The following is a 57,023-nucleotide window of genomic DNA, read 5'->3' as shown; positions in this document are numbered from 1 at the left end:
GATGATCAGCTCGCGCTGGCCACGGCCGATCGGGATCATCGAGTCGACCGACTTGTAGCCGGTCTGCACCGGCTGGTCGACCGACTTGCGCCAGATCACGCCCGGCGCAACACGCTCCACCGGAGCGGTCAGGTCGGTGCCCAGCGGGCCCTTGCCGTCGATCGGCTCGCCCAGCGCGTTCACGACGCGGCCCAGCAGTTCCGGACCGACCGGCACTTCCAGGATGCGGCCGGTGGTCTTGGCGACGTCGCCTTCGCGCAGGTGCTCGTAGTCACCCAGCACCACGGCGCCGACCGAGTCGCGCTCCAGGTTCAGGGCCAGTGCGAAGGTGTTGTTCGGCAGTTCGATCATTTCGCCCTGCATCACGTCGGCCAGACCGAAGATGCGCACGATGCCGTCGGACACGCTGGTCACGGTGCCTTCGTTGCGCGATTCCGCGGCCAGCTTGACCTTCTCGATGCGGTTCTTGATCAGTTCGCTGATTTCGGAGGGGTTGAGCGTGGTTGCCATCGTCAAGTCCTAGTGCCGGCAGCGGGGCCGGACGTTAAATGAATTCAGTTAGCGAGCGCGGTCTGCAGACGGGCCAGCTTGCCCTTCAGCGAACCATCGATGACCACGTCGCCGGCGTCGATCACGGCGCCGCCGATCAGCGAGGCATCGACCGCGGTGGTCACGTCGACCTCGCGGTTGAAGCGCTTGCGCAGCGCGACCTTGATCGCGTCCAGCTCACCGGCCGACAGTTCGGCGGCCGAGGTGACGGTGGCCTTGACCACGTGCTCGGCTTCGGCGCGCAGGGCGTCGAACATGCCGGAAATCTCCGGCAGCAGCGGCAGACGATGCGATTCGGCCAGGATGGCCAGGAAGCGCGAGTAGGTCTCGCCGTGGGACACCGGCGCCAGCAGGGCGACGGCGTCGTCACGACCCAGCTCCGGGTTGGCGAGCAGGGCCGCCACGCGCGGGTCGGCGGCGACGTGGGCGGAGAACGCCAGGGCGTCCGACCACGGCGCGAACGCGCCTTCGTCGCGCGCGGTCGCGAACGCGGCGCGGGCGTACGGGCGGGCAAGCGTGAGGGCCTGGCTCATCCTTAGATCTCCGAGGCCAGCTCGTCGAGCAGCGCCTTGTGGGCGTTGGCGTCGATTTCGCGCTTGAGCAGCTTTTCGGCACCGGTCACGGCCAGCGCGGACACCTGCTTGCGCAGATCTTCACGGGCACGGTTGGCGGCGGCGTCGATTTCAGCCTGGGCCAGTTCCTTCTGACGGGTGGCTTCGGTGATCGCTTCGTTACGGGCAGCATCAACGATCTGGTTGGCACGCGCGTGGGCCTGATCGATGATCTCGTTGGCCTTGGTGCGTGCTTCCTTCAGCGCTTCGTTGACCTTCTCCTGCGCCTGGGCCAGATCTTTCTGGCTGCGGTCGGCAGCAGCGAGGCCTTCAGCAATCTTCTGCTGGCGCTCTTCGATCGCGTTCATCAGCGGCGGCCAGATCTTGGTCGCGATGATCCAGATCAGACCAGCGAAGGCCAGCGCCTGCGCAAGAAGGGTGAAATTGATATTCATGGTTAGCTCGATCGCTGGTTTCGGGGTGGACGCGCCGCCGTAGCGGCACATCCGGCCTTCATCCGAAACCGGGTGCATCAGCACCCGGTCGTCTCAAACCGCTGTATCAGCCGGCCAGAGCCTTGGTGACGGCGCCAGCGAAGGCAGCCGACAGCGGGTTGGCGAAGGCCAGCAGCAGGCCAACGGCGACCGAGATGATGAACGCGGCGTCGATCAGGCCGGCGGTGATGAACATGCGGACCTGCAGGACCGGGATCAGTTCCGGCTGGCGGGCGGCCGACTCCAGGAACTTACCAGCCATGATGGCCAGACCCAGACCGGCGCCCAGCGCGGCCAGGCCGATCATGATGCCGACGGCAAGGGCGGTGGAGCTCTGAATCTGCGCGAAGTTGGTCAGGACGGCGAAGTACATGGTTATCTCCAGGAACTTAAGTTGCTAAGGGTGATGAAACGGATGAAGGTTGAAACGCGTTGAAGCTTGAAACTCAGTGAGCGTCTTCCGACAGGCTCAGGTACACGATCGACAGCATCATGAAGATGAAGGCCTGCAGCGGGATCACCAGCAGGTGGAACAGCATCCAGCCGAGGCCGAACACACCACCGGCAATGGCACCGAAGAAACCGGCACCACCCAGCACCCAGATCAGCAGGAACACGATTTCGCCGCCGAACATGTTGCCGAACAGTCGCATCGCCAGCGAGATCGGCTTGCTCAGCCACTCGACGATGTTGAGGATCAGGTTGAACGGCATCATCCACTTGCCGAACGGGGCCGTCAGGAATTCCTTGATGAAGCCGCCCAGGCCCTTGGACTTGAGCGCGAAGAACAGCATCAGGAAGAACACGCTGATGGCCATGCCCAGGGTGGCATTGACGTCAGCGGTCGGCACCGGCTTCCAGTAGTGCACGCCCGCCCATTCCAGCGGCTTGGCGATGAAATCGGCCGGGATCATCTTCAGCAGATTCATCAGCAGAATCCAGAAGAAGATGGTGATGGCGATCGGCGTGACCAGCTTGCTCTTGCCGTGGTAGGTGTCCTTGGCCTGGCGGTCGACGAACTCCAGGCAGATTTCAACGAAGGCCTGCCACTTGCCCGGCACGCCGGCGGTGGCCTTGCGGGTGCCCAGCCAGAACGCGACAACGATCACCAGGCCCATCAGGACCGCGGTGAGGAAGGTATCGACGTGGATATGCCAGAACATACCCTCACCCTTGCCGACCGGCGCGGTCAGGTTGTGCAGGTGATGCTGGATGTAGCTGGTAGGGGTTAGAGCCTCGCCCGCCATGTGTCCGGAACCTTCAGTTAATTGAATTCTGTCAACGCCTGGCCATCGCCAGGACCTGGAACATCAAGCCGACGGCGATACCGGCCAACAGCGCCAATGCAGGCAGCTTGAAGACCAGGAACCCCGCCAGCAGGACGCCGAAAACCACGACCCACTTGGCCACGATCGCAATGATCAGGCGAGCCATCGCCGATCCTGCGGCCAGTGCCCCACCGCCCAGTGCCATCCGTGCCGCCACCCAGCCACCGGCCGAAATGGCCACACCGGACGCCAGCGCGCCGAGGGCGTATTTCGGACCTACCAGCAGGAAGGCCAGGGCCAGGACAGCCACTGCGGCCAGCGGGTAGACCGCGGCGCGCAGCATCAGTCGCCGACCCGCATCAACGGAGTTCAGCACAGGACGTCCCGCGTGGTTGCAAGTGGAGGGCTGAGGCGGCTACAGCAGGGGGGCCTCATCGAGCCGCCAAATTATAGCAATGGGACAATTTGCGAGACAACCGCTCCCTGTTCATCCCTGGAAGCCGCAAGTTGCGGTAACGGTTACATTTTTGCGTGCCACCAGGGGGACAATGACGTCCGCACCATGTTGCGACGCACTATTGAACTTTGGTCGCAGGCTGCGGAACTTTCGTCAGACATGCCGGTCCGATCATTCGACCTGCCTGCAGCATCCTCGTCGGCTCCGCCCCGCAGGTCCCACGATGGCCCCGAAGCCCGGCTCCGGGGCCATCTTTTTGCATCGTCGCGACAGCACTGAACCGTACACATGCCATGGACCATACGTTCACGCATGGTGGACGGGCCTGTCCGGCAGAGTGGCCTTCATTCTGATGAACCACTGCAAGGACTCTTCGATGCGCCCCGTACCCACCCTGCTCGCCCTCTCCCTGCTCGCTGCCGGCGCCTCGTTCGCCAATGCGGCCCACGCCGCCGAAGGCGATGACCGCTTTGCCATCCGTCTGGGTGCGATGAACATCGATTCGGACAACACCCTCCGCGGCAGCACCACCGTGGCCGGCCAGGACATCTCCCTGAACCAGGACTTCAAGCTGGGTGGCAAGGAATGGGAGCCGCGCATCGACGGCATGTTCCGCATCAGCAACCGTCAGCGCCTCCTGTTCAACTACTTCAAGTACGACAAGGACCGCCGCGAGACCCTCGACCAGGGCATTTCCTTCGGCGGTGAGAACGTGCCGGCCGGCAGCTTCGTGAAGGGTGAGCTGAAGTACCAGGTGGCCAGCCTGGTCTATGACTACTCGGTGGTTGATACCGACACCTTCGACCTCGGCCTGCAGATCGGTGGCGAGTACGCCAAGGTCAGCACCAAGGGCTACGCCGACCTGGGCACGGTGTACGAAGGCCAGTTCCTCGACGAGAAGGCCGATGGCGTGGCACCTGTGGTGGGCGCCCGCATGACCTTCACTCCGTCCGAGCGCTGGATGATCACGCTGCAGGGCCAGTACCTCAACACGCGCTGGGGCAGCTTCGATGACTACAAGGGCGACCTGAGCCGCGCCAATGCCATCGTCGATTACCGCTTCACCAAGAACTTCGGCGTGTTCGCCGGCTATGACTGGTTCAAGCTGGACGTGGACAAGAAGGGCAGCGACGGTACTGTCGGCCTGAAGCAGGAATTCAAGGGCCCGGTGGCCGGTATCAGCTTCGTGTTCTGATCCCCCGCCCCTTCCACGGCACCCTCTCTCCTGGCGCGGCCTCCGGAACATCGGGGCCGCGTTTTTTGTGGCATCGTCGAGCAGAGAAGCAGGTTGGTCGAGCGCGGGGGGAGAGGAGCTTGCGTGCGAATGTCCCCCGGCGCCGGCCTACGGCCGACGCCTCCTCCTTTACTTCGCACACAAGCCCCTCTCCCCCCGCGTGTCAGGAATCCGGGCGGCTTTGGCACTGGCTCTGACTATCCGCAAGCCGAGCCACTGCGCGGGTGGCGGGCATTTCGACAAAGTAAAGGAGGAGGCGACCGCCGCAGGCGGGCGACGGGGGACATTTGTCGAAATGCCTGCCACCCGCGCAGTGGCCCGGACCCTCGCGATGACAACAGCCGAAGACATTCCTGCAGCCAACAAAAAACCCCGGCAGAAACCGGGGCTTTTCGTTCGGAACGGCGCGGGCGCCTTACTTCTTCTTCGGCATGTACAGATCGGTGATCGTGCCGTCGTAGATTTCCGAGGCCATCGCCACCGACTCGCTCAGCGTCGGATGGGCATGGATGGTGTGGCCGATGTCTTCGGCTTCCGCACCCATCTCGATCGCCAGGCCGATCTCGGCCAGCAGGTCACCGGCGTGCACGCCGACGATCGCACCGCCGATGATGCGGTGGGTTTCTTCGTCGAAGATCAGCTTGGTGAAGCCCTCGGTGCGGCCGATGCCGATCGCGCGGCCACTGGCGGCCCACGGGAACTTGGCCACGCCGACCTTCAGGCCCTTGGCCTTGGCTTCGGTCTCGGTCACGCCAACCCAGGCGATTTCCGGGTTGGTATAGGCCACCGACGGAATCACGCGGGCCACCCATTCCTTCTTGTGCCCAGCAGCCACTTCGGCGGCCAGCTTGCCCTCATGCGTGGCCTTGTGGGCCAGCATCGGGTTGCCGACGATGTCGCCGATGGCAAAGATGTGCGGCACGTTGGTGCGCATCTGGCGGTCAACCGGGATGAAGCCACGGTCGGTCACCTGCACGCCGGCCTTCTCGGCATCGATCTTCCTGCCGTTCGGCGAGCGGCCCACGGCCACCAGCACGCGGTCGAAGGTGCCCTGCGCCAGCGCAGGCGCCTGGCCTTCCTCGGCGGCTTCGAAGGTGACGGTGATGCCCTTGGCATCGGCGGTGACACCCGAGGCCTTGGTCTTCAGGTGCACTTCGATGCCCTGCTTCTTCAGGCGGTCGGCCAGCGGCTTGACCAGGTCCTTGTCGGCGCCCGGCATCAGCTGGTCCATGAACTCGACCACGGTGACCTTGCTGCCCAGCGCGCTGTACACGGTGGCCATTTCCAGGCCGATGATGCCGCCGCCGACGACCAGCAGCGAGCCCGGCACTTCGGCCAGCTCCAGCGCGTCGGTGGAATCCATCACGCGCTTGTCGTCCCACGGGAAGTTCGGCAGCTTCACCGCCTGCGAACCGGCGGCGATGATGCACTTCTGGAAGCGCAGCAGCTGGGTGCTGCCGTCAGCAGCGGTGATTTCCAGCTCGTTGGCCGAGATGAACTTGCCGACGCCCTGCACGTTGCGGACCTTGCGCTGCTTGGCCATGCCGGCCAGGCCCTTGGTCAGCTGGTTGACGACCTTTTCCTTGTACTGGCGCAGCTTGTCCAGGGTGATGGTCGGCTTGCCGAACTCGACGCCAAAATCACCCGCGTGGGCCACTTCGTCGATGACCGCTGCGGCGTGCAGCAGCGCCTTGGACGGAATGCAGCCCACATTGAGGCAGACGCCGCCGAGGCTGGCGTAGCGTTCGACCAGCACCGTATCCAGACCGACGTCGGCAGCGCGGAAGGCGGCGGTGTAGCCGCCCGGGCCCGAGCCCAGCACGACCATCTCGCATTCGATGTCGGCCGGCTTGCCGCTGGACAGCGCCGGCTTCGGCGCAGCCGGTTCGGCCGGGGCGCGGTGCGACGGGGTCACCGGCGGCTTGCTGGCCGGAGCGGCTGCAGCCGGAGCCGGCGCAGCGGCCTTGGCCGGGGCTTCGGCGGCGCCTTCAGCGTCCAGCACCACGACCACGGCGCCTTCGGACAGGGTGTCGCCCAGCTTGACCTTGATCTCCTTGACCACGCCGGCAGCCGAGGACGGCACTTCCAGGGTGGCCTTGTCCGATTCCAGGGTCACCAGACCCTGGTCCTTCTTCACCGTGTCGCCGACGGCGACCAACACTTCGATCACCGGCACATCGCTGTAATCGCCGATGTCGGGAACCTTGACTTCAATCGTGGCCATGGTGGGTTTTCCTCATGCCCGCCCGGCATGGCCGGTGGGCTGTCACTGCATCTGTTCACGCGGCCGCGCCAGGGGCTGCGGCCGCACGGTGGGGGCGAAGCGGGTGCCTTACAGCAGCACGCGGCGCATGTCGGCCAGTACCTGGGACAGGTACGTGGTGAAGCGTGCGGCCAGGGCGCCGTCGATGACGCGGTGGTCGTAGCTCAGCGACAGCGGCAGCATCAGCTTCGGTGCGAATTCCTTGCCGTTCCAGACCGGCTGGATGGACGACTTGGAGACACCGAGGATGGCCACTTCCGGTGCATTGACGATCGGAGTGAACGCGGTGCCGCCGATGCCGCCCAACGAGCTGATCGAGAAGCAGCCGCCGCTCATGTCGGCCGGGCCGAGCTTGCCGTCGCGTGCCTTCTTGGCCAGTTCGCCGGTTTCCTGCGCGATCTGCACCACGCCCTTCTTGTCCACGTCGCGGATCACCGGCACGACCAGGCCGTTCGGAGTGTCGGCGGCGAAGCCGATGTGGAAGTACTTCTTCAGGGTCAGGTTTTCGCCGCTGGCATCGAGCGAGGCGTTGAATTCCGGGAACTTCTTCAGCGCTGCGGCGCTGGCCTTGATCAGGAAGGCGAGCATGGTCAGCTTGATGCCGGCCTTCTCGTTCTCCTTGTTCAGCGCCACGCGCAGGCTTTCCAGGTCGGTGATGTCGGCCTGCTCGAACTGGGTGACGTGCGGGATCATCGCCCAGTTGCGGGCCAGGTTCGCACCGGAGATCTTCTTGATGCGCGACAGCGGCTGCACTTCGGTCTCGCCGAACTTGCTGAAGTCGACCTTCGGCCACGGCAGCAGGTTCAGGCCACCGCCGGCAGCGACAGCAGCACCGCCGGCAGCCGGCACGCCACCACTGAGCGCGGCCTTGACGAACTTCTGCACGTCACCCTTGGTGATGCGGCCACCCTTCTCGGTGCCGTTGATCTGCAGCAGGTCCACGCCCAGTTCGCGGGCGAACACACGCACCGCCGGGGTGGCATACGGCACCTTGGCGGGCAGCACGCCATCGGCGTTGAACTGCACCGGCGGGCTGGACGGGGTACCGGCCGAGGCGATCTCGCGGGCCGCCAGCTTGTCCGGCTGCACCGGCACAGCGACCGGCTCGACCTTGGTGGCGGTCTCGGCGGCAGCCGGAGCGGCCGCAGCGGCCGCCTTGGTCGGCGCCGGCGCGGCAGCGCCCTCGGCTTCGATGATGGCGACCACATTGCCCTGCGACAGAGTGTCGCCGACCTTGACCTTGATCTCCTTGACCACGCCGGCCACTGACGACGGCACTTCCATGGTGGCCTTGTCGCTTTCCAGCGTGACCAGGCCCTGGTCCTTCTTGACCGTGTCGCCGACGGCGACCAGCACTTCGATGACCGGAATGCCGGCGTAGTCGCCGATATCCGGCACCAGCGCTTCAACCGCACCACCGCTGGCAGCCGGGGCGGCCGGCGCAGCTGCGGCCGGGGCCGGTGCGCTCTGGGTGGCGGCAGCCGGGGCAGCGGCCTTGGCCGGTGCCGGCGCGGCAGCCGTCGGCTTGGCGGCTTCGGCATCGCCTGCGGCCACTTCGATCAGGGCCACGACCTTGCCTTCGGACAAGCTGTCGCCGACCTTGACCTTCAGTTCCTTGACCACGCCAGCCACCGAGGACGGCACTTCCATGGTCGCCTTGTCGCTTTCCAGCGTCACCAGGCCCTGGTCCTTCTTGACCGTGTCGCCGACGGCGACAAGCACCTCGATTACCGGGATATCGCTGTAGTCACCGATATCGGGGACAAGTGCTTCCTTGATTTCGGCCATGGGGATAACTCCGGCAATCTGGTGTAGGGAAACGTCTATTGTGCGGCCAGCGGGGTCCAGCGCCAACCGTTACAGGTGTTTTCAGTACGCACGCAGCCGGGACAGGCTGTTGCCCATGGGTCGCGGCCGCGACCAGTCGGTAGCGTATTGTCCGGACGATGTCCGCTTCATGTCGCCCGCGCGTCGGCCACCGGCTGCCAGGCCTGCCGCAGGCGCGGCAACGACCACGCCGCATTGGCAGGGCTGGTCGACGGCAATGCGACCAGCTTCGGCGGGCTTTCCAGCCGTGGCAGCACCCAGCGCTGGAATGCCTGCAGCGAGGCACCACCATTGCAGCCGATCAGCTTCAGCTCAGGCAGCGTGGCGATCAGTTCCGGCAGCGCATTGGCCACTTCCGTGCCACGCACGATGTCGGCATCCAGGCTGCCGCGCCGCTCGCAGCGGCCGATCACATCCCACAGGCCGATGCCCGCGGCGTTCAACGCCTGCAGCCGTTGCACATAGGGCAGAGCCGCGTCGAAACCGCAGATATCGGCCATCAGCGGCCAGAAGCGGTTGCGCGGATGCGCGTAGTAACGCTGCTCCTGGAGGGATGCCACGCCTGGCATCGAACCCAGCAGCAGCACCCTGCAATCCACGTTCACCTGCGCTTGCAGGCCGACGCACAGCGTTGCCGCGCTCACATCTTCTCCAACTGAATGAATGCCACTGACGACCAGAAACCCCATGGATACAGGCTTTTCGCGCTGATCGCTGAACAAGGAAAACTATTTTTTAACGCGCGTCGGATTCGATTCATGTTGAGGCGACTACGGTGTGCTCGCCCCGCAACCGGGGGCCCAAAACAAGAAACATTAGGAGATACCCCCATGCGCTCCATCCGTATCCTGAGTCTCGCCCTGCTGACCTCCGCCGCCTTCGCGCCGGCTGCTTTCGCCCAGGACAGCAGCTCCACCGATACCGCTTCGGGCAAGCATTTTGCCGTGGTTGGCGGCGTCGCGCTGCTGCAGCCGAAGAATGATCCGATCGACGGCATCAAGAAGGTCGATGGTGGCCCGGCGCCGACCGTCAGCTTCAGCTACTACATCAACGACAACTGGGCCGTTGAACTGTGGGGCGCCGCCGACAAGTTCGACCACAAGGTGAAGGGCCCGAACAATGCCCGCCTGGGCAACGTCGAGCAGCAGCCGGTCGCGCTGAGCGGCCAGTACCACTTCGGCCAGGCTGACAACGTGTTCCGTCCGTTCGTGGGCGTGGGCTACTACCAGTCCAGCTTCAGCAATGAAACGCTGGCCGACGGCAGCAGCTCCGACATCCGCCTCAAGGACGCCAAGGGCGTGATCGGCACCGTCGGCGTGGACATGAACATCAACTCCACCTGGTTCGCCCGTGCCGATGCCCGCTACATGCGTTCGCGTCCGGACGTGAAGGTCGGCGGCGAGAAGATCGGCGAAGCCAAGATGGATCCGTGGACCGTCGGCTTCGGCATCGGTGCCCGCTTCTGATCCAGGCAGCACCGGCTTCACCGATGTAACGCGACGGGCCCTGCGGGGCCCGTCGTCGTTTCCGTCACCCGCGTTCTGTAGAGTCGACTGTCAGTCGACTGCTCTTTCAAAAGTCGAGCATGGCTCGACTCTACAAAAGGCAGTCAACTGACAGTCGACTCTACGCACACACAGGACACGGAGACGCGATGGACGACGTCGACCTGCTGGTGATCGGTGGCGGCATCAACGGCGCCGGCATCGCCCGTGATGCGGCCGGCCGCGGCCTGCGGGTGCTGTTGTGCGAGCAGGATGACCTGGCCGCGCACACCTCCAGCGCCAGCAGCAAACTGATCCACGGCGGCCTCCGCTACCTTGAACAGGGCGAGTTCGGACTGGTGCGCAAGGCACTGGGTGAACGCGAAGTAGTGCGGCGGCAGGCCCCCCATCTGGTCCGTCCGTTGCGCTTCGTGCTGCCATGGGAACCCCACCTGCGACCGCGTTGGATGCTGCGCGCGGGCCTGTGGCTGTATGACCATCTCGGCCGGCGCAGCCCGAGTTTTCCCGCCTCGCGCGCACTGGACCTGCAACGCGACCCGCTCGGCCCCTGGCTCTCCCCGGCGCTGCGGCAGGCCTTCAGCTACGCCGATGCGCAGGTCGATGACGCGCGGCTGGTACTGCTCAATGCGCTGGACGCCGCCCGGCGTGGCGCACGGGTACATGTGCGCAGCCGCTGCATTGAACTGCGCCCTGTGCTGGGCCGTTGGCAGGCCACGCTGGAAGCCACCGACGGCCGGCAGCAAACGGTGATCGCCCGGGCCGTTGCCAATGCAGCCGGCCCTTGGGCAGGAGGCCTGCTGGAACGTATGCAGGCGCGCGATGGCGGCCCCGCCCTGCGCCTGGTACAGGGCAGCCACATCGTGCTGCGCCGGCCCTGGCCCGACGACAGCGCCTGCCTGCTTCAGCAGCCCGATGGCCGCGTGGTGTTCCTGCTGCCGTTCGCCCACGACCACCTGCTGGTCGGCACCACCGACACCGACTACCGCGGCGACCCGGCCCGGTGCAGCGTGCTGCCTTCGGAGGTGGCTTACCTGTGCGAGGCCGCCAACCACTACCTGCGCGAGCCGATCACCCCGCAGGACGTGGTCTGGCAGTTCGCAGGGGTACGCCCGCTACTTGCCGATCCAGATCCGCGTGCAGCGAAGCTGAGCCGTGACTACCGCCTGCAGTTGCAGTCCGGCCCGGCGCCCGCGCTGCATGTGCTGGGCGGCAAGCTGACCACGTACCGCGTGCTGGCCGAAGAAGCGCTGGACCTGCTGCGCCCCGCCCTGCCGCAGATGGGACCGGCATGGACGGCAACGGGCCACCCACTGCCGGGCAGCGACTGGGGCGACGCCACGCAGGCGTGCTCGCGCCTGCAGGCACTGGCACCGTGGCTGCCCGCAGAGATGGCGCGCCGCTGGGCCGGCGCCTACGGCAGCCGCAGCGCGGAGCTGCTGCACGGCCTGCGGGGTATGAACGATCTCGGCGAGGACTTTGGCGGCGGCCTGCATGCGCGGGAAGTGGCTTTCCTGCGCGACCACGAATGGGCGCGTAGCGCCGAGGACGTGCTGTGGCGGCGGAGCAAGCTGGGGCTGCGGCTGGATGCGGCGCAGGTGGCGCGGCTGCAGGCGTGGATGGGGGGTCGGATCCCTTTCCCAGGGAAAGGGCTCTGACCCCCGTGTTGCCACGTGTGCCAACCAAGGTTGGCAGCTACCAGGGTGGCCGCGCGCGACGCGATCGATGCATTAGGATTTCCCCATCGCCACCGGAGACGCTGCATGACGCCCCGCTACGTGCTGGCCATCGACCAGGGCACCACCAGTTCGCGCGCGATCCTGTTCGACCGTGCTGGCGACATCGTCGGCAGTGCGCAGCGCGAGTTCGCGCAGATCTTCCCGCAACCCGGCTGGGTCGAGCATGACCCGCGCGAGATCCTCACCAGTGTCTATGCCACGCTGACCGAACTGCTCAGCCGCGAACAGATCGACCCGCGTCATATCGCCGCGCTGGGCATCACCAACCAGCGCGAGACCACCGTGGTCTGGGACCGCGCCACCGGCCAGCCGATCCACAATGCCATCGTCTGGCAGTCGCGGCAGAGCCATGCCATCTGCGAGCGACTGAAGTGCGACGGGCATGAGGCACTGGTCCGCGAACGCACCGGCCTGCTGATCGACGCCTATTTTTCCGCCACCAAGGTGCGCTGGATCCTCGACCACGTGGAAGGTGCGCAGCAACGCGCCGAGCGTGGCGAGCTGCTGTTCGGCACCATCGACAGCTGGCTGGTATGGAACCTCAGTGGCGGCCAGGCGCATGTGACCGACTACAGCAACGCCGCGCGCACCCTGTTGTTCAACATCCACACGCTGGACTGGGATGACGACCTGCTGGCGCTGCTGGACATACCCCGCACGATGCTGCCGCAGGTGCGCGATTCCAGCACGGTGTATGCGCACACCCGGCCGCAGTTCTTCTTCGACCACCCGATCCCGATCGCCGGCATCGCCGGAGACCAGCAGGCGGCGCTGTTCGGCCAGGCCTGCTTCCAGCCGGGCATGGTCAAGAACACCTATGGCACCGGCTGCTTCATGCTGATGCACACCGGCACGCAGGCGGTGCGCTCGCGCAACGGCCTGCTGACGACCATTGCCTGGGGCCTGGACGGGCGCGTGGAATATGCACTCGAAGGCTCGATCTTCATCGCCGGCTCGGTGGTGCAGTGGCTGCGTGACGGCCTGCGCATGATCGAGCGTGCCAGCGACAGCCAGGCACTGGCCGCGCAGGTGCCGGACAGCGGCGGCGCGTATCTGGTGCCGGCATTCGTCGGTCTGGGCGCGCCCTACTGGCGCAGCGATGTGCGCGGCGCGATGTTCGGCCTGACCCGTGGCACCCGCAAGGCACACTTCGTGCGTGCCGCGCTGGAGGCGATGGCCTACCAGACCCGCGACGTGCTTGATGCGATGCAGTCCGATGCGGGCATCGCGCTGACCGAACTGCGCGCCGACGGCGGTGCGATCGGCAACGATTTCCTGGCCGGCTTCCAGGCCGACATCCTTGGGGTGCCTCTGCTGCGGCCGCGGCTGACCGAGACCACCGCGCTGGGCGCGGCCTACCTGGCCGGTCTGGCCGTCGGGTTCTGGTCCAGCCGCGAGCAGATCGCCGCGCAATGGGGCCTGGACCGGCGCTTCGAGCCACAGATGGAAGTGGCGCGGCGCGAGAAACTCTATGCAGGCTGGCAGCAGGCCGTGGCGGCCACCCTCGCCTTCCACGTCGACTGAAGGTCGTGCCGGCCGCTGGCCGGCAACCCCATGATCCTTGGCGGCGTTTGCAGATTGCCGGCCAGTGGCCGGCACGACCGCATGGCCAGAACGTCCGTAGCGCCGGTCAGAACGCCGGCAGCACCGCGCCCTTGTACCTGGTCTCGATGAAAGCCTTCACCTGCGGGCTGGTCAGGGCCTTGGCCAGCTTCTGCACGCGGGCGTCGTCCTTGTTGTCCGGCCGCGCGACCAGGAAGTTCACGTACGGCGAGTCCTTGCTCTCGATCGCCAGTGCATCCTTGGTCGGGTTGAGGCCCGCATCCAGCGCGTAGTTGGTGTTGATCAGGGCCAGGTCGACCTGGTCCAGCACGCGCGGCAGCATCGCCGAGTCCAGCTCGCGGAACTTCAGGTTCTTCGGGTTGGCGGTGATGTCACGCAGGGTCGACAGCGCGTTGGCCGGATCCTTCAGCTCGATCACGCCGGCCTTGTGCAGCAGGATCAGCGCGCGGCTGTTGTTGCTCGGGTCGTTCGGGATCACCACGTCGGCACCGTCGCGCAGCTCGGCCAGCGACTTGACCTTGCGCGAATAGGCACCGAACGGCTCGATATGCACGCCGATCACCTTCACCAGATCGGTCTTGCGATCGCGGTTGTAGGCATCCAGGTACGGCTCGGTCTGGAAGTAGTTGGCGTCCACCTGCTTCTGCACCAGCTGGTCGTTGGGCTGCACGTAGTCGTTGAACACGCGCACGTCCAGGTCCACGCCTTCCTGCTTGAGGATCGGCTTGACCACCTCAAGGATCTCGGCATGCGGCACGGCCGTGGCGGCCACCACCAGCTTCTGCGAGGGCTCGCCGGACTTGCCGCAGGCGGTCAGGGCCAGCGCAGCGGCGAGCAGGGGCAGCAACAGGGTCTTCTTCATGGGCGGAGGAGTTCTCGGGGGGAGTGTCAGGATTTTTCGTAGTTGCTCAGGGCCAGCTCGAGCAGCGCCTTGGCCTGCTCGCGCAGCATCACCGGCTCGACGATTTCGGCATCCGAGCCGTAGTGCAGCACGTCCATCAGCAGTTCGCGTGAGACGCTGTACGGCACCTTCAGTTCATAGCGGCCATCGGCCAGGAAGCGGCCCTGCTGCTTGGAGTGCCAATGCTCGTCGGCCACCCAGCGCGCGGCCTTGGCACTGAACAGGATGGTCGCCCAGCCCTTCGGCGCACCGGAGAAGATGCCGTAGCTGGCACCCAGCTGCTCGTCCAGCTCGCTGTCGGCGACGTCACGGGCAGTGCTGTCGACCACGCGCGCCTTGTGGATGCGGTCCACGGCGAAGCTGCGCAGGGCTTCGCGGTCATGGTCCCAGGCATCCAGGTACCAGTTGTCGCGGTAATGGGTCAGGCGCTGCGGCGAGACGGTGCGCTTGGTCGGCTCGTCGGTGGAACGGGCACGGTACTCGAACGCCAGCTGGCGGCGCTCCAGCACCGCCGAGGCCACGCTGCGGAAGCTGCCTTCATCGAACTTGCGGCCGCGGTGCGGGATTACCCGCACACGGTCCACCGGCCAGTTGGAGACACCGGCCTGGGCAGCCAGCAGGCTCTCGATACGCTGCTGCAGCGGCGCCAGCACCGAGGACAGCACGCCGCCGCCGGTACGCGCCAGCAGGTGCTGCGAGGCCAGCAGGGCGTGCAGCTCCTCCGAGCTGAGCCACAGGCCAGGCAGTTCGAAGCGGTCGCTCTCGTCGGCTTGGTAGCGGAAGCCGGCCTCGCCGTCGCCCTCGATTGGTGCCATCAGCGCATCGCGCAGGAAGGCCAGGTCGCGGTAGACGGTGGCACGGGAACAACCGAGCTTGTCCTGCAGGGTCGCCACCGTCACCGGATAGCGCGCGGACTTGAGCAGACGATGCAGGGCGGTGATGCGTTCGTATCGGTCCATACCCCCGATTATGTCCGAGTCGCGGGTCTTGTGTGGGACGTTTGGGCTATCGTGGTCGCCCCCACCCCCATGGAATGCCCGATGCGCCGGTTGCCCGCCCTGTCCCTGCTGGCCTGCCTGCTGCTGGCTGCCTGCGATCGCGCACCGGCGCCGGCCAGGACCGAAGCCCCCGTGCCCGCGGCAGATCCGGCCCAGGCCGTACTCGGCGCCAGCCAACGCTTTGCGGCCCTGGGCAGTTTCCATGCCGAGCTGGAGGTGCTGGGCGCGCCGCAGCCGGTGCGCAGTGCCATGGACTTCGTCGCCCCCGACCGCTTCCGGGTGCAGACCCCGGGCGGGCCGCAGACGATCATTGGCGACACCATGTTCCTGCAGGGCGACGGTGCGATCCGCCAGGTTCCCACCCCGCCGGGCCTGCTGGAGCAGTGGCGCAATCCCTTGCCGGCCGACGCCCTGCCTGCCGAACTGCAGGCCGAAGACCTGGGCAGCCAATCGCTGGATGGAGTCGAGACCCGTCACTACCGCCTGCGCGGCGCGCAGGCCGGCGAACGCCTGGAGTACTGGGTGGACGCCCAGGGCCTGCCACGGCAGATCGTGCGCAGCGGCAGCAGCAATGGCCGCAATTTCCAGCTGCGCCTGCGCTATTCGCGCTTCAACGACCCGGCATTGCGTATCGATCTGCCCTGAATAGGCGTCCGCGGCAACGTCTGCTGAAGCGCGCCTTGGATCGATTCTGACCGCCATCACGCTTCCAGTATCATCACCGGCTGTCAACCGCTTCGGAGAAGCCCCGATGTCCCTGCGCGTGTCCCTGCTGATCCCCCTGCTGCTGTGCGCGCCGCTCGCGTATGCACAGGATGCCTCCGAACTGGCGGCGATGTCTTCGCCGTGGAGCGGCAGTGGCGGCGAGCTCGGCTTCGCCTCGGCACGCGGCAACAGCAGCACCGAGAGCTTCAACGGCCGCCTGCGCCTGCGCTACACCGACGGCGACTGGGTGCACAGCATGGACCTGGCCGGCCTGCGTTCCAGCTCCAAGGTGACCGAGACCCGCGACGACGGCACCACCACCCGCCGCAACAACACCACCGCCAACCGCTACACCGGCAGTGCCGGCAGCGCGCTGCAGCTGGGCGAGCACCGCCAGCTGACGGCCACGGTGCGTACCGAGCGCGACGACTTCGCCACCTACGACCGCCAGAGCTCGTTCGGTCTGGGTTACGGCACCCGCCTGTGGAACACCGAGCGCTTCTCGTTCGACGCGCAGATCGGCCCCGGTGTGCGCCGCACCCACAGCACCGAGGACGACCGCACCCGCACCGGCATGATCGGCCGCGGCCTGTTCGACATGAAGTACTCGCTGACCGACAACACCGACCTGGTCAACACCCTGCTGGTCGAATCCGGTTCGTACAACACCTTCGGCCAGAACGACTTCGGCGTGTCGGTGAGCATGAACGAGCACCTGGCGCTGAAGGCCGGCTGGCAGGCGCGTTACAACAGTGACGTGGCCGAGGACAAGCGCAAGACCGATACGCTGACGACGATGAACGTGGTCTACAAGTTCAAATAAGCAGAACGGGCGCCGAGGGCGCCCGTTCTTCTTTCGGTAGTGCCGGCCGCTGGCCGGCAGCTGCATTCAATCGACGTCATGAGGTTGCCGGCCAGCGGCCGGCACTACCTGCGGTGGTTCAGACGTTCAGCAGTTCGCCAGCGCCATCGTCCAGCAGCAGCTTCGCCACGCGCTGGCCCAGGCGTTCCGGTTCATTGGCCGGGCCCACGGCCTCGGCGCGCACCGCACGGCCATCGCTGGCGCTGCCAACCAGCCCCTGCAGGTGCAGGTCATCGCCCTGCCACTGCGCGATGGCCGCCACCGGCACGTGGCAGCTGCCATGCAACGCACGGTTCATCGCCCGCTCGGCTTCCACGCAGGCACGCGTGGCCGCGTCATCAAGCGGGGCGAACAACGCCATCAGCCGCGCATTGCCACCATCGCACTCCACCGCCACCGCGCCCTGCGCCGGGGCCGGCAACCACTGCGGCGGTTGCAGGCGCGCGACGATGCGCTCGCCCAGACCCAGACGCTCCAGGCCGGCCACGGCCAGCACGATGGCGTCGTAGCCACCGTTGTCGAGTTTGGCCAGCCGGGTGTTGACGTTACCGCGCAGGTCGAGCAGTTCCAGGTCCGGTCGCAGCGCGCGCAGCTGCGCCTGGCGACGCAGCGACGAGGTCCCGACCCGCGCACCGATCGGCAGCGCGTCCAGCGAGGCGTACAGGTTGGAGACGAAGCCATCGGCGGGATCGTGGCGGGTCAGCATTGCCGGCAACGCGAACGGCGGGTCCAGTTCCATCGGCACGTCCTTCAGCGAGTGCACCGCGCAGTCGGCCTCACCGCGCAGCATGGCCAGCTCCAGCTCCTTCAGGAACAGGCCCTTGCCACCGATGGCGGCCAGCGAACGGTCGAGCACTTCGTCGCCGCGGGTGCTCATCGGCACCAGTTCCACATGCAAGCCGGGATGGGCCTGGCGCAGGCGGTCGGCGACGTGTTCGCTCTGCCAGAGGGCGAGCGGGCTCTTGCGGGTGGCGATGCGGACGGTTTCCATCCGGTCATTATCGCGCCTTCGGCGCGGATACGGCCAACGGCGGAGCCCCTCGTGGCTGGTGGAGGGGTCATGAAAGCAACAGCCGCGCGTGGCCGGGCGGGGTGGGCCACGCAGGGGACGCTGCAAGTACGTCCATGTAAGCTCGGTCGCCGCATCCATGCGGCTCACGCCCCTGCGCAGCCCACCCCGCCCGACCTCTGAAAGTTTCCGTGCGCGCCAGCCACGGAAGATCAAAAAAAGGAAAAAGCAGAAGCAAAGGCAACAGCCGATTGCTTCCGGGGTCAGATCCCTTTTCCGCAGGAAAAGGGATCTGACCCTCTTTCCCCACCCGATAACAACAATGCCTTTGCCGTCCGACGCGGGAAAAACGAGAGGGTTGGGCCGGGGTGGGGTGGCGGGACCGTTGGCGCCATGGATGGCGCCATCGAGCTACAGGGATGTACTTGCAGCGTGTCCCGCCACCCCACCCCGGCCCGACCCAGTACGTAGCACCAACGAGCCGACCAACCGCCGTTGCAGTTGCCGTTGCTCCAGACGTTGCTAGTAAGCAGTCGCGGCCGCAGGCCGCGCGGACCACTCACAGATGCCGCAATTCCTGCTTCAGCGTCGCCACGCAGCGGCGGCTGACTTCCAGCGGCTGCTTGCCATGCCGCAGCACCGCCTGCACTTGACCACCCGAGCCTCGACGCAGCTCCACCAGCTCGTGGCGCGCCACCAGGCAGTTGCGATGGATGCGGATGAAGCGGCTGGCGAACTCTTCCTCCAGCGACTTCAGCGACTCCTCGATCAGGTCCTCGCCGCGCGCATGGTGCACCACCACGTACTTCTCTTCCGCCTGCAGGTAGTGGATGTCGTCCAGCGGGATCAGCCGCAGGCTGCCACGCAGGCGTGCGCACAGCATGCTGCGGGCCTGCTGCCCGCCGCTGTCCTGCGGCTGGCCATCGCGGCCGGCCAGGAACGTGCGTGCACGTGCGATCGCTGCGGCAAGGCGCTCGGCGCGGACCGGCTTCATCAGGTAATCGATGGCCGCCGCCTCGAACGCCGACAGCGCATGCGCGTCATAAGCCGTGCAGAACACCACCGCCGGGCGCGGCTCGAAGCTGGCCAGGTGGCGGGCGGCTTCCAGGCCGTCCAGCCCGGGCATGGCGATATCCAGCAGGACCAGGTCCGGCTGCAGCTCCGCGCACGCATGCAGGGCCTGCTCGCCGTTGCCGGCCTCGGCCACCACGTCCACCCCGTCCTGCGCCGCCAGCAGGCTGCGCAGGCGTTCCCGCGCCAGCGGTTCGTCATCGGCGATGACTACCCTCACGGTCGTCCCCTCACTGGATCGGCACTGTCACCTGGCAGGCATAGTAGCCCTCGCTCCAGCCAGCCGTCATCCGCGCGGCGGCGCCGAAGCGCCAGGCCAGCCGATGAGCGATGCTGTGCTGGGCATGGCCGGCACCACGCGCCAGCGCCAACCCCGGCGCCTGCGGATCGGGCGCGGGATTGCGCACGCGGATCTGCAGCTCGCTGCCCTCGCGCACCAGCTGCAATTCGATGGTGCCGCCTTCGGGCAGCCGCGAAATGCCATGCAGCACTGCGTTTTCCACCAGCGGCTGCAGTACCAGCCTCGGCAGTGGCAGGTCCCACGGCAGCGGCTCATCGCGCTGCCAGCGCACCTGCAGACGCTCGCCGAGGCGCAGCGACTCTATCGACAGATAGCGCTCGGCCAGCTCGCATTCGTCACGCAGGGTGGAGTCGCCCTCGCCCGCGCCGAGGGCAGCACGGAACAGATCGGACAGATCCAGCACCGCGCGTTCGGCCACCGCCGGATCGCGATGCAGCAGGCTGGCGATCAGGTTCATGCTGTTGAACAGGAAGTGCGGCCGGATCCGCGCCTGCAGCGCATCGGCCTGGGCACGCGCGTTGGCCTGCACCTGCGCTGCCCAGCGATCGCTCACATAGAAGTAGCGTAGGGCAAGCGCGGCGATCAGTGCCGTGGTTGCCGCACTGCCCAGGGTGAAGCGCCAGAAGCTGATGCCGCGGGCGAAGTTGTCGCCCAGTACCGCGTACAGTGCATGCACGATGCCGGCACAGACCACCGCGATCAGGGTCGCCAGCACGATCGCCGCGACAGCGCCCAGCACCGGCGGCAGCCTCGACAGTGCCTGCCGCAGGAGGCACAGGCTGGCGGTCACCGCCAGCGCCAGCCACAGCGCGAAGCCGCTGGCCGACAGCAGCTCGCCGAAGGTCCAGTGGCGGCTGCCATCGGGCGCCAGCGCCAGCACCACCACCACCAGCTGGGCCAGGCCGAGCATCGCCGCCAGCCGCGGCAGGCGGCACAGTTCCGGCATCCACGGCGATGTGCTGGCCGGGGGCATGGCTCAGGCAGCGCCCAACCGTTCCTGCAGCCAGTCACCGAGCGCCTGGATCTCTTCGGCGCAGACCTGGTGGGCCATCGGGTAGCTGTGCCACTCCACCTCCAGGCCCAGCGCCTGCAGGGCCTGCGCGCTGTGTACGGCCACCGCCTGCGGAATCACCGGGTCGCTGCTGCCATGGGCCATGAACACCGGCACCTGCACCGCACCGTCAACGCGACGGGCACTGTCGGCCTCGGGCAGATAGGTGGACAGGGCGATCAGGCCGGCCAGTGGCGCGGTGCGCGCCAGCGCGGCGGTCAGGATGATCGCCCCGCCCTGCGAGAAGCCGGCCAGGAAGATCTTCTCCGCCACGATGCCACGCTCGATCTCGCGCGCGATCAGCGCGTCCAGCTGCAGCACCGACTCCTGCACGCCGGCCATGTCGGCACGCGACCGGAAGTCCATTCCGACGATGTCGTACCAGCCGCGCATCGGCACGCCGTTGTTGATCGTGATCGGCCGCACCGGTGCGTGCGGGAACACGAAGCGCAGCGCCGGCCAGTGCGGACGCACCAGTTCCGGCACGATCGGCGCGAAGTCGTGGCCGTCGGCGCCAAGCCCGTGCAGCCAGATTACCGACCACTGTGGCGAGGCGCCGGTTTCCTGTTCCACCGTTTGCAGCATGATGCGGCTCCTTCAAGTTCGAGCCGCATTATGCCGCTGGTGCAGGGCCATCAGTACAGCGGCGGTTGCTCGGCGGCTTCCCGGCGCAGCTGCGCGGCGCGCACCAGCACCGGTGGCGGAATGTTCTCTTCGGGGATGTCGAGCAGGCCGAGGCGATGCAGGAAGGCACCCGGGCCGCGCGAGGAGGTCAGCGCCACCACCGGAACGGCCAGCACCATGCCGATCACCACCGGCGCCATCCAGGCTGCCAGCGACGGCGACACCGCCCACGCCAGCACACCCATGAACGCACCAAACACACCCAGCCCGCCGTAGCCACGGATCAAGGCCATCCACGAGATGCCACCATCGTCACGCTGCTGTGCGTCCCAGCCGGAATCGCGGCCGGACAGCACTTCGGCCACGCCGCGCGACTGCACGTACATCACCACCGGTGCCATCAGTGCGGCCAGCACGGTCTCCACCAGCATCGACACGAACGCACGGATCGCACCGCCGCAACCGCGGCGGTCGACAGGGTCCAGCAGCATCGCCAGATAGCCCAGCACCTTGGGCAGCAGCAGCACCGCCATGGTGGCGGCGAACAGGCGCACCACCTGCTCCTCGTCCTGGGCCCGCCAGTACACGCTGGGTGACAGGTGCAGCAGGGCGTTGAAATCGATGCCTTCCTGGAACAGCGGGATCGCAATGCCGATCAGCATCAGCATCGCCCACATCGGCGCGGTGAAGTAATGGCCGATGCCGATCAGCATGTGAGTGCGGCTGATCCAGTGCAGGCCACGGCTGCCGACCACCTTGCCGTGCTGCAGGTTGCCCTGGCACCAGCGACGGTCGCGCACCAGCAGGTCGGTCAGGGTCGGCGGGCCTTCTTCGTAGCTGCCCCCCAGGTACGGCACCATGTGCGCGGCCCAGCCGCCACGGCGCATCAGCGCCGCTTCGACGAAATCGTGGCTGAGCACGTGGCCGCCGAACGGCTTGCGCCCCGGCAGCGCTGGCAAGCCGGCGTGGTCGGCGAAGGCACGGGTGCGGATGATGGCGTTGTGGCCCCAGTAGTTGCTCTCGGCGCCATGCCACCAGGCCACGCCACGGGCAATCACCGGGCCGTACACGCGACCGCCGAACTGCTGCATGCGTGCGAACAGGGTGCGGCCACCGATCACCGAGGGCAGGGTCTGGATCAGGCCGACATCGGCGTTGTGTTCCATGCCGGCCACCAGGCGCACGATGCTGTCGCCGGTCATCAGGCTGTCGGCGTCCAGGATCAGCATCTGCGGGTAAGCGCCACCGAAGCGGCGCACCCAGTCGGCGATGTTGCCGGCCTTGCGCCCGCTGTTGTCGCCACGGCGGCGGTAGAACAGCCGCGTCTGGCCGTCCGGCACGCGCTCGCGCAGTTCGGCGAATACCTGCTCCTCGGCGCGTGCGATGTCCTCGCGCCGGGTATCGCTGAGCACGAAGAAGTCGAAGCGTTCGAGCTGGCCGGTGGCGGCCACCGACTCGTAGATCGCCTGCAGGCCCGCCAGCAGTCGGCGCGGATCCTCGTTGTAGGTCGGCATCAGCAGCGCGGTGCGGCTGTGCACGGTCGGCAGCGGCTTGTCCGGGTCGATGCCAAGGCGATAGCCACGGTCGAACACGGCGGTCAGGAAGCCGGCCACGGCGCTGGCGAAGGACAGCGCGATCCAGGCAAACAGGCCGACGAACAGCACCAGCAGGCAGGCTTCCAGCACGCTGATGCCATTGGCCGACAGCACCCGCCACATCATGCGGGTGGCGATGGCGGTCATGGCCAGGGTGCCGCCGAAGATGTAGAACCGGCGCAGGCCGATCAGGCGTGGCGAGGTACGGTGCCGACGGACCTTCAGCTTGCCTTCGCGCAGGGTCTGTTCGGGCATCGGCAGCGGAGATTCGGCCGGCAGCAGCGCCCAGCCGGCGTCGAGCCGGGGCGCATCCGCTTCCGCGTGGATGGTTTGACCCCCCATCACCGCTTACTCCCCACGATCGGCATGGCCGGCCGTCCCGGCCGGGCTGCATGCGCGAAGGTTCCCGGCGCGCCTTCCCGGCGCCCGCACTTGTCCTGGCTGTACCGGCCCTTGGCCGCACAGTCGCTGTCTGTCACTACCGGAACCCACACGATCTCCAACGGGGCGGAATCGAAAATGCGGCCCAGTCTAGGGCGCCGGATGTAAGCCGAGTGCGAAGGTCTACGCCGGGATTTATCCCCATTCAGCAAACAGCAGGCGATGGCGGACCGCGCAGCGGAATGTCGCTTCGTGGCACCGGGTACTGGATCGTAACAAACGCGAACGGTTATCATTTCATTAACCAGGCAGGTCGCCGTCTTCCGTACGGCCGAGACCCACCCAGCTGCGCCGGCCCGAACCGTGCGCCCTACGACCCATGGAAGGGGGCCTGCCTGCTTGTCTGCGTGTGCCCGCTGCTTCCATCCGGTCCCCCCTCATTCGATGGAAGCCGTCATGTCCCAGCCGTTCCGCTCCCGTTCCGCGCGCCTGCCGCGCACCCGCCTGGCCAGTGCCCTGGCCACCGCCTGCCTGCTGGCCCTGCCCGGCGTGGCCGCTGCAGAGGCCAGCGCCGATGCCTCCACCAAGGACCTGGATACCGTGGTGGTCACCGCCTCGGGCAACCAGCAATGGATCAAGGATGCGCCGGCCAGCATCAGCGTGATCAGCCGCGAGGACATCGCGCGCCAGCCGGTGCACGACCTGGCCACCCTGCTCAGCCGCGTGCCCGGCGTGACCGGTGGCCTCAGTGCGGTTGGCGAGCAGTCCAAGATCAAGCTGCGCGGCATGCCGTCGAACTACACGCTGGTGCTGGTGGACGGCAAGCGCATGGGCAGCTCGGCCTCGACCAACTACCGGCCGGACCTGGGCCGCCAGGACCTGAACTGGATCTCGCCCGACCAGATCGAGCGCATCGAAGTGGTGCGCGGACCGATGTCGTCGCTGTATGGCTCCGACGCCATGGGCGGCGTGATCAACATCATCACCCGGCGCATCGGTGATGACTGGAGCGGCAGCGCCACCCACAGCTATACCCGCCCGGGCGACGGCAAGCGCGGCGACACCCAGCAGATCGGTGCGACGTTCTCCGGCCCGCTCGGCGAGCGCTTCGGCCTGCGCATCGGTGCCAACAGCATGCGCCGCGATTCGGATCGCTCCAATGGTGGTGTCTACGGCAACGCGTATGCAGGCGAGAAGGACCGCAATGTCGATGCGCTGCTGCAGTGGAAACTGAGCGACGCGCAGGAACTGTCGCTCGAAGCCGGCCATGGCGTGCAGCAGGCCTTCATCGACGCTTCGCTGGAAAAGCAGGATGAAGGCGCCTGGGGTGCCAGCGAACTCAAGCGCAGCTCGCTGGCGCTCAACCACGATGGCAAGTGGAGCTTCGGCAATTCGAAGATCAGTGCGTACTGGACCGAGTACAGGAACGACATCGGTGCTACCGGCCGTTCCGAAGCCACCGATACGATCATCGAGGGCAGCCTGACCACGCCGTTCACCCTCGGCGTTGAACACCAGTTCGCCGTGGGCGGCCAGTGGAAGCGCCAGGAGCTGACCAACACCGACACCATCGGCCGCGCGCCGATCGACTATGCCGGCAATGCCGTCAGCGGCTCCGATCTGGAAGTGGATACCTGGGCCCTGTTCGTCGAAGACGAAGTGAAGCTGCACCGCACCCTGGCACTGACCCTGGGCGCGCGCCTGGACCACCATGAGACGTTCGGTGGCCACGTCAGCCCGCGCGCCTACCTGGTCTGGCATCCGGCCGAGCAATGGACCATCCGCGGTGGCGTTTCCAAGGGCTTCCGCGCCCCCAGCCTGACCGAGAACTCCGCCAGCGCCGCCACCCAGTCCGGTGGCCGTGGCTGCACCTCGCTGATTCCGCTGGGCTATACCCGCGGCGGCTGCTACATGGCCGGCAACCCGGACCTGGACCCGGAAACCAGCACCAACCGCGAAATCGGCATCAGCTTCGACAACGATCTGGTCGATGCCGGCCTGACCTACTTCCACACCGACTTCAGGAACAAGATCGAGTACGCACCGCTGGGCAGGTTCAACGGCATCTGGTGGACGCGGATGAGCAACGTGCAGCGCGCACGCACCAGCGGCATGGAAGGCAGCTTCAATGTCCGCTTCGGCGAGCACTGGCGCTGGCGCACCTCGGCGACATGGATGAAGGAAGCCAGGAACCTGACCACCGGCCGCAACCTGATCGATACCCCCGAATTCTCGGGCTATTCGTCGCTGGACTGGACGCCCGACGCGGTGTTTTCCAGCAGCCTGTCGGCGCAGTACACCGGCAGGCAGGCCGGCACGGCGACGACCTTCCTCAAGGCCTACACGCTGTATGACCTGACCGCCGCCTGGAACGTCAATGAGGTACTGACCCTGCGTGGCGGTGTCAGCAACCTGGCGGACAAGAAGCTGTATGCGGAAGGCTCCACCGATTACTTCGTGGCCGGGCGCAGCTACTTCCTCAGCATGACCGCGCGGTTCTGACCAAGAGCGTCCGCCGCGATCGCGCTGGCGACGGGCCAGCGCGATCGGCGGTGTTGCGGATTACTCGCTTTCCAATGCGGCGGCGGGCGCCGCGCTCTGCGTAGCCGCCGTGCGTGCACGGTCCATCGCCACCGCCAGTTGCTGGCGTGCGAGCAGCTGTTGTGCCTGCACCACTTCAGGTGTCGGCAGGAGCACCGGTCCCGGTGCGTTTTCCGGTGTAGCAGGTGTGGTCATGCAACCTCCATGGACATCCCGCCGCCGCACGGATTCAGCTGGTGCGGCAGCGGAACTGCGCACCCTATCCTAAAAACAAGGCGGGCGGGTGACGGTGCGCGCCCCTGCCGCAGCAGCCGGAACAAGGCAGGCGTCACATTTTTGACGGTGACGCTTGGATCCTGAATAGGACTTGTCCTATCATGAAAACGTTTTCTCACAGGGATGTCTCCCCCAATGAATACCACTGACCTGTCCCAGTTCAGCCCGAAGTGGCAGTTCCGCTTCAACTTCTTCCGCCAGCACGGCGCCCCCAAGAACCCCGGCTTCAAGCAGGCCTGGAAGGCGCTGTCCTTTGGTGACCGCCTGAAGATCAACCTGAACTTCTTCGCGTTGTTCTTCGGTGCCATCTACCTGCTGATTCTTGGCATGTGGCGCAAGGCACTGGTGGTGATCGGCATCAACATCGCGCTGGCCATCATCACCATGTTCCTTCCGGACGTCGTCGGGCGCATGCTGTTCATCGCCATGAACCTGCTGGTCGCCTCCAGCACCAACTACAGCTACTACCTGGAGAAGGTGGAAGGACGTACCAGCTGGAACCCGTTTGAAGGAATGTTCTGAGCCATCAGACCTGCGCAGGATGCGCGGCAAGGATGCAACCGACGCCCGGCCCCCGCCGGGCGTCTTCGTTTCCGGGATCAGGCCGCGCGGCGGGCCATGGCCTCCGGTTCGGCCTGCAGGCGGAAGCGCGAGACCGCCACGGCCAGCTGCTCGGCCTGCTCCTCCATAGCCCGCGCCGCGGCGCTGGCTTCCTCCACCAGCGCGGCATTCTGCTGGGTGGTCTCATCCATCTGCACCACGGTCTGGTTGACCTGCTCGATGCCGGCGGACTGTTCGCGCGACGCAGCCGAGATCTCGGCCATGATCTCGTTGACGCGCCCCACCTGGCCGACGATGGCCTGCATGGTACGGCCCGCACCGTGCACCAGCTGCGCACCGGCACCGACCTGCGCCACGGATGCGTCGATCAGTTCCTTGATCTCCTTCGCTGCGCCCGCCGAGCGTTGCGCCAGCGCGCGCACTTCGCTGGCGACCACCGCGAAGCCGCGGCCCTGCTCACCGGCCCGCGCCGCTTCCACCGCCGCATTCAACGCCAGGATGTTGGTCTGGAAGGCGATGCCGTCGATCACCGAAATGATCTCGGCGATGCGCTGCGAGGAGGCCTCGATCTGCTCCATGGTCTGCACCACCTGGTTGACCACTTCCCCGCCCTCGCTGGCAACGTCAGCGGCGGATGCTGCCAGGGTATTGGCCTGCAGCGCGTGGTCGGCGTTCTGGCGCACGGTGGAGGTCAGCTCCTCCATCGAGGCGGCGGTTTCTTCCAGGTTGGCGGCCTGCTGCTCGGTACGACGCGAGAGATCGCTGTTGCCCGCAGCGATCTCACCCGCCGCCAGGCGGATGCTGGCGGCCGACTGCTGGATCTGGCCGACGATCTGGGTCAACTGCTGCACGGTGCTGTTGGCATCGTCGCGCATCACCGCGAACACGCCATGGAAATCGCCGCGCATGCGTGCGCTGAGGTCGCCGGCGGCAATCGCGCGAAGCAGCGTCGAAAGCTCAGCCAGGTTGTGATCGCTGACCTGCATCATGATGTTGAGGGTCTCCACCATGCGGCGGAAATCGTGGTCGAAGCGCTGGGCATCACCGCGTACAGCGAAGTCGCCGGCCGCCGCAGCGGCGGCCAGCTGCTGGATCTGCTCGTTGATCGCGGCCAGGTTGCTCTTGGTGGTGGCCATCGCTGCGGTGAACACCGCCTTCTCGCCCGGCAGCGCTTCCATGTCCACGCTGAGGTCACCCACCGCGTAACGCTGCATCACCTCGACCAGGCGCTGGGTGACCGCATTGCTGGAAGCCACCAGCTGGTTGCTGTCGGCCACCATGCGGCCGTACTCGCCGGGGAAGGCAGTGGCGTCCATGCGGTAGCTCAGCTCGCCAGCATCGTGGCGGCGCGCCATTTCCGCCTGCGCCGCCATCACCGCCTGCAGCTGCCCGCGCATGCCCTGCATCGCGTCCAGCAGGCGGCCCACTTCATCGTTGCTGCGCGCAGGCAAGGTGCTGTCGAGCTTGCCGGCGGCTACGTCACCCGCCACCCGCGCCGCTTCGGCCAACGGGCGGATCGCCAGGCGGCGCAGCAGCACATAGACACCGGCACTCAGCGTCAGCGCGGCCACCACGCCCACCAGCAGCGTCAACCACAGCAGCTGGCGCGCCTCGGCCACGATCACCGCGTGCGGCATCACCACGCCCAGCGCGAAGCGCTGCGGGGCATTGCCCACGCGTAGCGGCACGTAGACGCGCACGTTGCCGGCTGCATCGGGCGTGAAGGCTTCGAACCGGCGGTCGGCGGCGATGTCGGCCAGCATGCTGCGGGTCAATGCGTCGGTGCGCGGCTTGCCGATCTCGGCGGCATTCGCCGAGGCCAGCACCACGCCGTTGGGCGAAAGCAGCTCGACGCGGCCTGCGCCCATCGGCGTCAGCGTCGCCAGGTGCTTCTGCAGCGCCGCCAGCGAGAAGTCGACGGTGAACACGCCGAGGAAGGTACCGTTTTCGACGATCGGCGAGCTCAACGTGCTCATCAGCACCTGCTGGCCGGCGATGTCGTAGGCATAGGGCTCGCTGACCTTGGGCAGCTTGTCGCGGCTGGGTACCACATACCAGTCGGCCGAGCCGTCGGCGGCTTCGGTGTAGTCGGTCATGGTCGACTGCTGCGGCTTGCCGTCATGCCAGGCCCAGTAGCTCATGTAGCGGCCGCTGGCATCGTGCATCGCGGTATTGGCGAACTCGGCATCCTTGCCATCGAAGGCATCGGCCTCCCACATGGTGCTCTTGCCAAGCCACTCCGGGTGGGTGCGCAGCTGCTCGCCCAGCACGGCAGCCAGGCTGGCGCGATCGGGCACGTCGCCCCGCGCACGCTGGGCGAGCACGGCTTCGACCATGGCATCGTTGCTGGCAAACGCCGTGCCCAGATCGGCGGCGACCTGGCGCGCTTCAGCGTTGGCCTCGCTGGTCATGGTCTGGCGCGAGGCATCGATCAGGCTGGCACTGGCCTGGCGATAGATCAGGAACGCCGTCAGGCCGAAGCACAGCAGCGCGATGACGGCGGTGCCCAGCATCAGCTTGTGGGCGATGCTGCCCGGGCGGCGGGCAGCGGCGGAACGGGAAGAAGGCATGGAGGGGTCCGCAAGGCAGTTCAGGACGACCGGCACCGGGAGGGCACCGCGCAGGCGCGCGATCCGTCGCGCAGGCCACCGGCCGCCGGGACCCGCCCGGCGCAGGAAGCGCACCGGGTTAGCGGCCGCCTGCCAACGAGGTTGAGGCGACCGGCCTACACATTCCTGAATCCACTCAGGGACGGGGGAGGGATCCGTCCCCGCGTCCCCTATTCGGCCACCCGATCCTTGATCCACTCCGCGCGTGGCAACACCTCGATGCTGCCTGCGGCGTACTGCTGCAGCACGGCGTCCGGCCCGAAACGCGGCTGCCACCCCAGCTCCCTGCGGATGCGGGCGCTGTCGTAGACGCGGTCGACGCTCAGCGGCAACGGCCAGCCGCGGCGCTCGAACTCGGCCAGCAGCTGCGGTACGCGCCGGGCCAGTACATTGCGCGGCTGGGTGGCCAGTTCCAGGCAATCCTCGCGCCGGAACGGGGTTGCGGCGCAGGCGATGTAGCGGGCGAAGGCCGGCCCCTCATCCAGCAGCAGCGCGGCATGGGCACTGGCCACGTCACGGGCGTCGATCCCACGATGCAACCGGAACATCGCCATCCGTTCCGGCGGTTCCGGGAAGCAGCGCCCCATCCGCAGCACGCGCACCCTGAAGTCCGGTGCGGCGGCAGCTTCAGCCAGGGCCTCGGCCTGCAGCTTGCTGCGATGGTAGATCGTTCGCGGCAGCGGCTCGGTATCCTCATCGATCCAGCGGCATCCCCCTGCCACCACCGCGTGGCCGTACAGCGCGGTGGTACTGGTCAACACGAACCGCCGTGCGCCTGCCTCGCGCGCCGCCTGCAGCAGGTGCGCAGTCGCGTCCACGTTGATCTGCTGGAACACCGCGTCCGGTACCAGGCCGACGTGTGGCGCATGCAGGGCCGCGGTATGGATGACCGCGTCGACGCCCTGCACCGCGCGCACGACGGCTTGATGATCGGTGACATCGGCAATGATGCGCGTGGTGGCAAACGGACTGCGGTCCAGCCCCACCACTTCATGGGCAGCCGCCAGCGCGCCGAAGATCGCGCGCCCGATCCGCCCGGAACTGCCGGTCAACAGAATCTTCATTGAGTCCATTCACTCGAAGCGCCCGGGAACTACCGGGATGCTTCGATTCTAGGCATGCAACGGAACATCTGCGATAGGACGACCGCGCAACTGTGCGTTCATCCTGACGACTTCGGCGGAGCCAGCAGTTGACGTGCGATGGAGAGTGGATCGTTGCCGCCTGCCGCGTGGGGCGCGACACCGGTCCGTTAGCAGTTGCCACCGGTGCGCAGTTTGATCGGTTGCCGGTCCGGAACGTTTATCTGATAGCCATCGGGCAGCAGCACAGGATCATCGAACATATGTGCGGCACCGCCACTGCGGCCGCCGGCGTTGCCGCACATCCGAGGGCCGCAGTGAATACGCGACGAATTCGGCCGCCGGGCCGGCTGCGTGATCATCCCGGTGCGCAGGGCGCGTGAAAACCGGGGCGAAGATGGCGACCTGGACTTAGCGTGCGATGGCCAAGAATGGACGCCGTCGTCCACGAAGGCGGCGTCCACACTGCAGGAGATTTCACATGACTGAGCAGAACCCGCGCAGCTCCAACCGGGGCTTCGCCTCGATGGACCAGGACAAACAGCGCGCGATCGCCGCCAAGGGCGGGCGCGCGGCACATGCCTCCGGCAATGCGCACGAATTCAGTCCGGCCGAAGCACGTGTCGCAGGCCGCAAGGGCGGCGAAGCGATCAGCCGCGACCGCCAGCACATGGCCACGATCGGACGCGAAGGTGGACACGCACGCCACGCCAACGCGCGCCAGCAGCAGCAACAGGCTCAGGTGATCGAACGCACGGCAGAGGACCCGCAACGCCAGCAGGGCTGAATGCTGCGCGTCAAGCCGATGCACGCTGCCGATGCAGCCCAAGCGCCGCAAGCAGGGCCAGCGCACCCGCCACCGCCATCGCCCAACCGAACCCGCTGGCCATCGCACTGCGGTACCAGGTCAGCACCTGCGGCGTGGCGTGCATCGAGCCCGGGTGCAGGATCAGTTCACGCGCCTGCGCAACAAGCCGCTGCTGCCCTGCGGCCTGTGCGCAGGCGGTGAACTGCTGTACGGCACGCTGGCCCATCAGGCTGCCCATCAGCGCGATGCCCAGGCTCATGCCTGCCTGGCGCAGCGCGTTCATCGTGGCTGACGCGATACCTGCACGTTCGGCCGGTGCGTTGGCCATGATCGCCATGCCGGTCGCCGGCACCGCCAGCCCCATTCCAATGCCAAGCAGCATCAGCACGGCAGTGGCACAAGCGCGCGAAGTAGCCGGTTCGAACGTGGCCATTGCGCACAGCGCCACACCGGCCAGGACGTAGCCCAGCACCAGCGCGGCATGCAGCCCGAGGCGGGCAACCAGGCGCCCGAACAACAGCGAGACAACACCCATCAACAGGAACTGGGGAGCCAGCTGCGAGCCTGCCAGCGCGGCGCTGTGCCCCTGTGCCTGCTGGAAGAACAGCGACAGGAAGAACAGGCTCGCATAGGCGGTGAAGCCCAGCACGAACGAGGCCAGGTTGAGCATACGGAAGCGACCGTCGGCAAACAGGTCCAGCGGCAGCAGTGGCCGTGCCACCCGCCGCTCGACGATGCCGAACAGGATCAGCCCCGCAGTTGCGGCGCCCAGCGCCAGAAGCGTCACCGGGGCCAGCAGGCCCTGCTCGCCGATCGCGATCAGGCCATAGCACAGCGCGCCCAGTGCACCGATGCTGAGCAGCTGCCCGGCCGGATCCAGCGCGGCGTGCTGCGGGTGCCGTCGCTCGGCGATACCCCAGGCGCCAAGCACAAACGCCAGCAGCCCCAAAGGCAGGTTGATCAGGAAGATGCTGGGCCAGCCGGCCCGCTGCACCAGCGCACCGCCGAGCAACGGGCCAAGCACCAGGGCCAGCGCGCTGAAGGCGGACCAGCCACCGATCACGCGTGCACGCTGGCCCGGATCGGGAAATGCGTGACTCAGGATCGGCATCGCACTGGGAATCAACAGCGCACCTGCCACGCCCTGCACCGCGCGCCCGGCGACCAGGGTCGAAAGGTCCTTGGCGCAGGCGCACAGCAGCGAGCCCATGGTGAAGGTGGCGACGCTCAGCAGCCACATCCGCCGATGACCGTAGCGATCCCCCAACGGACCGGCCGACAGCATCAGCGCCGACAGTGCGATCGCATAGGCGTTGATCACCCATTGCAGGCCCGCCATGTCGGTCTGCAGCGCCTGCTGCAGGGTTGGCAGGGCCACGTTGACGATGCTGATGTCCAGCGAAGCGAGGAATGTACCGAGGTAGGCCGCCAGCACCAGGGCGGGCCGTTGGAGGCGTCTCATGCGTGGATCCGGGGGGAGGATGTGCGCGCATCCTATCGACTGACTGACCGTCGGTCAATGACTGGCGGTCAGTCAGTGCGAAGGGGCAGCTAGAATGGCGTCCGTCACACCCGGATACCGCCCACCATGCAGACCCCAGCTGTCGCCAGGCCTCGCACCAAGCCCGCCGAAACCCGCCAGGAGGAACTGATGGACGCCGCGCAGGCGTTGTTCCTTTCGCAGGGTGTGGACGCCACCACCATCAGCGACATCGTCGCCGCGGCCGACGTGGCCAAGGGCACTTTCTATACCTATTTCGCCTCCCGCACCGAGATCCTGCAGGCGCTGGCGCAGCGCTATACGCGGCAGTTCATGGACGAGGTCGAACAGGCAGTGCAGCAGCACCCTGCCGGTGATGGCGCAGCGCGCCTGCGCGCCTGGATCCGCGCCAACATCGAGATCTACGCGCGCACCCACGCGTTGCATGACGTGGTGTACGCCAACCATCACCACCACCAGCGGGGCAATGCCGAGCGCAATGCGATCCAGCAGCAGCTGCTGGGCATCCTCGAAGCGGGCAACGCAGCCGGACTGTGGCAGCTGCCTGCTCCACAGGTCACCGCCTCGTTGATCTATGCCGGCGTTCACGGTGCCACCGACGACCTGATCGCCACACCCGCACAGGATGCCGATGCCTTCATCGCCGCTGTGGAAGCGGATTGCCTGCGCATGGTCGGCGTTCCGGCAGCGCCGACGCGCAGCGGCAGACGCCGCTGAAGGAACGCTTCCCGCTCAGGTGTGGGCGAGAATGTTCAACAGCCGCCCGAACGGGTCGCGGACGAAGAAACGACGCACTCCCCAAGGCTCGTCGGCAGGGCCATACTCCAGCGGGATGCCGGCCGCGTGCATGCGCTCCAGCACCTGCTGCAGGTCGTCCACTTCGATCGACAGATCGGGCACCGCGGTGCCGGAACCCCCTTCGCTGGCAAAGCTCACCTGCGCCAGCGCACTGCCCTGCCCGCCATGGGTGACGATCCAGCCATGATCCATCACCACCGGCATGCCCAGCAGCCCGCCATAGAACGCTGCGGCACGCGCCGGGTCGGGCGTGGCGATGTTGGCGACAATGCGTTTGACGGCCATGTGCAGCGGCTCCGGTGCGATTTCCCATCCTCGCCGCTGCGTGCATGGCCCGCAAGCGGGCTCGGGCCAGATGCCCGCATCGCCATCTGAGGCGATCGCTGGAACAGAAGAGCCCCGTCGATGACGGGGCTCCGCGTACGGCTCAAAGGGCGCGACTCACACGCCCATGCACAGATCGACCACGCAGGTGTTGTACGCCTGCTGGCATTCACCGGCATCGGTGCCACTGGCCAGGCACATCTGATAAGCCCGCCAGCACGGCTGGTCGCAGGGCTCGACCGGCCCTGCCACTGCCACCGAACCGGTACACGCCAACGCGAATACCCCCACTGCGATCACCTTCCTGACAACACGCATCGCCATCACTCCTTGATAAGCCTGGTGAGCCCAGGCCGCCCCACGTTAGCGAGGACACGGGGAGACGAAGTGAAGCCCACTGTCACGCACACTTAACCTGTTCACAATTCTCCTTTCACATGCATGGGGGATGTCGCCACGGATTGGCGTTAACGGCCTTGTTGCCCGTCCACCAAGGAAGTTGCCCGATGAATCACCCGCTGCACGGCCGTTCGTCCCACTCCCGCTCCCCGCTGCACAGCCGCCTCGCGCTGGCCGTGTCCAGCTCTCTGTTGCTTGCCGCTGCCGCGCCCGCCATGGCCGGCGAGGCGCTCGACGCATGGCAGCAACAGCGCCAGCTGCAGGCGGCGTGGGCACAGCCCGCCGTCAGCGCGCCTGCAGCATCGACGGCCGCCACGCCCGCGGCAACCGGCACCGCCCTGCTCGGCAATCCGGGCGATGCCGCCAGCTGGCGCAGCGATGAATTCAACGCCGACTGGGGCCTGGGTGCGATGGGGGCCGACCACGCGTATGCCCGCGGCCTGACCGGCAAGGGCGTGCGCCTGGCGCTGTTCGACACCGGCTCGGCACTGGCTCACCCCGAATTCGCCGGCCGCAACACCTCCAGCATCACCATCGGCCCGAACTGTGCGTCACCGGGAACCGTCGGCGGTACCGGCGCGTGCAGCCAGACACAGGGTGATCAACCGGGTATCAACTACTACACGCTCGGCGCGGGCGTGCCTGCTTCCCTGCAGGCCAACATCATTGCCGCAGGCCGTGAATGGGGTTTCCGCTATGCCGATCACGGCACGCATGTCCTCGGAACCATTGGCGCCAACCGCAATGGCACGGGGATGCACGGCGTCGCCTTCGGTGCCGATCTGACGACCGCCCGTGTATTTGGTGACACTTACTACGAATGGAGGCGCCAGGCGAGCGGAGGCTACCTGCCTGAAGCCGTGGAACGGACGGATCCCGATGGTGCCGCAAGGCTGGACATGTACGCGCAGCTGCAGGCACAAGGCGTGCGTGCCATCAATCACAGCTGGGGCATCTCCACCCGCAACATGACCGTGGCCGCACTGGATGCCCAGTACGCACGCATCGGTGCCGGCTACGACGTATACGGAAGCATCTACAAGGACAGTGCGAACGCCCCCGCTTCGCAGTTGATCCAGGTCTGGTCGGCCGGCAATGGCAGCGGCGCCGTCGCCGGTATCACCGCGGCCCTGCCGCGCTGGAAGCCGGAGATCGAGCCCTACTGGCTGGCCGTCGCCAACGTTCGCCAGCCCAATACAGCCAATGGTGAAACCGACTACGTGATCAACGCAGGCTCGAGCATCTGTGGCGCTGCCGCCAACTGGTGCATTTCCGCACCCGGCACGGCAATCCTCAGCACCATCGTTTCCGGTGACATCCAGGGACGGCTGGAGAAGACCGCAGACTACGTCCGTCTTCTCATCGACAGCCAGAATCCCACGTACGACTACGGCCTGAAGACCGGCACGTCCATGGCCGCCCCCCATATCACCGGCGCACTCGGCCTGTTGATGGAGCGCTTCCCCTACCTGGACAACGCCCAGGTGCGCGACGTCCTGCTGACCACCGCGCGCGATCTCGGTGCGGCAGGCGTCGACCCGATCTACGGCTGGGGCATGGTTGACCTGCGCAGGGGCATCGAGGGCTATGGCTCGCTGCGCGTGGATACCAACGTGGTGATGAACCAGAGGGCCGGCGGCCTGAAGGTGTGGGAAGGCGATGCCTGGGACGACTGGACCAATGACATCGGCGGCCCCGGCACGCTGACCAAATCCGGCATCGGTTGGCTGCGCCTGAGCGGCGACAACAGCTTCAACGGCGCGGTGCTGCGCGAGGGCACGCTGGAGTTGAACGGCAGCAACACCCTCACCTCGGCGGTCGATGTGCAAGGCGGCCGGTTCCTGCTCAACGGCAGCCTGGTCTCCACCGCACTCACCACCACCGGTGGCGTCAGCACGGTCAGCGCCAGCGGCGTTCTGAAGGACGGGAACCTGACCGTCAATGGCGGCGTGGTGTCCTTCAATGGCATGCAGACCGGCGGCACCACCACGGTCGGTAGCAACGGCCTGCTGAAGGGTATCGGCACGTTGGGCAGCACCCGAGTGGACGGCACCATCGCGCCCGGCAATTCGATCGGCACGCTGACCATCAACGGCGACTACGTGCAGGGCGCGACCGGCGTCTACGCCGCCGAACTCGCGCCTGGCGGGCGCAGCGACCAGTTGCACGTGACCGGTACCGCCACCCTCGGCGGCACGCTGGTCGCGTTGCCGGAACCAGGCATCTACTATCTCGGCGAGCAGTTCAACTTCATCCGCGCCGACGGTGGCATCAACGGCCAGTTCGCGAAAACCGACTTCAGCGCGTTCTCGCCGTTCCTGCAGTTCAGCCTCGCCTACGGGGCCAATGGCACCCGCATCGACGTGGCACGCGGTGCCTCGCTGGCCAGCGCCGCCGCCACCCCGAACCAGCGCGCGGTGGCCGCCGCGGCGGACCTGCTGGCAATCAACCAGGGCCTGCCCAAGCCGCTGACCCAGCTGTTCCCGCAGCAGGTCGGCGGCGTGCTCGACGGCCTCAGCGGAGAACTGCACGCAGCCACGCCGCTCGCACTGGTGGAAGGCAGCCGCTACGTTCGCGATGCCGCGCTGTCCCGCCGTGCAGGTGCAGTCGCGCCAAGCGCCGATGCGGGCGACGCCACCGGCGCCTGGGTGCAGGCTCTGGGCGGCAACAGCAGGCTGGACGGCAACAGCAATACCGCCCGCACCGAAGCCAACAGCAACGGCCTGCTGGCCGGTATCGACCACGAGTTCTCTGGCTGGCAGGTCGGCGTCCTGGCTGGCACCGGCCGCACCGACGTCAAGCAGCAGGCGCTTCGTGCCAAGTCGAAGATCGACAACACCCACTTCGGTGCATATGCCAGTCACAACTGGGGCGGCCTCGGCCTGCGTGGCGGCGTCGCCTGGAGCAAGCACAAGGTGAAGAGCACCCGCGATGTCGACTTCGCAGGGTTCAGCGACAGCCTGAGCGCCCGCTACAACGCGCATACCCGCCAGGCCTTCATCGAAGCCGGCTACCGCTTTGGTGGCCCGGAGGCCGGGCTGGAACCCTACCTGCAGGTCGCGCGCGTGGAGGTGAACCTGAAGCCGATCAACGAGCGCGGTGGTGCAGCCGCCCTGCACGGCAAGGTGGATGACACCGGCACCACGATCGCCACCGCTGGCCTGCGCTTCGACAAGGGCCTGAAGGCATCGTTCCAGCAGGACAGCTGGCTGCACCTGCGTGGGGGCGTGGGCTACCGTCGTGCCTCGGGTGACCGCAGCCAGCTGGCCGACCTCGCATTCGCCAACAGCACCACCACCTTCGCGGTCGAAGGCGCCCCGATTGCCGACAGCGCCGTTGTGGCCGAGCTGGGGCTGTCGGCCTGGCTGACCCCGCGCCAGCAGCTGGAGCTGGGTTACAGCGGCCAGTACGGCAGTGAAAGCCGCGACCACAGCGCCAACGCGCGCTGGTCGGTTCGTTTCTAGACGCGTGTTCTCTTGACGGTTTGGGGCGGCCTCAAGGCCGCCCCCTTTTTATCCACGCCCCAGGGCCATGCGCGATACCCCAGGATCATCGCGTCCTGGATCCATCCGTGGAGCGTTACGCGTGAATGAAGATCGACTGGAGCCGGGTCGCCCAGCCATTGCACCCGGTGGAGTTGAACGCCTCGAGCCGGACATTCTTCCCCGATGTCAGCGCTGCCAACGCCGCCGCGTACGCTTCCTTGGCACCCGGCCGGGACATGTCGATTGCAAAGGTATCGGTATTGCAGAAGGCCGTACTCGAAACATGCACGTACACAATTCCCGCCGGGCCGTCCATGTACGGCCGCAGCGACAGAATCGTCATCTGATCGCTGGTTGGCTCCGCCTTCAGTGGTGCAGACAGGCACAAGGCCAACGTCAAGGCCAACCCCGCTCCCAACCTCCTGCGGAAGCCCGACGTCGCGTCACTCATCATCATGTAGTTCCCCTGTGGATTCAGACATCAGGCCTCAGGCATCGTCACGGCCCTCAGCTGCATTACCCCGGAGGTGCAGCCGTCGACACGCAATCCGACACGCAGCTTGTTCTGCCAGGCGATGAGCAGCATCGAGACCATCTCCCTCTGCATCGGATGATCATTGAGGAGAATGAAGCGATTGCCACCCCCACAATCCGAGCCCGCTGGAAGCACACCTTGCGTCACCAGGTAGAACCCTTCCCCGCCCCAGCCAGTTGCGACGGATACGATCCGATGGCCTTCCAGATTGTAAGGCTCAGCATTTGCCGTTGAGGCCAGGCCAGTTCCCAGCACTGCCACCACCGCCAGCAGGACCTTGCCGCCGATGGCGCCACGCGGGCGCGATACAGCACGTACTCCAGCCATGTTCTTCCTTTCCCCTGTCATGAACAACCGGTTGACGGTGCACTGCGCCCCGTGCAGTCCGCTACGCTCAGCCCAGCAGCAGCTGGTACAGCAGGGGCACGATGTCACCCTGCGGACGCTGGACATGCGAGACATCGGACACCGGCGTGCAGCTCCCCGTGGCGCCACAGGCAAGCACGCGATACGCATAGCTGGTGGCAGGGCGTGCGGCCGACGTCCAGTTCGCGGCGTTGCCTTCGTAGACCGTGGTCCAGGTCACCCCGTCCACGCTTTCCTCGACGACGTAGCGGACGGCAGAGGCCACAGGCGACCACCCAACGAAGTCCTTCGCGGCCGGCGAACGCCGCATCGGCACCGCTGCCTTGGCGACCAGGCTTCCGCCCAGCGTGATGTAGTCGGTCCGTTTGTCCTCGCGCTCGCTCGCCTGGTAGCGGAGGACGCCGGCGTGGTCGTACATCGAGGTGATCCGTCCGAACGATGAGTCTGTCTGTGTGCGGCGACCGTCAGCATCGTAACGGTAGCTCTCGGAACCTGCCGCCGCACGCAGCCGGTTGCCGAAGTCGAAGGCGAACGGCTGTCCGTTCTTCGCCCGCAGATTGCCCTGCGCATCGTAGGCCAGGCCGACCACGGTTGACCCTCCGCACCCGTTGATCTTCACGTTGGTCAAGCGCCAGGCGTTGTCATAGCAGTAGTGATGGTCACGGCCGAGAATCGTCACCCGCGTGAGGTTGTCCAGCGCGTCATAGCTGTAGCTCGCCGAGCCGAACATGGGCGAGGAAGCCGAAACGAGCCGATCCAGCGCGTCATAGCCCAGATTGCGGTTGCCACGTTGGTTGCGGCCCGTGGCACCGTCAGTGATTGCCATCACATTGCCGACCGCATCGTAGTCGTAGCCGTCGCTGAGGATCCGGGTTGCGCCAAGGGTGTCCTGGCTTTCATCCGGCAACTGGCGCGCGTTCTGCACCATCGTGTGGACAATACCGTTGCCATAGGTGAACCGACGAATCGCCCCGTTGGGGTAATAGACCACGCCAGCGGCGTAGGAGCCCGCCTGCCCGGCCTGTCCCAGTGCGTTGGGCGCATACGCGACCACGTTGCCGGAGGGATAGCGATGCGCGGACAGGTTGCCCAGTGCGTCGTAGGCATACCCCATCGCCAGCGCTTCGCCATCGGTAGGGCTCTGCACCTCACCGATGAGCAGCCCGCGACGGTTGTACGCATAGCTGTTGTGCGTCTCCACCCCGGCGTTCAACGTGGTGACCTGCTTGACCAGGCCATCGGGCCAGTAGCTCCAGCGCTGGTTGCCATTGCCGTCGGGGAACTGCAGTGATGCGAGCCGGTTGCGTGCGTCATAGGAACGCACCACCCGGCGCCCGCTCGCCGCGGCAATGTCCTGGTTGCAGTTGCCTGCATCGGACAGGTCCAACCCCTGCGCGCTTCCAACCGGGTTCGATGCGGCGTCGTAGTCAAATACGGTGGCGCCGGTTTCCGGTTCGATCGTCTTGCACAACCGCTGCGCCGCATCGTAGACATAGCGCCGGGTCGACGTCACCGAGCCATTGCTGGCCCTGCGGGTGATCGACGTCGGCTTGCCGAAGACGTCCCGCGGGATATCCAGCACGGCTCCCTCTGCCAGTTCGATACGTACCGGCCAGTCAAGCTTCGCGGCATCTGCACCGGTGTAGGTCACGACGGTCGGGATACCCCTGGCATTGGTCGTGCGCACGCGCCGCCCCGGCAGGTACTCGGTTGTGCTGACCAGCGCGCCAATCTCGGAATCCTGGCTGACCTGGACCACCCGCCCAAGTGCGTCGTACGTCGTACGGACGCCAGTTCCGGCGTCCTGGACCGTACCGCCCCCCGCGACAGGATAGGACTGGAAGGTGACCCGCCCCTCCGTGTCATAGGCGGTCACCGAGGCCCGCTGCGTGCCGGCTTCATTGCCCGCGTCGTACTCGCGCACCAGCAATGGGCGCCACAGCGCATCGTAGTAGGTGACCTTGCGCGCATTGCCGGTGCTGACCGTCTGCCGCCAATGACCGGCAGGAATGCCGTACTCGGCGCCGCCCACCTGGGCAAACTGTGTCGTGGTGGACGCCCAGTCCACCGTATCGCCGTCGGGGTAGTCGACCAGCGACATGCGCCCCATCGCGTCGTAGTCGTAACGCGTGGTGTTGCCCCGGCCATCGGTGATCCAGCGTATCCAGCCATTGTCATCCACGCCGGCAGACTGGGTCGAACCATCCGCATACTGGATGTTCCCGGGGATGCCGCGCTTCCAGCCGGACAGGCTCACCGTATTGCCACGCCCATCCACCACGGCGCGAACGGTACCGTCGCTGTTGTAGTGAATGGTCTGCTGGAGCTGGCCGAAGGCATGGATCCGCTGGGGCTTCGCGGTGGCCGGGTCATAATCCACCTGGGACTCGGTCCGGCCCGTGTCCTGGTTGACCGACGTCCGGACCTGGCCAAGCACCCACTTCGACAGATCATCGTGATAGGTGATGACGTTGGTCTTGCTGTAGGACTGCGCCCCCGCACTTCCCACAACCGTGCCCAGCAACATCATCGCGGAAAGTGCATTGACTCGACGCATCGTCAGTGGGCCTGTTCGCAATGGATGGCGATGGGACAACCAGGATCAGGCAACGGAAAGACCGGCGAAGCGCACATCACAGCAAACCGCGCACACGCACAAAACCGGACGCGACTGCATCCGGTTGGCGATTGACGTTGATGCTGGACGAAGCCCCCTTCGTCATGCCGCGCCTGTTCCCTGGACTCGGCCAAGTATAACCATGGAAACGGGGCCGGACGCCCGGTCCTTCGCAGCCCTGCCGGGCTGCGAAGGTTCCCGGGGCATGACGCGCCTCCGGGGCTCGACGGCCGCGATCGGCCGCCCGGCGCGGGACGTCAGGCAGCCTTCATGGCGTGCTTGCGTGCCCGCATGACGTTGTGGCACTCCTGCACATCCGGCAGCAGCTGGGTCACTTCCTGGCGCACCGCGGGCGGCAGATCGTTGTCCTGCAGCACATCCTTGAACGCGCCCAGCAGGCGGTCTTCGGATTCTTCCAGTTCGGCCACGTAACCGTAGTTGGTATCACCAAACGCGGCGCGCACCTTGCCGTAGAACTGCTGCATCGAACCGACCATGGTGCCGTGCTCGGCCGGCTTGCCGCCGCTGGCGGCGACCGAACCACTCAGCGCCGCGACGATCCGCGCCTTGACCCCGGCGATACGGGTGAACAGTGCCGACAGTTCGGCATCCTTTACCTTCGTTGCGGCTTCCTCATAGAAGGACTTGCCATCACGCGCGATCTCGATCAGGTCGTTGAGGCGATGTTCGATGGTGGACTGGGTGCTCATGGCGTCGCTCCTGTGTGCTCGAAAGTCAGTGGAGAATGGCAGCGCGTCGGCACTGCCTTCGACCTCACTATCATCGTCCTCGTGTGCCGGCCGGGTGAGTACGAATTGATGTACACATCACCATGCGGAACACGTGCTGACTTCTTCATTGCCGGCATCATTGAATGTTCACGGAAAACAAGCATGCGATGCCTGCCTCACCATGGCGCGATGACGATGATCACACTGATCAGCAGCGCAATCGCCAGAATCACCAGCAGCACATGCCATTGCTTCCAGCTGGGTTTCGGCTTGCCAGGCGTATTCATCGGCGGCCTCCTGTGTATGCCGGGAAAGGAGCTGCCAGACTGAAGCGAAACGACATTGCACAACGTCGACGCGACGTGCACTCCCCGTGCAGGACAGCGGCCAAGGGCGCGCGAAGATAACGCGTCCATAACGCAGTTCAAATGTGAGCGGGATGTTAGGTTCCTCTCGATTCCGGGTAACGGAATGCAGACCGGTCGTAGCGCCGCGCGCATTGCGACCACACAACGGATTTGGAGAGAGAAACAATGCACTACAAATACACTCTGCTTTCGGCAGGGATCGGCGCCGTGTTGGCTGCCGCTTTCTCGCCGGCTGCCAATGCACAGGACGATGCTGCGAAGTCTCCGAAGAACCTGGACCGCATCCAGGTGACGGGATCGGCGATACGCAGCGTGGATGTGGAAACCCAGCAGCCGGTGCTTGCCATCTCGCGCAAGATGATCGAGCAGCAGGGCTTCACCACCATCGCCGACGTCCTGCAGAACCTCACGTCGGCCGGCGCACCAGCGCTCTCGCGTTCGCGCACGCTGTCGTCCGGCGAAGACGTCGGCGGCAGCTACGCAAACATCCGCAACCTCGGCGCCACCCGCACCCTGGTGCTGGTGAACGGCAAGCGCCTGGGCGCCAGCACCAGCGGCCTGCAGGACCTGAGCCAGATTCCGATGAGCGCGGTCGAGCGCATCGACGTGCTCAAGGATGGCGCCTCGGTGCTCTACGGATCCGACGCCATCGCCGGCGTCATCAACATCATTACCCGCAAGAGCGTCGAGGGGCTGGAGCTTTCGGCGCAGCATGGCCAGTTCAGCCAGGGCGACGGCAAGGACAGCACGTTCTCGCTCGTTACCGGCGCGCGCGGCGAGCGAGGTGGCTACACCTTGGCCCTGGAATACCAGAAGGCCGACCCGGTGTTCGCCCGCGACCGCTGGTTCTCCAAGCATGGTGGTGCGGGGCCGGGTTATCCGCGCGCGGGCTGGAGCGACCTCAGCCAGAACGGCTCCTGGTGTGACCCGGCGCTTTACGACTGTGCCACCGGAAATTCCGTGTTCAAGACACTCAATCGTGGTGGCGACCCGAAGAACCCGAACGATTACCATCCGATCACGCCGGCCGAGTATTCCAACGGCAACGAGCAGATGCATGTGCAGACCGGCATCGAGCGCCGGTCGCTGTTCCTCAGCTCCGACTATGCACTGAGTGACCAGATCACCTTCACCACCGATATCGGCTACAACGAGCGCATCTCGGACCAGCAGATTGCCGGCTACCCCTACGAATCGACCAAGTTCGGGACGCCGCTGGCCGGCAACAGTGCGTTCAACCCGGTCGGCCATGACATCGCCTTCAACCGCCGCCTGTGGGAGCTTCCGCGCACGACCGAAAGCAAGCTGAAGTCGCTGCGCGTGGCACCGACGCTGTCGGGCTACTTCGAACTGGCCAGCAAAACGTTCGACTGGGAGGTGGGCGCGCTGTTCAACCGCAACGAGGTGACCAAGACCGGCCGTGGTGACATGAGCCTGATCGCCTCGCGCCAAGCGCTGGGACAGTCCTTTGTTGATGGCAACGGTGTAGCACGCTGTGGCAGCGCAGGTGCACCGATCGCCGGCTGCCTGGCCTGGAATCCGCTGCTGCCGTACGGCGTTGCTGGCGCCGGCTCGCTTGCCGACCCGGAACTGCAGCGCTTCCTGTTCCCCACGTTCACCGATACCGGCATCACCAAGACCCGAAGCTACTTCGCCAACATCTCCGGCCCGGTGCTGGAACTGCCGGCGGGCGAGCTCTCGGTGGCGATGGGCTACCAGTACCGCAAGGAAGAAGGTCGCTACGTTCCCGACGCCTTTGCCCAGTCGCGCCAGAGCACTGCACTGGGGGCACAGACCACTGCAGGCGGTTACAGCCTCAATGAAGTCTTCGCCGAAGTGAATGTGCCGGTGCTGCGTGACCTTCCGTTCGCCAAGGAGCTGACCGTCAACGTTGCGGCACGCTATTCCGACTACAGCAACTTCGGCAGCACCACCAACACCAAGGCCAGCTTCGCCTGGCGCCCGGTCGAGGAGCTGATGGTGCGCGGCACCTTCGCCGAGGGCTTCCGTGCTCCCAGCATCTCCGACCTGTATGGCGGCCTGGGCACCAGCTTCGAAACCTACGTGGACCCCTGCGGCATCGGCGCCACCAACAGCGTCAACGGCAACGCGGCCTGCAACGCCGCCGGTGTTCCGCGTGGCTACGAGCAGCTGGCCCAGGGCCTGAAGCCCTGCACCAGCTACCCGTGCGCGACCCCGAACGAGTTCACCACGGGCTCGAACCCGAACCTGCGCCCGGAAGAGTCCAAGAGCAAGACCGTCGGTGTGGTCTGGAGCCCGCGCTGGGTCAACGGTCTGGACATCAACCTGGACTGGTACAGCTACAAGATCACCAACATGATCATCGAGGACAACGTCGATCGCATCCTCCGTGACTGCTACGTGCTGGGCAATGCCTCGCGCTGCGGCAGCGTCAAGCGTGCCGCTGATGGCCACATCACCAGCATGTTCTACGGCCTGACCAACCTCGGCGCGATGAAGACCGAGGGCTGGGACCTGGGCATCCGTTACCGCCTGCCGGAGTATGCGTTCGGTCGCTTCACCCTTGACCTGCAGAACAGCTACGTCTCCAAGTACGACGAGGAGAAGCAGAACTCGGCCGGTGACACCATCATGGACGGTCGTATTGGACGCCCGGGGGTGTTCCGCCTGCGGTCCAATCTCGGCATCAACTGGCAGCTGGGCAACCTCTCGGCCCAGTACACGGTGCGCTACTACTCCGGGATGATGGAAGGCTGCATGCCAAACCGGCCCTGCACCGCGCCCGAACGCATCGCCAACGGCGAACCGGATGCCGTACGCAGGGTCGGCTCGAACGCGTTCCACGACATCCAGGTCAGCTACAGGCTGCCCTGGGATGGCACCGTGGCAGTGGGCTCGAACAATGTGTTCGACCATCGCGGCCCGATCATGTTCTCCAAGCCGCAGAGTTCCTTCCCCTACTACGGCGGCTTCGATATCGGCCGCACCGTGTACGTGAAGTACTCGCAGCGCTTCTGACCGTAGCGTCCGTGCACGTGGCCGGCGGAAGGGGAGTTCCGCCGGCCACGCCGCACACAACCTCCACCCAATCTCCACGCTACTTCGACCCAATCTCCAACATCCCCGGCAACACTGGCGCAACGGCAGCAGATGGAGCAGGCAAGCGAGGATCGCCCGCGCGGCATCCACCTCGCCCGACCTCTCCGGATTCACCACTGAATGCGATGGACCACCCCCTCCCCGCTGCGGGGATGAGGCTGGTCCAAGGGAAGCAAGCGATGACAACGGCAGTACACAGTGGCTTGACCGATCTGGTCATGGATGCGCAGCGCTACCTGCGCCGGATCCTGCCCGGCCTGGCCTCGGTGGTCGGCCCCGTGGCTGCGGCCCGCTTCATCCCGCAGACCATGGCCTCGCGCTATCACATCGCCGAGCTGACCCTCTATGGTGAAACGCCGGCGATGCTGGCAGTTCCACGCGTCCAGGGCGAATCCAGCAGCCGCGTCATCCAGGATGTGAAAGTGCTGCGCTCAGCGGCAAAGGCCATGGTGCTGTATGTCTCGCCGTACCTCACCCCCACCCAGCGCAGGTTCCTGGTCGAGAACCATATCGACTTCGTGGTACCGCACAACCAGCTGTACGCCCCCAGCCTGGCGATCGAGTTCCGCGATGCGCCCGACCACGAGAAGAAAGCGATTTCGCTGCTGCCTTCGGCGCAGGCCGTGCTCATCCACGTACTCCTGTCCGGCCAGGCACGCTGGTGGTCGCCGCGTGAGGTCAGCCGTGCTGCCGGATACACCTCGATGACCGCGTCGAGGCTCTCCGCTGAGCTGGTCGGTCGCGGACTGGCCGAACGCTCCACCGGCGGACGCGAACGCTTCCTGAGACTCGCCGGCAGCCGCGGCGAAGTCTGGGCGAGAGCGCAGCCGTTCCTGCGCTCCCCCGTGCTGAAGGAAGTGGAGGTCTGCTGGGAACAGGTCGCCGACGTTCTGGCCCGACATGCTCAATCCGCCCCCCAGGCAGGGACGGAAGCAATGCTTGCGGTGCCGTCGAAAGACCACGGCATCACACGCGCCCTGTACATCGATGCCTGGCGGAAGCTGGGGGCACTGCCTGCAGCCGGCCCCGACTGCGCGCGCAGCGGAACGTTGCAGATATGGTCGTATCCGCCTGCCTTCACCGGTAGCGGTGACCGTGTGGACCCGCTGTCGCTGTACCTGAGCCTGCAGGGCAAGCGCGGCTACGACGCCGACGCGCTGGAGCAGGAGGTGGAGCAGGCGCTGTGCGGGACGAAACGCCACGGCTGAGGTCCGCGCGGGTCCGGCCCGACCGCGTCAGGACGCTTCGCCCCCCCTCGCCATCGTCGCGCGCTTCGCTGCGTGCTCGGCGAAGACCACGCCGGATACCGCCAGCACGCCCCCTGCCAGTACCCAGCCACTGAGCGATTCGCCCAGCAGCAGCACGGCCAGTGCGGCGGTCACGATCGGCACCAGGTTGAAGAAGCCGGAGACACGCGCTGCGCCCAACCGTGACAATCCGGTCATCCAGGTCAGTGGGGCCAGGATCGACGCGCATACTGCCGCAAACCCGATGCAGCCGACCGCAGTGAGATTGTTCACCCCGGTACCGACCAGCAGCTGCGCCGGCAACAGGATCAGCGACGCGGCGGTGGCCTGCAGGAACAACGATTCCAGCACCGTCAGCGGGATCTTCCAGCGCTGCATCAGCACGTTGTAGGCGGCAAAGGCCAACGCACCGATCAGCATGATCGCATCACCGCGGTTCACGCCCTGAGCGGCCAATCGTGCCAGGTCGCCCTGCGAGACCACCGCCACCACCCCGACAGTGGAAATCACCGCACCGGCAATGGAGGTACCGCGCACCGGATGGCCCATGAACACGCGTGACAACGCCAATGCGAGCAGTGGAATCAATGCCTGGATCACGCCCATGTTGGTGGCCGAGGTGAAGTGCGCCGCATAGTACGCAAGGCACTGGTACATCACCCCGCCCAGGCACCCCAGCAGCAGGAAGCGGCCAAGGTTGGCACGCACGGTCTGCAGGTTGTTGCGCAGCCGCGGCAGCGCGAAGGGCAACAGGACAATGGCCGCCACCAGCCAGCGGAAGAAACCAATATCGATGGGACCGACCGCGCCCGAGGCCAGCTTGGTCACGATGGTATTCGCGCCCCACAGCAGGCAGGCAAGGATTGGGAAGAGGTAGTTCAAGAGCGTGGGTGTACGTGGGGGAATGGCCAGCGTACGCTTGGCGCATATCGAGGACATCCTGAAAATGCGTCACTCCGACCCCGGGTTGCGGCAACCGATGGAGCCCATCCCCACCTTCCGCCAGCTGCCCGGTCCGGTCTACTTCCGGCAGGGTGCGATGGAGCCCACCGACTGGGGCACGCACAGCCATCCTTGGGGCCAGTTCAACTTCGTCGCACAAGGGGTGATGGAGATGAAGATCGACGGCGAGTGGATGGTGTCCCCGCCCCATTACGCGATCTGGATCCCACCGGGAATGCCCCACTATTCGCGCAACCGGTCGCGGTTGGCCTATCGCTCGGCCTACCTGTCGCCGGCGTTGTCACGCCGCCTGCCCGAGCGTTGCAGTGCGCTGGAAGTCAGCCCATTGCTGCGCGAGCTGCTGCACGAGCTGGCGCGACAGGGCGTGACCGATCCGCGGACGCCGGCCCAGCGGCGCATGGCCGCCGTGGTGATCGACCAGATCACCCACGCCGCAGTGCTGCCCAGCTTCCTGCCGATCGCCAGCAGCGATGCCCTGAAACAGGTGATGGCGTACATCGAGAAGCACCTGTCCGCAGCCGAGTCGGTCGCCGATATCGCGCAGCGGCATCATATGAGCGTACGCAAGCTGGAGCGCATGGCACGCAGCGAGCTGGGCATGTCACTCGGTGACTGGCGCGGTCGGGTGAAGTTCGTGCGTGCCACCGAAGCGCTGTGCACACGCCGACCGATCAGCCGGATTGCCGAGGAGCTGGGCTACTCCGGCGTCAGCGCCTTCGCAGAGATGTTCAAGCGGCACGCGCACTGCACGCCGGACCAGTACCGGAAACTGCATCGGGCGGGGTGAAGAGCGCATCGAGGGATGTCGATTTCCGCCCTCGTCGTTCGTCGGAACAGAAGAGACAGGCCTTCCCGCCTGCAGGAGCGCCGCGATGTCCCCCATCCTCACCGCCTTTGCCACCTCCCCCGACCGCGGCCAGGGCCTGGCCCGTGACATGCGCGTGCGCTGGGCGCTGGAGGAACTGGGCGTGCCCTATGACGTGCAGCTGCTGACCTTCGCCGAAATGAAGCAACCTGCCCACCTGGCGCGGAATCCCTTCGGACAGATTCCCACCTGGCAGGAGGGCGACCAGGTCCTGTTCGAATCCGGCGCGATCGTCCTGCACCTGGCCGAACAGCATGCCGGCCTGCTCCCCGTCGGTCCGGATGCGCGAATGCGCGCAGTCATGTGGGTGTTCGCCGCGTTGAATACGGTGGAGCCACCCATCGTCGAGCGCTCGATGGCCTGGGTGCTGGAGCGCGAACAGCCCTGGTATGCACAGCGATTGGTGATGCTGGACGAGCGCGTGCGGATGCGTCTCTCACAACTGTCCGCGTGGTTGGGCGCGGCGGCGTGGCTGGACGGCGGGTTCAGCGTGGGCGACCTGATGATGGTCTCGGTGCTGCTGCGCCTGAAGAGCAGCGGCCTGCTCGACGAGTACCCGCTGCTGGTGGCCTATGTGGCACGGGCGACGCAGCGTCCCGCCTATCAGCGCGCGTTTGCTGCGCAGTTGGCGGTATTCCAGAACGGGTAGTTCCACGCCATGGGTGGAAACACTCAGCGCAGGCTGCGCCGGCAGGCGGCCTGCACCAGCATCAGCTGCGCTACCAGGATCAGCATCGCGCCGCCTGACAGCAGCCACGGGTCGATGTACCACTGCGCGTTGAAACTGAAATCACCGGCGGAAATGCGCTTCCAGCCATTGAAGTGCTGCATCGCTGCAACCACGAACGCGAAGCCGCCCGCTGTGTACGACAACCAGGGCACGATGAGGCTCCCCGGCCGCGCGAACAATGTCAGCACGCCCAGCACACCGATGACAGTGCGTTGTACGCGGCAGTATGGGCAGACATAGGCCATCCCGCTCCACTCCACCGCCCAGGCCAACAGGCTGACCAGCACGGCCACGCCTGCGGCTGTGTACAGGACTTTCGGCGTGATCGTCATGCCACCCTCGTGTGCCATCCGGTGCTCCTTGGTTGAAAGACCCGGGCAGGGTAGCAGTGCTGCAGCCTCATCCCTTCTTGATGACAGTCCGCTTGCCGATGGTGCTGGTCCTGCCAGCGGTCGGCCTGGCCAAGCCAGGAATCAGGAAATCGGTGGCCTTGTGGCCCATCGACACCTTGGACGCCAGCCAGCGCGGCATGCGCCCGCGACCGGTCCAGGTCAGGCGCTTGTATTCCGGGTCGCGATACTTGGGCGCGACTTTGCCGGATTTACGGCGGGTGGGTTTGCGGGCGGGCGCAGGTGTTTCCGAGGCTTCGCCACCGAAGAGTTCTTCGAGGGTGTAGCCGGCTTCGGCCGCGGCAGCCTTCAACATCCGCCGCACCGCGCTGGCCGGACGGCGGCTGGAAATGAGCTGTTTCCGCTGTTCAGCGGCAACCACCAAGGCGCCCAGCTCCCGAAGGCTGAGCGATTCAATATCGATCGTCATGATGGAAAGGTGTCCTGCGGCCGGCCAGCTGTCAAGCCGCCTTGCCCGGTACGTAGACACGGGCTTCACTGCCGGTGGGCTCCGATCGCCTTCGGCAGCCATCTCCGAGGACTTCGACGTGAGCAACTCATCGCATTCGCTCGCCTACCTGCTTGCGCGCATCCTGCTGATGGCGCTGTTCCTGGTGTCCGGCATCGGCAAGCTCGGCGACCTCAACGGTACCCAGGGCTACATGGAGGCGATGGGGGTACCCGGCATCCTGCTGTGGCCTACCATCGCCTTTGAGATCGGCAGCGGCCTGTGCATCCTGCTGGGCTTCCAGACCCGGCTGGTATCGATCGTGCTGGCAGGCTTCAGCCTGGTCACCGCCTTCATCTTCCACCACAACGTTGCCGACCCGACCCAGCAGATCATGTTCCTGAAGAACCTGGGGCTGGCCGGTGGCTTCCTGCTGCTGGCCTGCACCGGGGCGGGGCGTTACAGCATCGATGGGCGTGGGCGGCGCGGATGAGCACGCGGCATGCCGCCATCATCCCCGGCCCACGGGCTGGACGCGCTGCAGACGCAGGTTGCGCCATGTCGGCTGGGAGCTGCGGAAATCCACCGCTTCGCCATCGCTGGTGAACAGCAGGCCTGGCTCCACTTCAGTGACCAGGCGGATGCCATCGATGTACAGCCAGCCCTGTCGCTGCTCCAGCACAACGGACATCGACGGTTTCCCCCATTGGTCGATGCGATAGCGCCCCAGCCAGGGTCGCCAATGGGACGCCTGCGGCCCTGTGGCCCCATCGATGGGATCGTTCTGGTCCAGGCCATCCTCGCCGTTCGTACATTCCAGGTGCGCAGGCAGCCTCTCCGTCGCCGCATGGTAACGGTACGTCGCAACCTCTCCATCGGTGTCCGCGGTGAACAGCTGGTCGTCGTCGATGGCCGCAAACCGTCTGCCCACAGCTTGCGCCCCACGATGCAGTTGCAGTTCACCGCTTCCGGCAACCACGATCTTCGCCTTGCCGCTGCGCCCTATCCAGTCTCCCGCCATCCGCTGGATCTGGTCCTGGTTCAACCTGATCGGCGCCAGGGACGATAGCGGCACACGCGGCTGACGGGGCCCGAAACGCGCCGACAGCAATTGGTCGAGCAGACGCTCGCCGATGCCGTACCCCGCGGACGTCGCGCGGTTGAACATCGCGGCGAATCCAGCGTTGGCCTGCCTGCAGTAGGTGAACACGCACCCGAATCCGAAGCCTCCGCCGCGATGGTGCAGCAGCCGCACCGGTGTACTACCGTAGAGGCGTTCGCTGCGCATTACGCCGAGCCCGTAGTCACCGCCCAGGCCGAAGCCATGCATCTCGTCCCAGAGATGGGGCTCGAGCAGCTGCTGCGCGCCGGTTTGGCCGCCACCGAGCAGGAAGCCAAGATACTTCGCCATGTCGGCAGCACTGGTCCAGACGCCTCCCGACACCACCAGCGGCGTCACCGGCGGCACCTGCGCATGGCCTTCCTGGGTTCCCAGTGCCCGACCCTTGCTTGCCAGGTAGACCGACGCATCGGCCGTACTGTCGTGCATTCCCAGTGGCTCGAAGATCCGGCGCTGCAGCCAGGCCGGATAGCCGATGCCCGCAACCTGCTCAAGGACATGACCGGCAAGGTCGAAGCCCAGGTTGGAATAGCGATAGCGCGTACCCACCGGAAAGCGCAGCCATGTCTGCGAGATGCTGCGGACGTGCGCATCAAAGCTCGGTGACGCCGGTTCGTAATTGTTGCCCAGCGGCGCCTCGTGCGTGAATCCCGCGCGGTTGGCAAGCAGCAGGCGCAGGGTGATGCGCTCCTGCGGGGAATGCTCGAAGCGACTGCGCACGGTGAACGACGGCAGATAGCGGGCAATGGGCGCATCCAGATCAAGAATGCCGTCCTGCACGGCCAACAGCACCGCCACCGCCGCGAAATTCTTCGAGGTGGACTGGATGCTGAACATCGTGCTGGCGTCCGCGGCCGCGCTACCCTGGCCTGATACGTGACCGAAGCCTTCAGTCCAGCGCACCTGCCCGCCTTCGACCAGGCAGACGGCAGCGGCACCGATGCCGCTGCCTTGCATGGCCGAGCGGATCACGCCGCGCTCCGCTTCGATCAGGTTCCCGGTGGTGACGGTGGGCTGCGCCGCCGTGGCAACACCGGTGGGCATGAGCGTGGCCGCCGGAACAGCCGCGACATTGGCCAGGAAGGCGCGACGACTGAGCGTACCAGGCATCAGATCACTCCACTTCGGGATGCCGCCATCTTCCCGCCAGCAGAAATGGCGGGGCATGTGTCATTCGGCACAGAGTGCGGTGATCGACGGTGCTGCGCCTTCGCCGGCCGAGCAGGCCTCAGCTCGGAGGGTCCGGCAAGCGGATTCCCTGCGCCGAAACAAAGGCGCGGGACTCGCTCCAATAGGCCTGTGGCGGTTCCCGCAACTCTGGTCGCGCCCAGTAATCGTCGCCATGCAATTCGCTCATCACATGACGCCAGCCATCACGCGGATCATGAACCTGAAATCGACCGCGATGATGGCGCGGATGATACGTGTAGTGGCCGAGCGCCTCCTGGCGCGCTTCATCCGGCGAACGACCTGTCTGATGGACCAGCGTCCATGCACGCATGTGGCGCGCATGCGCGAGCGCGCCAAGGTACTCGTCCTCATCCAGCAGTGGGACCCGCTCACCGCGGGCCAGGCACAGTGCGTCCGATTCGGCTTCATAGTCCAGCGATGGCTGCGCCAGTTCCGGGCGCCGGTGCCAATAACCTTCCCCTTCCACCTGCAGCATCGCCCAATGCCAGGGCTCGTCGTGGAAGATCAGCGCGTGCTCGTAATCGCGGCCGGGGCTCTGGTCGGGATAGCGTTGGCGTGCCTGTTCAAGTGCCAGCGCCTCGGGCACCTGTCCATAGTGGACCAGGCACCAGGCAAACAGGTGCCGGCTGTCTTCGATTTCGTTGGTGAAGTCTTCCACCGGCGTATCGGTGCTGGCCATGGTCGATCCCTGTGTGCGGATCAGATGGTACCGACGCTGCAGGTCGCGCTGGGGAGCGATGAGACCTGCGACCGGTCAGGCGAGGTCGGTTGGTGGGCCCACCAGGATTCGAACCTGGAACCAAGGGATTATGAGTCCCCTGCTCTAACCGTTGAGCTATAGGCCCGGCGCAGCGTCACAGTGTAGTGGAGGCCGCGCTCGATCGGCTACCCGGCAGCAGCAAGAGCCTCAGCCACATGCCCCAACCGCGTCTCCGCCACGTCCGCAAACCACACCTGCCGCCGCAGGTGCGCGTGGAACAGCGCCACAGTCCTCCTGGTCTCTTCCAGCCCCTTCTGGTTGTCCGCCGCCGAAGCCAGCAAAATCCAGCACCAGACTGCGTCAGCAACGCCAGCGTCGCTCTTCGGGCGAATCCCAGTGAATCCTCGCGCTCGTCGCGCATCACATCTTCCCAATCCAATAGCGGCGCAAACGCGTAGCCGTTGAGAAGACCTGCTGGATACGTCATCGCAAACAGCAGCTGGCTCGACTCTACGGAAAGCACACACACCCCAAAAAGAAAAACCCCGCACCAGGCGGGGTTCCTCTCAACGCTTCAACAGCCGCTGGAAATCAATCGATATCCAGGAAGCTGCGCAGCTGCTCCGAGCGGCTCGGGTGACGCAGCTTGCGCAGGGCCTTCGCTTCGATCTGGCGGATGCGCTCGCGGGTCACGTCGAACTGCTTGCCAACCTCTTCCAGCGTGTGGTCGGTGTTCATGTCGATGCCGAAGCGCATGCGCAGCACCTTGGCTTCCCTCGGGGTGAGGCCGGCCAGCACGTCGCGCACGGTTTCAGACAGATTGATGTTGGTGGTGTTCTCGATCGGGGACTCCACGTTGGTGTCCTCGATGAAGTCGCCCAGATGGGAATCCTCGTCGTCGCCGATCGGGGTTTCCATCGAGATCGGCTCCTTGGCGATCTTCATCACCTTGCGGATCTTGTCTTCCGGCATGTCCATTTCCTTGGCCAGCTCCTCCGGCGTGGCCTCGCGGCCGTACTGCTGAAGCATCTGGCGGGAAATGCGGTTCAACTTGTTGATCGTCTCGATCATGTGCACCGGAATCCGGATGGTGCGTGCCTGGTCGGCGATCGAGCGGGTGATCGCCTGGCGGATCCACCAGGTGGCGTAGGTCGAGAACTTGTAACCGCGGCGGTACTCGAACTTGTCCACGGCCTTCATCAGGCCGATGTTGCCTTCCTGGATCAGGTCGAGGAACTGCAGGCCACGGTTGGTGTACTTCTTGGCGATGGAGATGACCAGGCGCAGGTTGGCCTCGACCATTTCCTTCTTGGCCTTGCGCGCCTTGGCTTCACCGTAGGCCATGGCACGGCTGATTTCCTTCAGCTCTTCCAGGTCCAGCTGGGTCAGCGTCTCGATGTCGATCGTCGCCTGCTGTTCGGCAATGATCTGGTCCTTCACTTCGCGCAGCGCCGAGGACCACTTCTGCTTGCGCTTCAGTGCGTCTTCCACCCACTCCAGGTTGGTCTGGTTGCCTTCCCAGGAACGGATGAAGTCCTTGCGCGGCATGCGGGCGGTAACGGTAGCCAGGTTCAGCACGCGGCGCTCATGGGCCTTGATCGATGCCATGGTGTCGCGCAGCTGCTTGGTCAGCACGTCGGTCAGCGGCAGCGGCAGCTTCAGGGTGACGAACACCGCCGACATTTCTTCGCGCAGGCGCGGCAGGTTCTTCTTGTCGCCCTTGGTCGCGGCCTTCTTGAAGGCGTTGAAGGCATCGCTCAGCGCCTGCATGCGCGCGGCGACTTCCTCCGGATCCGGACCGGTCGGTGCGGCTTCTTCATCGCCACCGTCGACATCGTCGTCCTCGTCCTCGTCGCCTTCGGCGTCCGCATCGCCGCTGTCATCGGCAGCGACCGCCGGCGGCGCCGGCTCTTCGTCGACCAGGTCGTTGAAGCCGACGATCACTTCGGCCAGGCGCTTCTTGCCTTCCTTGTGGGCTTCGTAGTCGTTCAGCAGCGACTCGACCGAAACCGGGAACTGGCCCAGGGCCGCCTGGACCTGCGAAAGGCCTTCCTCGATGCGCTTGGCGATGGCGATTTCGCCTTCGCGGGTCAGCAGCTCGACGGTGCCCATTTCGCGCATGTACATGCGCACCGGGTCGGTGGTACGGCCACCTTCGGTGTCGAGCGCGCTCAGCGCGGCGGCAGCTTCTTCAGCCGCGGTGTCATCGACTTCGCGGTTGCCGGTGTTGCCATCGTTGAGAAGCAGGGTTTCCACATCCGGCGCAACTTCATGGACATCGATGCCCATGCCGTTGATCATGCCGATGATGTCTTCGATCTGTTCCGGGTCGACCATGTCGTCCGGCAGATGGTCATTGACTTCGGCGTAGGTCAGGTAGCCCTGTTCCAGGCCCTTGCTGATCAGTTGCTTGATTTCGGATTGGGCAGGACGTTCGTTGGCCATGTAGTGCTCGCGCCACCGGCAGGGAGAAATAGGGAACGTAGCATTATACCAGCCCGGGGCCCTGCCTGCCGGGCGGTGGTCCCGCAGGCTCAGGGCCGGAGAAGGAAGGTCACGGGACCGTCATTGACCAGGCTGACGACCATATGGGCACCAAATCGGCCCGTTTCCACCCCTGGCGCGTGATTTTCACGACAGATCTCAACAAAACGGTTGAACCCGCGTTCAGCCTCTTCCGGCGGCGCGGCCGTGGTGAAGCTCGGCCGCATGCCCGAACGGGTGTCGGCGGCCAGGGTGAACTGGCTGACCAGCAGCAGGCCGCCGCCGGTATCGCGCAGCGAGCGGTTCATCTTCCCGGCCTCGTCGGCGAATACCCGGTAGCCCAGCAGGCGCTCGGCCATCCGCCGCAACTGGGCCTCGGTATCGCCCGGCTCCATGCCGACCAGGGCCAACAGGCCAGGGCCGATCTGCCCCACGGCCTCATCGTCGACATGGACGGCGGCCTGGCTGACACGCTGGATCAGGACGAGCATCGTGGGCTTCCAATGAACAGGGCCGGCCACGATAGCAGCGCCCTTGGCTAAACTGGCGCCGATGAATCCGCAACGCAAAGCCCGGCTGGTCTACCGCGCCACCACCCTGTTCGCCCGCCTGCCCTGGCCGCTGCTGCGGGCGTTCGCGCGCGCCCTGGCGTGGGCGTGGATCGCCCTCAATGCCCGTGAGAGCCGCGTCACCCGGCGCAACCTGGAACTGGCCTACCCGGAGCTGGATGGCGCCGCGCGCGACCGCCTGCACCGTGATCTGCTGCGCTCCACCGCGCTGCAGGCCATCGAAACCCTGCGGCTGTGGAGCCAGGCGCCGGCCGACAACCTGCGCCGGCACCTGAAGCAGCGCCATGGCGAGGCCCTGTACGACGCCGCCCTGGCCAGCGGCAAGGGCGTGATCGTGGCCGCGCCACACTTCGGCAACTGGGAGCTGCTGAACCAGTGGCTGGCCTCGCGCGGGCAGATCGCCATCGTCTACAAGCCGCCGGAGGACGAGGCCAGCGATGCCTTCCTGCAGCTGGTGCGCGGCGGCCAGAACGTACAGCAGGTGCGCGCCGAAGGCCCGGCCGTGCGCCAGCTGTTCAAGGTGCTCAAGGACGGCGGCGCCACCGGCATCCTGCCCGACCAGCAGCCCAAGGCCGGCGACGGCGTGTTCGTGCCGTTCTTCGGCGTGCAGGCGCTGACCATGACCCTGGTCAACCGGCTGGCCGAACGCACGGGTGCCACCGTGCTCTATGGCTGGTGCGAACGCATCGGGCCGGACATGGAGTTCGCGCTGCACATCGAGCCGACCGACCCGGCCGTGGCCGATCCGGACCCGCTGGTGGCGGCCACCGCCCTCAACGCCGGCATCGAACGCATCGCCCGCCGCGACCCGGCGCAGTACCAGTGGACCTACAAGCGCTATACGCTGCGGCCACCGGGCAGTAGCGAGGAAGACCCGTACGCAACTGAGGAACACCCCCACTGACGGCCGCCTGCGACCACTGGCCGCACCACGTTGAATACGACGCCGGCGCCCCCATAGAGACTGCGATGTCCGCCTCCCCCGGTCCTGCCATGCCTGCTGCTTCTTCCCTGTTCGGCGATCCGGCCGCGATCCGCTGCGAACGCGCGGTGGCCGAACTGCGCGCCGGTCGCCCGGTGCTGCTCCACGATGGCCAGGGCCAGCGCCTGGCGGTGATCGCGCTGGACAGCGCCACGACCAGCAGCTTCGCCGCCTTCGCCGCTGCCGCCCGCGAGCGCCATTACCTGTTCCTGACCGCCACCCGCGCCCGCGTGCTCGGCGTGGAGGCACCACAGGGCGCGCGCCTGCCGCTGAGCGGCGTGGCCTTCGAGGCCCTGCCCTCGCTGGGC

The 57,023-nt window shown here is 66.3% G+C and carries 51 protein-coding genes and 1 tRNA gene (2 of these 52 only partly in view); 18 read left to right on the top strand and 34 right to left on the bottom strand.

The features are described 5' to 3' along the window. The 6 genes from atpA to AC5P5R_RS09330 form a co-directional block, all read right to left on the bottom strand. On the bottom strand, positions 1-510 hold the start of the coding sequence (gene atpA / locus AC5P5R_RS09355) for a F0F1 ATP synthase subunit alpha (RefSeq protein ID WP_100438905.1). It extends 1,038 nt beyond the left edge of the window; 510 of the gene's 1,548 nt are visible here — the first part of the coding sequence; the start codon lies at positions 508-510; its stop codon lies off the left edge, out of view. 44 nt (positions 511-554) lie between these two features. Further along, positions 555-1,082 (bottom strand): F0F1 ATP synthase subunit delta, encoded by a 528-nt coding sequence (locus AC5P5R_RS09350; RefSeq protein WP_005411131.1) that lies wholly within the window; start codon positions 1,080-1,082, stop codon positions 555-557. 2 nt (positions 1,083-1,084) lie between these two features. After that, positions 1,085-1,555, bottom strand: coding sequence for a F0F1 ATP synthase subunit B (locus AC5P5R_RS09345; protein WP_005419512.1), 471 nt, complete (start codon positions 1,553-1,555; stop codon positions 1,085-1,087). A 106-nt stretch (positions 1,556-1,661) separates the two neighbouring features. After that, a complete protein-coding gene (atpE, locus tag AC5P5R_RS09340) occupies positions 1,662-1,967 on the bottom strand; it encodes a F0F1 ATP synthase subunit C (RefSeq protein ID WP_005411133.1) in 306 nt (101 codons plus the stop codon). A 73-nt stretch (positions 1,968-2,040) separates the two neighbouring features. After that, positions 2,041-2,841, bottom strand: coding sequence for a F0F1 ATP synthase subunit A (atpB, locus tag AC5P5R_RS09335; protein ID WP_005411134.1), 801 nt, complete (start codon positions 2,839-2,841; stop codon positions 2,041-2,043). A gap of 31 nt (positions 2,842-2,872) precedes the next feature. Then, positions 2,873-3,238, bottom strand: coding sequence for a hypothetical protein (locus tag AC5P5R_RS09330; protein ID WP_005411135.1), 366 nt, complete (start codon positions 3,236-3,238; stop codon positions 2,873-2,875). Positions 3,239-3,695: 457 nt separating this feature from the next. Here AC5P5R_RS09330 and AC5P5R_RS09325 point away from each other — a divergent pair, with 457 nt between their 5' ends. Next, complete coding sequence (locus AC5P5R_RS09325) at positions 3,696-4,514, top strand: hypothetical protein (protein ID WP_032967007.1); 819 nt, start codon at positions 3,696-3,698, stop codon at positions 4,512-4,514. A 454-nt stretch (positions 4,515-4,968) separates the two neighbouring features. On the opposite strand, the gene lpdA is transcribed toward AC5P5R_RS09325, so the two are convergent. From lpdA to AC5P5R_RS09310, 3 genes are all read right to left on the bottom strand, one after another. Then, entirely contained in the window at positions 4,969-6,777 is a 1,809-nt protein-coding gene (lpdA, locus tag AC5P5R_RS09320) for a dihydrolipoyl dehydrogenase (RefSeq protein ID WP_099484397.1), read from the bottom strand. 108 nt (positions 6,778-6,885) lie between these two features. Next, entirely contained in the window at positions 6,886-8,604 is a 1,719-nt protein-coding gene (aceF, locus tag AC5P5R_RS09315; protein WP_099484398.1) for a dihydrolipoyllysine-residue acetyltransferase, read from the bottom strand. Between the two features lie 167 nt (positions 8,605-8,771). Further along, the gene (locus tag AC5P5R_RS09310) at positions 8,772-9,287 is read right to left on the bottom strand and encodes a DNA-deoxyinosine glycosylase (RefSeq protein ID WP_099524342.1); all 516 of its coding nucleotides are present in this window, start codon (positions 9,285-9,287) and stop codon (positions 8,772-8,774) included. Between the two features lie 186 nt (positions 9,288-9,473). On the opposite strand from AC5P5R_RS09310, the gene AC5P5R_RS09305 reads away from it, so the two are divergent. From AC5P5R_RS09305 to glpK, 3 genes are all read left to right on the top strand, one after another. Continuing rightward, positions 9,474-10,109, top strand: a complete 636-nt coding sequence (locus tag AC5P5R_RS09305; protein WP_005411140.1) for an OmpW/AlkL family protein — start codon at positions 9,474-9,476, stop codon at positions 10,107-10,109. Positions 10,110-10,297: 188 nt separating this feature from the next. After that, complete coding sequence (gene glpD / locus AC5P5R_RS09300; RefSeq protein WP_100438906.1) at positions 10,298-11,803, top strand: glycerol-3-phosphate dehydrogenase; 1,506 nt, start codon at positions 10,298-10,300, stop codon at positions 11,801-11,803. 105 nt (positions 11,804-11,908) lie between these two features. After that, the gene (glpK, locus tag AC5P5R_RS09295) at positions 11,909-13,408 is read left to right on the top strand and encodes a glycerol kinase GlpK (RefSeq protein ID WP_100438907.1); all 1,500 of its coding nucleotides are present in this window, start codon (positions 11,909-11,911) and stop codon (positions 13,406-13,408) included. 106 nt (positions 13,409-13,514) lie between these two features. On the opposite strand, the gene AC5P5R_RS09290 is transcribed toward glpK, so the two are convergent. Together AC5P5R_RS09290 and AC5P5R_RS09285 are read right to left on the bottom strand one after the other, a co-directional pair. After that, on the bottom strand, positions 13,515-14,309 hold the full coding sequence (locus AC5P5R_RS09290) for a MetQ/NlpA family ABC transporter substrate-binding protein (RefSeq protein WP_012481327.1): 795 nt from the start codon (positions 14,307-14,309) through the stop codon (positions 13,515-13,517). A gap of 26 nt (positions 14,310-14,335) precedes the next feature. Then, entirely contained in the window at positions 14,336-15,307 is a 972-nt protein-coding gene (locus tag AC5P5R_RS09285) for a helix-turn-helix transcriptional regulator (RefSeq protein WP_005411144.1), read from the bottom strand. A gap of 81 nt (positions 15,308-15,388) precedes the next feature. Here AC5P5R_RS09285 and AC5P5R_RS09280 point away from each other — a divergent pair, with 81 nt between their 5' ends. Together AC5P5R_RS09280 and AC5P5R_RS09275 are read left to right on the top strand one after the other, a co-directional pair. After that, entirely contained in the window at positions 15,389-15,991 is a 603-nt protein-coding gene (locus tag AC5P5R_RS09280) for a LolA-like protein (protein ID WP_164281729.1), read from the top strand. A 106-nt stretch (positions 15,992-16,097) separates the two neighbouring features. Further along, a complete protein-coding gene (locus tag AC5P5R_RS09275) occupies positions 16,098-16,874 on the top strand; it encodes a DUF481 domain-containing protein (RefSeq protein ID WP_005411146.1) in 777 nt (258 codons plus the stop codon). Between the two features lie 118 nt (positions 16,875-16,992). On the opposite strand, the gene hemC is transcribed toward AC5P5R_RS09275, so the two are convergent. From hemC to mdoH, 5 genes are all read right to left on the bottom strand, one after another. Beyond that, the gene (gene hemC / locus AC5P5R_RS09270; RefSeq protein ID WP_100438908.1) at positions 16,993-17,904 is read right to left on the bottom strand and encodes a hydroxymethylbilane synthase; all 912 of its coding nucleotides are present in this window, start codon (positions 17,902-17,904) and stop codon (positions 16,993-16,995) included. A gap of 577 nt (positions 17,905-18,481) precedes the next feature. Next, positions 18,482-19,213 (bottom strand): LytR/AlgR family response regulator transcription factor, encoded by a 732-nt coding sequence (locus AC5P5R_RS09265; protein WP_005411148.1) that lies wholly within the window; start codon positions 19,211-19,213, stop codon positions 18,482-18,484. Between the two features lie 10 nt (positions 19,214-19,223). Beyond that, complete coding sequence (locus tag AC5P5R_RS09260; protein WP_172476269.1) at positions 19,224-20,267, bottom strand: sensor histidine kinase; 1,044 nt, start codon at positions 20,265-20,267, stop codon at positions 19,224-19,226. Between the two features lie 3 nt (positions 20,268-20,270). After that, entirely contained in the window at positions 20,271-20,930 is a 660-nt protein-coding gene (locus AC5P5R_RS09255; protein ID WP_049395439.1) for an alpha/beta hydrolase, read from the bottom strand. A 50-nt stretch (positions 20,931-20,980) separates the two neighbouring features. Then, the gene (gene mdoH, locus AC5P5R_RS09250; RefSeq protein ID WP_005414555.1) at positions 20,981-22,906 is read right to left on the bottom strand and encodes a glucans biosynthesis glucosyltransferase MdoH; all 1,926 of its coding nucleotides are present in this window, start codon (positions 22,904-22,906) and stop codon (positions 20,981-20,983) included. Positions 22,907-23,401: 495 nt separating this feature from the next. Between mdoH and AC5P5R_RS09245 the strand changes: the two genes are divergently transcribed. Beyond that, the gene (locus tag AC5P5R_RS09245) at positions 23,402-25,447 is read left to right on the top strand and encodes a TonB-dependent receptor domain-containing protein (RefSeq protein ID WP_049418129.1); all 2,046 of its coding nucleotides are present in this window, start codon (positions 23,402-23,404) and stop codon (positions 25,445-25,447) included. A 60-nt stretch (positions 25,448-25,507) separates the two neighbouring features. Here AC5P5R_RS09245 and AC5P5R_RS09240 read toward each other — a convergent pair whose 3' ends face one another. Continuing rightward, on the bottom strand, positions 25,508-25,681 hold the full coding sequence (locus tag AC5P5R_RS09240) for a hypothetical protein (protein ID WP_005411154.1): 174 nt from the start codon (positions 25,679-25,681) through the stop codon (positions 25,508-25,510). Between the two features lie 216 nt (positions 25,682-25,897). Here AC5P5R_RS09240 and AC5P5R_RS09235 point away from each other — a divergent pair, with 216 nt between their 5' ends. Further along, a complete protein-coding gene (locus AC5P5R_RS09235) occupies positions 25,898-26,284 on the top strand; it encodes a DUF2628 domain-containing protein (protein WP_024957921.1) in 387 nt (128 codons plus the stop codon). A 77-nt stretch (positions 26,285-26,361) separates the two neighbouring features. Here the strand turns inward: AC5P5R_RS09235 and AC5P5R_RS09230 are convergent, their stop codons facing one another. After that, complete coding sequence (locus AC5P5R_RS09230; RefSeq protein WP_164281568.1) at positions 26,362-28,893, bottom strand: methyl-accepting chemotaxis protein; 2,532 nt, start codon at positions 28,891-28,893, stop codon at positions 26,362-26,364. Positions 28,894-29,102: 209 nt separating this feature from the next. Further along, a complete protein-coding gene (locus AC5P5R_RS09225; RefSeq protein WP_076739632.1) occupies positions 29,103-29,996 on the bottom strand; it encodes an NAD-dependent epimerase/dehydratase family protein in 894 nt (297 codons plus the stop codon). Positions 29,997-30,495: 499 nt separating this feature from the next. On the opposite strand from AC5P5R_RS09225, the gene AC5P5R_RS09220 reads away from it, so the two are divergent. Continuing rightward, positions 30,496-30,801: a KGG domain-containing protein gene (locus AC5P5R_RS09220; protein ID WP_099481011.1), complete on the top strand. Its 306-nt coding sequence runs from the start codon at positions 30,496-30,498 to the stop codon at positions 30,799-30,801. A gap of 10 nt (positions 30,802-30,811) precedes the next feature. Here the strand turns inward: AC5P5R_RS09220 and AC5P5R_RS09215 are convergent, their stop codons facing one another. After that, positions 30,812-32,284 (bottom strand): MFS transporter, encoded by a 1,473-nt coding sequence (locus AC5P5R_RS09215; RefSeq protein ID WP_111723043.1) that lies wholly within the window; start codon positions 32,282-32,284, stop codon positions 30,812-30,814. A 126-nt stretch (positions 32,285-32,410) separates the two neighbouring features. Here AC5P5R_RS09215 and AC5P5R_RS09210 point away from each other — a divergent pair, with 126 nt between their 5' ends. Then, a complete protein-coding gene (locus AC5P5R_RS09210) occupies positions 32,411-33,040 on the top strand; it encodes a TetR/AcrR family transcriptional regulator (protein WP_005414565.1) in 630 nt (209 codons plus the stop codon). A 15-nt stretch (positions 33,041-33,055) separates the two neighbouring features. On the opposite strand, the gene AC5P5R_RS09205 is transcribed toward AC5P5R_RS09210, so the two are convergent. After that, positions 33,056-33,406: a VOC family protein gene (locus tag AC5P5R_RS09205; protein ID WP_005411161.1), complete on the bottom strand. Its 351-nt coding sequence runs from the start codon at positions 33,404-33,406 to the stop codon at positions 33,056-33,058. Positions 33,407-33,562: 156 nt separating this feature from the next. Then, on the bottom strand, positions 33,563-33,763 hold the full coding sequence (locus tag AC5P5R_RS09200) for a hypothetical protein (RefSeq protein WP_100438911.1): 201 nt from the start codon (positions 33,761-33,763) through the stop codon (positions 33,563-33,565). A gap of 188 nt (positions 33,764-33,951) precedes the next feature. Between AC5P5R_RS09200 and AC5P5R_RS09195 the strand changes: the two genes are divergently transcribed. Further along, the gene (locus AC5P5R_RS09195; protein WP_100438912.1) at positions 33,952-37,308 is read left to right on the top strand and encodes an autotransporter domain-containing protein; all 3,357 of its coding nucleotides are present in this window, start codon (positions 33,952-33,954) and stop codon (positions 37,306-37,308) included. Between the two features lie 115 nt (positions 37,309-37,423). Here the strand turns inward: AC5P5R_RS09195 and AC5P5R_RS09190 are convergent, their stop codons facing one another. The 4 genes from AC5P5R_RS09190 to AC5P5R_RS09175 all read right to left on the bottom strand — a co-directional run bounded on the left by AC5P5R_RS09190 (position 37,424) and on the right by AC5P5R_RS09175 (position 41,557). Then, positions 37,424-37,786: a hypothetical protein gene (locus AC5P5R_RS09190; protein ID WP_100438913.1), complete on the bottom strand. Its 363-nt coding sequence runs from the start codon at positions 37,784-37,786 to the stop codon at positions 37,424-37,426. A gap of 24 nt (positions 37,787-37,810) precedes the next feature. Further along, positions 37,811-38,191, bottom strand: a complete 381-nt coding sequence (locus tag AC5P5R_RS09185; protein WP_005411165.1) for a hypothetical protein — start codon at positions 38,189-38,191, stop codon at positions 37,811-37,813. Positions 38,192-38,258: 67 nt separating this feature from the next. Then, positions 38,259-40,826 carry an RHS repeat domain-containing protein gene (locus tag AC5P5R_RS09180; protein ID WP_235646572.1) on the bottom strand — a complete coding sequence of 856 codons (2,568 nt, stop codon included), beginning with the start codon at positions 40,824-40,826 and terminating at the stop codon, positions 38,259-38,261. A 278-nt stretch (positions 40,827-41,104) separates the two neighbouring features. Continuing rightward, positions 41,105-41,557, bottom strand: coding sequence for a PA2169 family four-helix-bundle protein (locus AC5P5R_RS09175; RefSeq protein WP_005411167.1), 453 nt, complete (start codon positions 41,555-41,557; stop codon positions 41,105-41,107). Positions 41,558-42,096: 539 nt separating this feature from the next. Here AC5P5R_RS09175 and AC5P5R_RS09170 point away from each other — a divergent pair. Both AC5P5R_RS09170 and AC5P5R_RS09165 read left to right on the top strand, forming a co-directional pair. Further along, on the top strand, positions 42,097-44,946 hold the full coding sequence (locus AC5P5R_RS09170) for a TonB-dependent receptor (RefSeq protein ID WP_407073448.1): 2,850 nt from the start codon (positions 42,097-42,099) through the stop codon (positions 44,944-44,946). A gap of 260 nt (positions 44,947-45,206) precedes the next feature. Further along, positions 45,207-46,235, top strand: a complete 1,029-nt coding sequence (locus tag AC5P5R_RS09165) for a hypothetical protein (protein WP_100438917.1) — start codon at positions 45,207-45,209, stop codon at positions 46,233-46,235. Between the two features lie 27 nt (positions 46,236-46,262). On the opposite strand, the gene AC5P5R_RS09160 is transcribed toward AC5P5R_RS09165, so the two are convergent. After that, positions 46,263-47,213: a DMT family transporter gene (locus AC5P5R_RS09160; RefSeq protein WP_172476272.1), complete on the bottom strand. Its 951-nt coding sequence runs from the start codon at positions 47,211-47,213 to the stop codon at positions 46,263-46,265. Positions 47,214-47,220: 7 nt separating this feature from the next. Between AC5P5R_RS09160 and AC5P5R_RS09155 the strand changes: the two genes are divergently transcribed. Together AC5P5R_RS09155 and AC5P5R_RS09150 are read left to right on the top strand one after the other, a co-directional pair. Then, a complete protein-coding gene (locus AC5P5R_RS09155; protein ID WP_100438955.1) occupies positions 47,221-48,024 on the top strand; it encodes an AraC family transcriptional regulator in 804 nt (267 codons plus the stop codon). 85 nt (positions 48,025-48,109) lie between these two features. After that, the gene (locus AC5P5R_RS09150) at positions 48,110-48,751 is read left to right on the top strand and encodes a glutathione S-transferase family protein (protein ID WP_005411173.1); all 642 of its coding nucleotides are present in this window, start codon (positions 48,110-48,112) and stop codon (positions 48,749-48,751) included. Between the two features lie 23 nt (positions 48,752-48,774). Here the strand turns inward: AC5P5R_RS09150 and AC5P5R_RS09145 are convergent, their stop codons facing one another. Together AC5P5R_RS09145 and AC5P5R_RS09140 are read right to left on the bottom strand one after the other, a co-directional pair. Further along, positions 48,775-49,182 carry a hypothetical protein gene (locus AC5P5R_RS09145; RefSeq protein WP_005411174.1) on the bottom strand — a complete coding sequence of 136 codons (408 nt, stop codon included), beginning with the start codon at positions 49,180-49,182 and terminating at the stop codon, positions 48,775-48,777. 49 nt (positions 49,183-49,231) lie between these two features. Further along, positions 49,232-49,651 (bottom strand): H-NS histone family protein, encoded by a 420-nt coding sequence (locus tag AC5P5R_RS09140; protein WP_100438919.1) that lies wholly within the window; start codon positions 49,649-49,651, stop codon positions 49,232-49,234. 118 nt (positions 49,652-49,769) lie between these two features. Here AC5P5R_RS09140 and AC5P5R_RS09135 point away from each other — a divergent pair, with 118 nt between their 5' ends. Next, complete coding sequence (locus AC5P5R_RS09135) at positions 49,770-50,162, top strand: DoxX family protein (RefSeq protein WP_043034583.1); 393 nt, start codon at positions 49,770-49,772, stop codon at positions 50,160-50,162. An 18-nt stretch (positions 50,163-50,180) separates the two neighbouring features. Here the strand turns inward: AC5P5R_RS09135 and AC5P5R_RS09130 are convergent, their stop codons facing one another. From AC5P5R_RS09130 to dtd, 5 genes are all read right to left on the bottom strand, one after another. Further along, complete coding sequence (locus tag AC5P5R_RS09130) at positions 50,181-51,956, bottom strand: serine hydrolase domain-containing protein (RefSeq protein WP_231914946.1); 1,776 nt, start codon at positions 51,954-51,956, stop codon at positions 50,181-50,183. Positions 51,957-52,017: 61 nt separating this feature from the next. Then, entirely contained in the window at positions 52,018-52,659 is a 642-nt protein-coding gene (locus tag AC5P5R_RS09125; RefSeq protein WP_100438920.1) for a hypothetical protein, read from the bottom strand. A 90-nt stretch (positions 52,660-52,749) separates the two neighbouring features. After that, positions 52,750-52,825: transfer RNA gene (locus AC5P5R_RS09120), tRNA-Ile, on the bottom strand. Positions 52,826-53,271: 446 nt separating this feature from the next. After that, entirely contained in the window at positions 53,272-55,125 is a 1,854-nt protein-coding gene (gene rpoD, locus AC5P5R_RS09115; RefSeq protein ID WP_100438921.1) for an RNA polymerase sigma factor RpoD, read from the bottom strand. Positions 55,126-55,214: 89 nt separating this feature from the next. Continuing rightward, entirely contained in the window at positions 55,215-55,655 is a 441-nt protein-coding gene (gene dtd / locus AC5P5R_RS09110; protein ID WP_005411180.1) for a D-aminoacyl-tRNA deacylase, read from the bottom strand. Positions 55,656-55,716: 61 nt separating this feature from the next. Here dtd and AC5P5R_RS09105 point away from each other — a divergent pair, with 61 nt between their 5' ends. Together AC5P5R_RS09105 and ribA are read left to right on the top strand one after the other, a co-directional pair. Next, on the top strand, positions 55,717-56,637 hold the full coding sequence (locus AC5P5R_RS09105) for a lauroyl acyltransferase (protein WP_059035534.1): 921 nt from the start codon (positions 55,717-55,719) through the stop codon (positions 56,635-56,637). Between the two features lie 65 nt (positions 56,638-56,702). Continuing rightward, positions 56,703-57,023 carry the 5' end (the start) of a GTP cyclohydrolase II RibA gene (gene ribA / locus AC5P5R_RS09100; RefSeq protein ID WP_033834003.1) on the top strand. 816 nt of this gene lie beyond the right edge of the window, so the window shows 321 of its 1,137 coding nt (coding positions 1-321); its start codon is at positions 56,703-56,705; the stop codon falls past the right edge of the window.

It is taken from the genome of Stenotrophomonas sp. YJH_SMC_19 (genome assembly GCF_059367915.1).
Note: the sequence above shows the minus strand (reverse complement) of the source record. Positions and strands in the feature narration are given on the sequence as shown.

Bases quoted from the DNA above. Each gene is read 5' to 3' on its own strand.
- aceF (WP_099484398.1), bottom strand. From the start codon at position 8,604: ATGGCCGAAATCAAGGAAGCACTTGTCCCCGATATCGGTGACTACAGC.
- lpdA (WP_099484397.1), bottom strand. From the start codon at position 6,777: ATGGCCACGATTGAAGTCAAGGTTCCCGACATCGGCGATTACAGCGAT.
- mdoH (WP_005414555.1), bottom strand. From the start codon at position 22,906: ATGGGGGGTCAAACCATCCACGCGGAAGCGGATGCGCCCCGGCTCGAC.
- AC5P5R_RS09175 (WP_005411167.1), bottom strand. From the start codon at position 41,557: ATGAGCACCCAGTCCACCATCGAACATCGCCTCAACGACCTGATCGAG.
- AC5P5R_RS09155 (WP_100438955.1), top strand. From the start codon at position 47,221: ATGCGTCACTCCGACCCCGGGTTGCGGCAACCGATGGAGCCCATCCCC.
- AC5P5R_RS09210 (WP_005414565.1), top strand. From the start codon at position 32,411: ATGCAGACCCCAGCTGTCGCCAGGCCTCGCACCAAGCCCGCCGAAACC.
- AC5P5R_RS09345 (WP_005419512.1), bottom strand. From the start codon at position 1,555: ATGAATATCAATTTCACCCTTCTTGCGCAGGCGCTGGCCTTCGCTGGT.
- AC5P5R_RS09225 (WP_076739632.1), bottom strand. From the start codon at position 29,996: ATGAAGATTCTGTTGACCGGCAGTTCCGGGCGGATCGGGCGCGCGATC.
- AC5P5R_RS09185 (WP_005411165.1), bottom strand. From the start codon at position 38,191: ATGGCTGGAGTACGTGCTGTATCGCGCCCGCGTGGCGCCATCGGCGGC.
- AC5P5R_RS09140 (WP_100438919.1), bottom strand. From the start codon at position 49,651: ATGACGATCGATATTGAATCGCTCAGCCTTCGGGAGCTGGGCGCCTTG.
- AC5P5R_RS09145 (WP_005411174.1), bottom strand. From the start codon at position 49,182: ATGGCACACGAGGGTGGCATGACGATCACGCCGAAAGTCCTGTACACA.
- AC5P5R_RS09190 (WP_100438913.1), bottom strand. From the start codon at position 37,786: ATGATGATGAGTGACGCGACGTCGGGCTTCCGCAGGAGGTTGGGAGCG.
- AC5P5R_RS09195 (WP_100438912.1), top strand. From the start codon at position 33,952: ATGAATCACCCGCTGCACGGCCGTTCGTCCCACTCCCGCTCCCCGCTG.
- AC5P5R_RS09285 (WP_005411144.1), bottom strand. From the start codon at position 15,307: ATGGACCGATACGAACGCATCACCGCCCTGCATCGTCTGCTCAAGTCC.
- AC5P5R_RS09290 (WP_012481327.1), bottom strand. From the start codon at position 14,309: ATGAAGAAGACCCTGTTGCTGCCCCTGCTCGCCGCTGCGCTGGCCCTG.
- AC5P5R_RS09215 (WP_111723043.1), bottom strand. From the start codon at position 32,284: ATGAGACGCCTCCAACGGCCCGCCCTGGTGCTGGCGGCCTACCTCGGT.
- AC5P5R_RS09255 (WP_049395439.1), bottom strand. From the start codon at position 20,930: ATGCTGCAAACGGTGGAACAGGAAACCGGCGCCTCGCCACAGTGGTCG.
- hemC (WP_100438908.1), bottom strand. From the start codon at position 17,904: ATGGAAACCGTCCGCATCGCCACCCGCAAGAGCCCGCTCGCCCTCTGG.
- AC5P5R_RS09275 (WP_005411146.1), top strand. From the start codon at position 16,098: ATGTCCCTGCGCGTGTCCCTGCTGATCCCCCTGCTGCTGTGCGCGCCG.
- AC5P5R_RS09200 (WP_100438911.1), bottom strand. From the start codon at position 33,763: ATGCGTGTTGTCAGGAAGGTGATCGCAGTGGGGGTATTCGCGTTGGCG.
- AC5P5R_RS09350 (WP_005411131.1), bottom strand. From the start codon at position 1,082: ATGAGCCAGGCCCTCACGCTTGCCCGCCCGTACGCCCGCGCCGCGTTC.
- AC5P5R_RS09280 (WP_164281729.1), top strand. From the start codon at position 15,389: ATGCGCCGGTTGCCCGCCCTGTCCCTGCTGGCCTGCCTGCTGCTGGCT.
- AC5P5R_RS09125 (WP_100438920.1), bottom strand. From the start codon at position 52,659: ATGGCCAGCACCGATACGCCGGTGGAAGACTTCACCAACGAAATCGAA.
- AC5P5R_RS09240 (WP_005411154.1), bottom strand. From the start codon at position 25,681: ATGACCACACCTGCTACACCGGAAAACGCACCGGGACCGGTGCTCCTG.
- AC5P5R_RS09230 (WP_164281568.1), bottom strand. From the start codon at position 28,893: ATGCCTTCTTCCCGTTCCGCCGCTGCCCGCCGCCCGGGCAGCATCGCC.
- AC5P5R_RS09235 (WP_024957921.1), top strand. From the start codon at position 25,898: ATGAATACCACTGACCTGTCCCAGTTCAGCCCGAAGTGGCAGTTCCGC.
- AC5P5R_RS09245 (WP_049418129.1), top strand. From the start codon at position 23,402: ATGTCCCAGCCGTTCCGCTCCCGTTCCGCGCGCCTGCCGCGCACCCGC.
- atpB (WP_005411134.1), bottom strand. From the start codon at position 2,841: ATGGCGGGCGAGGCTCTAACCCCTACCAGCTACATCCAGCATCACCTG.
- AC5P5R_RS09220 (WP_099481011.1), top strand. From the start codon at position 30,496: ATGACTGAGCAGAACCCGCGCAGCTCCAACCGGGGCTTCGCCTCGATG.
- AC5P5R_RS09130 (WP_231914946.1), bottom strand. From the start codon at position 51,956: ATGCCCCGCCATTTCTGCTGGCGGGAAGATGGCGGCATCCCGAAGTGG.
- AC5P5R_RS09260 (WP_172476269.1), bottom strand. From the start codon at position 20,267: ATGCCCCCGGCCAGCACATCGCCGTGGATGCCGGAACTGTGCCGCCTG.
- glpK (WP_100438907.1), top strand. From the start codon at position 11,909: ATGACGCCCCGCTACGTGCTGGCCATCGACCAGGGCACCACCAGTTCG.
- dtd (WP_005411180.1), bottom strand. From the start codon at position 55,655: ATGCTCGTCCTGATCCAGCGTGTCAGCCAGGCCGCCGTCCATGTCGAC.
- AC5P5R_RS09305 (WP_005411140.1), top strand. From the start codon at position 9,474: ATGCGCTCCATCCGTATCCTGAGTCTCGCCCTGCTGACCTCCGCCGCC.
- AC5P5R_RS09150 (WP_005411173.1), top strand. From the start codon at position 48,110: ATGTCCCCCATCCTCACCGCCTTTGCCACCTCCCCCGACCGCGGCCAG.
- atpE (WP_005411133.1), bottom strand. From the start codon at position 1,967: ATGTACTTCGCCGTCCTGACCAACTTCGCGCAGATTCAGAGCTCCACC.
- AC5P5R_RS09205 (WP_005411161.1), bottom strand. From the start codon at position 33,406: ATGGCCGTCAAACGCATTGTCGCCAACATCGCCACGCCCGACCCGGCG.
- AC5P5R_RS09165 (WP_100438917.1), top strand. From the start codon at position 45,207: ATGACAACGGCAGTACACAGTGGCTTGACCGATCTGGTCATGGATGCG.
- rpoD (WP_100438921.1), bottom strand. From the start codon at position 55,125: ATGGCCAACGAACGTCCTGCCCAATCCGAAATCAAGCAACTGATCAGC.
- AC5P5R_RS09105 (WP_059035534.1), top strand. From the start codon at position 55,717: ATGAATCCGCAACGCAAAGCCCGGCTGGTCTACCGCGCCACCACCCTG.
- AC5P5R_RS09325 (WP_032967007.1), top strand. From the start codon at position 3,696: ATGCGCCCCGTACCCACCCTGCTCGCCCTCTCCCTGCTCGCTGCCGGC.
- AC5P5R_RS09160 (WP_172476272.1), bottom strand. From the start codon at position 47,213: ATGTCCTCGATATGCGCCAAGCGTACGCTGGCCATTCCCCCACGTACA.
- glpD (WP_100438906.1), top strand. From the start codon at position 10,298: ATGGACGACGTCGACCTGCTGGTGATCGGTGGCGGCATCAACGGCGCC.